We start from the raw sequence: 45,681 nt of genomic DNA, 5'->3' as shown, positions 1-45,681 counted from the left end.
TTTATATGTTAAATATAATAAATGTATTTGTAAATAAATATTAATATTAAAAATAACACTTGATTAAAAATATAAATAGGGATATAAATGCAGCTAGAAATATTTCTTTACCCAATATAGAAGATATAATAAAAGAACAACTAAAAGGTAAATAATTTTACTAAGTACTAAAGGGCAACTTAGTGTCCTAGAATCGAGAAGTACCAGTAATTCTAGCTATGTTAGTATGGCAACTCTCGGTAAGCCTCAACTTAGTTGGGAAGCTCTATGCAGATTCTAGTAATAGTAAGGCGTATAGAAACATATCAAATTTAAGAATTGCTTAAATACTATGGTTAGAAACTAACATGAGTATATTTAAGCAATATTAAGTATAATAATTAATTTTATGACTGGGGTGTTGTCACATGGACATCAAGCTAAGACACGAGAATAATGAATTAAATCAGCTGGTGTAAGAGATTAAGGTAAAACAAATTCATATTATTACAAATATTGGAATAAGTACTATTTTAATACGATTTTTTGCATATCAGAAAGCTCCTGTATTTAATATTTTTTGAAGACACGAACTTTAAATTATAATATAATAAAAGTGTTTTATGCGGCGGTTTCACACCTTCTTTCTTGATGGTTGTAGGAGACTCCAAGAATGTCAAAGAAGGTCTTTTTGTCCTTACGGCGCGATTCCCCCCCCATTTTTACATATACAGTTATATATTCTTGTTAAAACTTTGAAATTACTTGAAGGTGTCATAAAGCTGAAATACAGCTCTTGAACGTAGTCATGTACTATTTGTGCTGTTTTAATTTCACTTGTTTCAAACTTCTTCTTTTGAAAAGTATTTTATTATATGGTTTGATAATTTTTTTTATTCCATTTTATTACATGAAATGTTGTATATTGCTATAAATATACAAGAAGGCATGATTTAGTAAAAACTTTGTATCTATAATATACTTTTTCACTAAGATAAAATAATGTATAACATAGTTTTAATTCAATCATCACCGTTTACAAATATAGAAAATGAAGGTAAGAAAGTGAATTATTTAAAATATCTATACTATATTTGGGGTTAATACCAAATGAATGAAACCCATTAAACTAATACCACCTGGTATGGCTATTGTTGCAGTAGTTATGTGGACTAGCTCGATACGCTCATGGATTATTTTTGCCAAATATTATGATGGAATATCATCTAAGTGTGAATGTATTAGGGATTATAGCAAGTGGTTCTTATATCTCATATATGTTGGCAACTATTACAGTTCCGTTAATCAGCTCAAAGGTAGGTTTTAGGTTTCCTGTGATATTAGGAGGTATGTTTGCCATGATTGGGATGCTTCTTATAGGAGCAGCACAGAATGTTTGGATGCTTACCATAGGAATGGTATAAAGCTTGGATTATTTTTTCTGTTTTCGCATTATTAGCGACCATTTGGAATGCTAAAATTTTACCAGTAAAACGAAATATCCATGAAAATTCACCATTACTTGTTATGCGGTGGGTGTGGATTACTCAATCTGGTGCACGCCTTTTATTATTTTTAGCATTTGATTTAGGATTTGCAACATCTGTCAATGTAAGCCCTTTGTTTAAGAAATATATATCAGAAAGATATGAGGAAGTAAAAATCTTAATGAATGAGCATACTTATGTGCCAAATTTAGATTTAAAGAATGATTAGCTATCCTTTGCATAAAACATTAAAAGAACAGTTCATTCATAATAATAAGGTTGATAAAGCTTTAGTTATTGGATCAGGTAATGGTACAAATGCAATTGGAATTTCAGAATTATTTAAACCATATGATCTATATGTGACAGACTTGATGAAAGATACTTTACCTACAATAAAGCAAAATATTGAAACATTTGTAGCGAAACAAGATATTAAGGTTATTGAAAGTGATTTGTTTAAAAAATTGGAAAAGCAAGAATTTGATTTAATAAAGGAGTATGGCAAAGATTTGTGCGAAAAACAGCAATAAAGCAGTTATTCCCATAATCACCGCAATACCTAAAATAAAGTAACTATTACTTTTATGAGCGTCAATAATAGGTAGGAATTTAATAATTATGGACTAAGAATATGTATTCCTTAGTCTATAATTATTAATTAAAACAAAGCTATAGAATTAATTGTAAAACTGACTTAATTATTTGTTATAGCTTAAAATTATAACAAGTAATAGTTTTTTTGAGTTACAGCATAATTGAAATTTTTTGCTATGATTACTTTAACAAAAATTTTTCATGAAAGGATGTAGCACAATGAGAACTTCAATTATTGGATATCCACGAATAGGAGGACTTCGTGAATTAAAATTTTGGATAGAGGATTATTTTAAAGGAAATTTGCCCTTAGAAGGATTGCAAAAGAATGCTAAGGATCTTAGAGTAAAACAGTGGACACTTTTGGCTAATACTGGGCTTGATTTTATACCATCAAATGACTTTTCCTTTTATGATGGAATGCTTGATACAGCATTTCTTTTAAATGTAATACCAGATAGCTATAAGGCTTTAGGTATTAATAAATTAGGCACTTATTTTGCAATGGCTAGAGGATATCAAGGGGAAAGGGGTGATGTTAAGGCACTTACTATGAAAAAATGGTTTAATACCAATTATCACTATATGGTACCTGCAATTGAGGACAGCTCAGAAATTAAGTTAAATAGTGATATAGTTTTTGAGAATTATACTGAAGCGCTAGCTTCAGGAGTTAAAACTAGACCAGTGATTATTGGTGGATTTACTTTTCTTAAACTAGCAGCCTATAAGGGCGAGAAAAAATTTGAGGATTTTGTTGAAGCTGTGATTAAATCATATAAAGATATTTTTACAAAACTAAATAAGTTAGATGTAGAATGGGTACAAATTGACGAACCTATTTTAGTTACTGATTTGAATCATACTGACATAGAAATCTTTACGAAAATTTATACAGAATTATTAAAAAGTAAAGATAATCTTAAAGTTTTAATCCAAACATATTTTGGAGATATTAGAGATTGTTATAGTGAAGTTACTGCTCTTGACTTTGATGGAATAGGTTTGGATTTTATAGAGGGAAGAAAATCCTTAGAATTAGCTAAAGAAAAGGGATTCCCTAAGGGAACTGCTCTTTTTGCTGGTATAGTTAATGGTAAAAATATTTGGAAAAACAATTATGAGAACTCTCTAAGAATTTTGAAGGGCATTTCAAAATATGTTGAAAAAAATAGTATTGTAATAAATACTTCATGCTCCCTTTTACATGTGCCCTATACTTTAAAGAATGAAGAAAAGCTATCAGAAAATTACAAGGCTCATTTTGCTTTTGCAGAAGAAAAACTGATAGAATTATCTGAATTAAAGAAGCTATTCGTAGATGAAAACTATTTAACGAACAGTAAATATAAGAATAATGTTTCATCGTTTAAAACAAAGTCAAGTAACATTGACCTTGAAGTCAAGAAAAAAGTTGATGGCTTAACAGAAAAGGATTTTACAAGACGGCCAATATTTAATGAGAGATCAGAGATTCAAAAGGGATTTTTTAAGCTTCCAATATTACCAACTACAACAATTGGCTCTTTTCCACAAACAACTGAAGTAAGAGCAGATAGAGCAAAATTTAAGAAAGATGAAATTACGGAGATACAGTATAAAGAAAATATAAAAAAGAAGATTGCAGAATGCGTAGAACTTCAAGAGAAAATTGGCATTGATGTTTTAGTTCATGGTGAATTTGAACGAAATGACATGGTAGAGTATTTTGGAGAAAACTTTAATGGTTTCTTATTTACACAAAAGGCTTGGGTCCAGTCTTATGGTACACGCTGCGTTAAACCACCTATAATATGGGGAGATATTTCTAGAGCAAATCCTATTACTGTTGAATATTCTAAATACGCTCAAAGTCTTACATCAAAGCCTGTAAAGGGAATGCTTACAGGGCCGGTGACTATTCTTAACTGGTCATTCCCTCGTGAGGATATTTCCTTAAGAGAAATGGCTTTCCAAATTGGGTTAGCTATTAGGGAAGAGATTTTAGATCTTGAAGCAAATGGCATTAATATAATTCAAGTAGATGAGGCAGCATTAAAAGAGAAACTTCCAATTAGGAGAATTGACTGGCATAGTGAATATTTAAATTGGGCAATTCCTGCATTTAGACTGGTTCACAGTGCTGTCAAGGCAACTACGCAAATTCATACTCATATGTGCTATAGTGAATTTGAAGAAATAGTGAAATCAATTGATGCTATGGATGCAGATGTAATTTCTTTTGAAGCATCACGTTCAAATTTATCAATTATCGAAGCGTTGAATAAAAATAATTTTACTACTGCAGTGGGACCTGGTGTATATGATATTCACTCTCCTAGGGTACCTAGTGTCGAAGAAATTGTTAATGGTATTAATCTAATGCTTGAGAAAATTAGCGCAGAAAAACTATGGATTAATCCAGACTGTGGCTTAAAAACTCGAGGTCAGGAAGAAACTATTCCAAGCCTTAAAAATCTTGTGAAGGCAGCTAAACAAGTAAGAGATGCATTAGGTGAAACATATGAAAATTAAAGAAAGACCTTTAATTTTTGATGGTGCAATGGGAACATATTATGCAGATATTTGTAAAAGTCCATTATCCAAATGTGAGCTTGCAAATATATATGACAAAAATACCGTATTAAATATACACAAGGAGTATATAAATGCAGGCTGCGAGGCAATTAGAACTAATACCTTTGGAGCAAATAAAATTATCCTTGAAAGTGATTTTGATATAGCAAAAGAGGTTATTATAAAAGGATATGAAATTGCATTGAAGGCCGCAAAGGATACAGGCGTTTTAGTTTTTGCCGATATTGGACCAATACCATTTTTAGAAAAACTAGATTTATGGAAGGCATACAAAGAAATAGTAGATCTATTTATAGAGTTAGGTGCGGCATATTTTATATTTGAGACTTTTAGTAGTGATGAATATTTAGAGGAGATTTCCAAATACATTAAAGAAAAAAATCCAAAGTCTTATATTTTGATAGAATTTGCAGTTTCCCCGGAAGGATATACAAGACTTGGTAAATCAGGTAAGGAACTTATAAAAAAAAGTCTACAAATACCAACTATTGATGCCTGTGGCTTTAACTGCTTTTCTGGACCATATCATTTATTACAATATATTAAAACTTTTAATATAAAAAACAAAACTATCTCTGTTATGCCAAATTCAGGATATCCAACAATAATAAATAATCGTACTTTCTTTGATAATACTAAAAAATATTTTGCTGCACAAATGTTACAAATAGCAAAACAAGGGGTGGCTATTTTAGGTGGCTGTTGTGGTACAACTCCGGAATTTATCAGGGAAACTGTTACAAAACTAAAAGATTTATCTACATGTGAAACTGCTTCTAATAAACATATTGAGAAGGCTCAGATTGAAAAACCGATTGTTAAAAACCTTCTTTTAGAAAAAATTAGCAATAAAAAAAAGATTATTGCGGTAGAATTAGATCCACCAATTGATACAGAAATAGATTTTTTTATGAATAGTGCGAAAGATCTTAAAAAGCAAGGAGTTGATGCAATAACCATTGCAGATTGTCCTATTGCAAGGGCAAGAGTAGATAGTAGTCTACTGGCTTGTAAGTTAAAAAGAGAACTAAACATTACTGTTATTCCACATATGACTTGTAGGGATAGAAATATTAATGCCACGAAAGCATTGCTTTTAGGTTTAAATATTGAGGGAATAAATAACGTTTTAGTGGTGACTGGTGACCCTATACCTTCGGCACAACGTGACGAGGTTAGGGGAATATTTAGTTTTAATTCTACAATACTAGCAAACTATATCACTACTTTAAATAATACAACATTTTCCTTTCCTTTTAATATTTGTGGTGCTTTAAATATAAATGCTGTAAATTTTAATAGTGAACTTGCAAAAGCCAAAAAGAAAATAAAAAATGGTGTAACTATGTTTTTAACACAGCCAGTTTTAACAAAACAAGCTGTAGAGAATATAAAATTGGCACATAAAGAATTAACTGCCAGGATTTTAGGAGGAATTATTCCAATCATAAGCTATAAAAACGCTTGTTTCATGGATAATGAAATTTCTGGAATAAAAGTTTCAGAGGAAATTATCCAACTATACAAGGATATTTCAAAAGAGGAAGCTATTAAGCTTGCAATTAAAATATCTACAGAGATTGCAAAAAAAATCCATCCCTATATAGATGGATATTATCTTATTACACCCTTTAAAAGAATAGATATTGTTTCTGAAGTTATTAACAATATAAAATGTTATGAATAATTATTAAAAATGAAAGGGGCTGTTGCACAACTAACAAATAAAAGTTAGGGTGTAGCAGTCCTAATTTCATGCCACAAATATTAATACTATAATTGTATATTTTGGGTATTTAATAAAAATGTACGTAGTAATGTAATTTATAAGTGTAAAATGTAAAAAAGAACAAATGACTAAATTAATAAACTATCATTTTAAAAAGGGAAACGAAGAATTTCATTTCCCTTTGATAATCTAGTTTATTTAGCAAACACAGTTTTAATATCCGCATCCACATCCACAGCATAATAATAAAAGTATTATTATAATTACTACTTCTTTTCCTCGTCCAAATTCACCACGACCAACATTATCACAATTGGATGTATCAAAAGATACTCTCGTAACTATTTGGCATATTTGAAATATTTGAAATATTATAAAAATTTTATGTGTATGAGGCATGTTTTTAGAAAAACATTAATATACTTTAAGAGAAAGTAGAAACTACTGAATTAGTATATGCTATAGTGGAAATTCACACAAAAATTATAGGGTAAATTTACATAATGTATAGAATAATTAGTTATTTTGAGATATAATTAATAGTAATAAGGCTTATTAAAATATGTATTAGTTTTTCTTAATTATTATTTAGAATAACCTATTAAAGAGGTGTGATGAGTATGAATATTATTTTGTTTATAATAATATTATGTATATTTAATGTTATAGCTCAGACGAGAAATAGGGAAGTAATAAAATTAAACTATGGAAAGATGTATTTTAAGGAACTATTCGTAAATTTAAGATATAATATTTTTAATAGGTATAATAAAACCATATTTGTAAACGTTAACGAATATTTTTTGAGAATTTTTAAATATAAGAGAAGTAGTAAAGATATAGTTTTAAATGACAGTGATAAAGGGTTTCGTATTAGAAAGTGTCAGTGTAGATATTTAATTTCTCATGATCAGTTAACAGGTGTATATAACAGAAAATTTTTTGAAGAACAGTTAAAGAGATTAGATATCCAAAGTGAGGTTCCGCTGGCTGTGGTTATGGGAGACATAAATGGATTAAAATCTATTAATGATTCTTTTGGCTATTTGGAAGGAGACAAACTCCTTAAGAGAGCATCGGAGGTAATAAAAAGAGCCTGCAGCAGAGAAGATATTATTGCTAGATTAGGAGGAGATGAATTCATAATTTTATTGCCTAAAACAAATCAATATGAAGCTGAGCAGACTATTAAACGCATTAAACGTATGGCATTAAAAGAAGAAACAGGTCTTGTTAATATAGATATGACTTTTGGATATGCAGTAAAGAATAATACAAAAGAAAATCTTGAAAAAATCGTAAAAAAAGCTGAAGATAGTATGTATAAAAGAAAACTTATGGAAAATTTAAGTATAAGGTCAAAAACTATAAATATTATTATTAATGCACTGTATGAAAAGAATAAAAGAGAAGAAAATCATTCTCGCAGAGTTTCTGAATTGTGTAAAAGTATGGGGAAAGCCCTTGGGTTATCGGAATGCGAAATTAGGGAACTTAAAATTGTAGGATTATTACATGACATAGGAAAAATAGCTGTAGAAGAATGTATACTTAATAAGAAAGGAAAGCTTACAGATGATGAATGGGAAAGAATAAAAAAACACCCAGAGATAGGGTATAGAATACTTAGTACAGTAAATGATATGTCACAAATAGCTAAATACGTACTGGCACATCATGAAAAATGGAATGGAACAGGATATCCTAAATGTTTGAAGGAGAGAGAAATACCATTTCAGTCAAGAATCATAACTATATTGGATTCTTATGATGCTATGACCAGTGAAAGAAGTTATGGCAGTGCACTATCAGAACAAGCTGCTATAAAAGAATTACAAAAAAATGCATGCATTCAATTTGATCCAGAACTGGTAAGAGTATTTATTGAAAAAGTATTGAATAGACATTTTTTATTAAAATAAGAAGGAAGGATATTTTATGAATAAAAAAATTAGTACAGTATATTTTAGTGCTACAGGTACTACTGAGAAAATAGTAGGTGGAATAGCAGAAGGTATTGTGAAAAATATTGAAAAAAAGGTGGTTATAAATAATATTGATTTTACATTAAAGGAAGTTAGAAATCAGCCGCTGTCTTTTACAGAAGAAGATATTGTTATTGTAGGGGTTCCAGTTTATGCAGGAAGAGTTCCAAATATATTATTGAAATATTTAAATTCCATTAAAGGTAATGGGGCATTAGCTATTTCAGTAGTGGTTTATGGAAACAGAAATTATGATGATGCTTTAATAGAATTAAAGGATATTCTAGAGTTAAATGGTTTTAAAGTTATAGGAGCAGGTGCGTTTATAGGAGAGCATTCATTTTCTAAAATTCTTGCCAAAAATAGACCAGATGAAAAAGATATGTCTGTAGTAAGGAATTTTGCCCATGAAATATATAAAAAGCTAACAAGGGAAGATAAATTTGAAACTATAGTGGTAAAAGGTAATAAACCCTATAGAAAATATTACAAGCCTGAAAATAGAGAAGGCATTCCTGTTGATATTAGAAAAGTCACCCCAAAAACCAATGATAATTGTAATGATTGTAAAATCTGTGTAAATGTCTGTCCTATGGGTTCTATTGATTCTAATGATGTGTCTAAATTAAACGGCATTTGCATTAAATGTGGTGCCTGTATTAAAAAATGTCCTAGTGGTGCAAAATATTATGATGATGAGGATTATTTAAGGCATAAATATGAGCTGGAAATTGATTTTGCCTCCAGAAGAGAACCGGAATTATTTATATAATAGCTAATTTTTATACATAATTATTTAAAATACAGCAGCTTTCATATAGCTGTATTTTTTTTATATGTTTATGTGATAATATTATTAATTTCGGGAAAAAATACATTTGAAGGGAGGAGAAAAAAGAAATGAAAAAAAAGCAGAGAAGCTTTACCTTATTAAGTATGGTATTAATATTATTTTTTATGGTGGGACTTGGAAGTACGGTATTAGTTAAAGCAGAACCTTTAACTGAAAAAGATAAACGGGAAATCAAATCTATTAAAGCAGATTTAAATGTAAACGCAAAATCTGCACTACTTATGGAACCAGTAAGTGGTAAAGTAATATTTGAAAAAAATCCCAATGAAAAATTGGAACCTGCCTCTGTTACTAAAGTAATGACTATGCTTCTAACAATGGAAGCTCTGGATTCTGGGAAAATATCTTTATCAGACAAAGTTACCGTTAGTGAAAATGCAAAAAAAATGGGTGGAAGTTCTATGTTATTGGATACAGGAGAGGTTAGGAGCGTGGAAGAATTAATAAAAGGCATAGGAATAGCTTCAGGAAACGATGCTGCGGTTACTATGGCAGAATATTTAGGGGGTAATGAGGAAGCTTTTGTACAGCTTATGAATAAAAGGGCAAAAGAACTTGGAATGAACAATACCCAATTTAAAAACTGTACAGGACTTAATGCAGAGGGGCATTATACTACCGCCTATGATATAGCATTAATGTCTAGGGAGCTGTTAAAACATCCTAATATACTAAAATATACAGGAACATATATGGAAACTATATCAGAAGGAAGAAAAAGTCCTATAGAACTGGTAAACCATAATAAATTAGTGAGATTTTTCAAAGGATGCGATGGCTTAAAAACTGGATTCACAAATTCAGCCATGTATTGTATATCTGCCACTGCAGTTAGAGATGGTGCCAGAATGTTAGCTGTAGTTATGGGTTCTCCCACTTATAAAGAGAGAAACAAAGAGGCAAGTATGCTTATGAATTATGGATTCTCAAAATATATTTCTCAAAATGTTGTAAAAAATGGAGGCGACATAGAGAAGGTTAATTTAAATAAGCAAGGAGATAGGTTTTTTATTGCAAAATCATCTGCAGATTTAAACGTAGTAGTTGAAAAGGGAAAGCAAAATAAGATTACCTATAAATGTGTTATAAATAAAAATAAAAGACGTTATGAAAAAGGTGAAAAAGTAGGATATTGTGATGTATATGTAGATGGAGAACTTATGGGAAAAGTTGGCTTATGTAGTGATAGAGATGTAAAAAAACCAGGAGTATTGGGGAATTTTAAAGATAGTATTAAAAATATTGTAGGTGCGGAAGTATAATACAATATATCTTTAGTATATAGTATAATAAATACAAGTGGGAAATTCAGGTTTAGTTATATTTAAGGTATTTTTAAATAATGGATATTATTTATCCGATTGCTACCACTGCTAACACCCCCATCGCACTCTGTGAAAGCGATTCACACAAAATTAAAAATTTTGGTTCGCTGCTTTTCTATAAAAGTGGGGGATAAGAGGTGCTACGCACCTGGATAAGTTCTTCCCCTAAAGGATAACGTATTCTAAGTGCTAAAGACACTAAGAATACTGTTAATAAGGTTCAGCTGGAGAAAAGCAGTTCTCATAAGCGAACTCCACCTGAACCTAAGAATCACTTGATGTGGAAATACTTAAAAACTAATTGAATTTCCTTACAAGTATTTGATTGTATCTTTAGAATTGTTATAGTTATAGGAAGGAATAAATATGAATATTTTAAAGTTTTTTACTAAGAATGAAATAGAGGTTGTGAATATAATAAGGGACTTATGCAAGAAAAGAAGCATAAAGGTATATATAGTAGGTGGAGCTGTTAGAGATGCTATACTCGGAAGTAAGATAAAAGATATTGATATATGTATAGATAGTAATCCAAATGTTATTATAAGTGAATTGCAACATTTAAAACATTGTAGGTATTACCAGGAATTTCAGACAGCCTCCTTAACTTTTGAAAGTGGAATTACCATAGATTTGATAAGATGTAGAAAAGAATATTATAAAAAAGATGGAGAACTTCCTATAATTAAACCTTCACACATATATGATGATCTGTATAGAAGGGATTTTACTATAAATTCTCTGGCATATGACATAGTGAAAAACGACATAATAGATATTTATGGAGGAATAGAGGATATAAAGAATAAAATTATTAGAAAAATACATTTAAATAGTTATAGAGAAGATCCCACTAGAATATTTAGAGCTGTAAAATACGGAGTCAGGTATGGATTTAATTTAAAGGACAGAGATGAAATAGAACAGTGTATTAAAGAAAATATATTTAATATAATAAGTAAGGATAGAATAACGAAAGAAATATATAGTTTATGTTGTGAAGTAAATTGGGTAAAAACTATTTGTCTATGCAATGAGCTAAAGATATTTAATATTGATGGACAGGCACTAAAAATTAAATATCCTGCTTATATGGAAAGTTTAATTTACAGCTTTAAAAATATAGATATAAGAATTTTAAGATTATTTTATGCATTGAGAGATGACACATATATTAACATATTAGTTGAGAATTCAATTTTAAATAAAAAGTTAAAAAGCACAATAAAGTATTTTGCAGAAAAACTGCAGAAAATAATTGATTTCACGGCATGTACTTTAGATAATTATGAATTGTATAGTCTACTGAATAATATGAATGACTACCAACTAATATTTTTAAGCTGGAATAACAAATTAAAATATAAAATTTATAATTATATAAGTAATATGAGTAATTATAAATTAAGTTTAAATGGCAATGATGTAAAGGCTCTTGGAATAAAAGAAGGCAAATGTATAAAAAAAATTTTAAATTATATAATGAAAGTTGAATTAAATACAGCTCTAAAGTGGGAAGAAGAATATTTATTGAAAGATATGGGAGAAATTTATAAATGACTTTAAATATAAAAATAGAAAATTTTCAAGGACCCTTTGATTTGTTGCTCCATCTTATAAAAAAGAATAAAATGAATATATATGATATAAAAATTTATGAGATTACAGAACAGTATATTCAATATATAAATGATATGAGGGATATGGATCTGGATATAACTTCTGAGTTTATAGTTACAGCGGCATCACTTATAGAAATAAAGTCAAGGATGTTACTCCCTAAACCTAAATTAGAGGAGGTTGTTGAGGAAGAAGAGGTGGATCCTAGAAAAGAGTTGGTAGACAAGCTGTTACAATATAAAAAATTTAAAGTTGTCTCTGAATTTTTTAGGGAGAGAAGCTTAAATATAGGCAGAATGTATGGAAAAATGCCGGAAATTATTGAGAGAAAAAATAAAAATGAGAATACAGCAGAAATTTTAAAAGGTATAGCTGTAGAGGATTTATATGACATATATAAAAAACTTATTACTGCATATACAAGTAAGTTGAATAAAGAAACTGTAATTAATGAAGATATAACCGTAGATGAGTTTAAACTGGAAGATAAAATGAAATATATAACAAAAATCATGGAAAGTAAAAGAAAAATCAAATTTTCAACTGTTATAGAAAAGTGTTCTTTTAAGATAGAAAGAATTATAGTTTTTATTGCACTTTTAGAACTGGTAAAGCTTAGAACAATATCTATAATGCAATATGAAAATTTTAGCGAAATTTATGTAGAGAGGATAATTGAACATGGAGAACAACCTTGATGAAAATGGTTATGAAATCATTGAAGGCGAATCTTTATCTAAGGATAGCTATTATTCCATAATAGAATCTCTGCTATTTGTATCTGGAGAACCCCTTTCTCTAAAACAAATTGCATCTATAATAAACTGCAGTATAGAATTTACAAGAGATTTAATTAGTGAAATGGGAATTGATTATAAAAAATATTGTAGGGGTATAAAAATTTTAAATAGCAATGATAAATATAGTCTAGTTACTAAATCTGAAAACAGCACTTATGTAGAAAAATTGCTAGGAAATAATTCCAGACAATCTTTATCTCGGGCATCCCTTGAAACTTTAGCTATTATTGCCTATATGCAGCCTGTAACTAGAATAGATATAGATGAAATAAGAGGCGTAAAAAGTGAGAGGGCAATAATGACTTTAATAGAAAGAGAACTTATAAAAGAGAGTGGAAGATTAAGTGTTCCCGGGAGACCAATACTTTATATTACCACAGAAGAATTTTTAAAATATTTTGGCTTGGAAAGTATAAAAGAAATTCCGGGAATACAGGAATTTATTAGTGAATATAAGAATTAAATAAGGTTTTCTTTGATTTATTCAGAGGCTACAATTAGCTGATACCACCAACTTCTTCAAAGTGTGGGATAAGCACTGTTGCCCCTTTTTATAACCTCTTTTAAGATTCCGGTGAAGAAAACTATTTCTTATGAGCAGACTTCAGTTAAATTTCCGAATCTCTTGATGATGAGGAACCTTTTTCTTTTTCTTCCCCTTCCTCTTCTACATTTTCCTTTTCTTTTTCTCCTTTTCTTTCTCTTCCTTGTTTTTTGCATATATTATCAGATTTCTCAGATCTGAAGTTTACCATGCCTTTAACTAAATCCATTACCTGAGGAATAGAATCTACTATTCTATCATAGGTACTATTCTGATTTAAAGATAAAAGTCTTATAGAATCACCTTTGGTAACCAGAAAAGCTACAGGTTTTACTGTAACTCCAGCTCCAGAACCTCCTCCAAAAGGATAGTCTGAATTAGATGCCTCTTCATTTTTGGAATTAAATTCACTTCCTCCAGATACAAAACCTAAAGATACTCGTGAGATAGGTATTATAAAAGAACCATCTTTTGATTCTACTGCATCTCCTACTATAGTGTTTACATCTATCATGTCTTTTAAATTTTCCATTGTACTTTTTAGTAAATTTTCTATAGGATGGCTTTCCATTTAAATTCCTCCTTTAAGATTTTTATTGATTATAGTAACAAAGTGTGGGCAGTTACTTTAAATACATGTTATGTATGAATAAGGTTTAGTTTTTTAAATTTTTGTTTGTATTTTAATAGTAATATACCTGTATATATAATTTTAGCTAAACTTATGTAAATTATACTAGTCATATCTATTTTTAAATAAAAATTGTTAAAGTCAGGTTTTATATGTATTTGATTTTGTTTTACAATAAATATTTTAGATAAAATTTTAAAACCTAAGGCATTTATTAGGGGTATTAATCCGTAAACCAGGGCTGTATGGGCTGCATCTTCAAGTCCATATATAATATTTATATTCAGTTTAATACTAGCTTTGAATTTAATCTCCTTAAGAAGGTTCGAATTAATTTTTATAGCATTTACAAAAAAAGATAATTTATTTTCTATTTTGGGATGATCAAGGGAATAGTTATTTTTAATTGATTTAATTTTATCCGTAATGTTTAAATTATAAATTTTAAAAGTGAATTTTTTATTGGAATATTTTATCTGTATCTTCACAGGAAATGGAATAAACAAAAATATAATAAATACTGTAATGAATAAAAAAAACAATACAACCATAATTTCCTCCATTTAATAATTTTTGCTTTTAATAATTTTTAACTAAATATAAAATTATATACTTATTTAGCAATAATTTTAATAGTAATATATTTATTTAAGGAAAAAATATTTAATATTAATCAAGTTATTAATGATGAAAGGGGTAGATTACAAAAATCATGAGATTGCGGAAAATTTATTTATATATAATGATATTTTTTATTATGATCAATAATATATGCTGTTATAAGGCATTTGCAAATGGGGAGGACAATACTTTTAAGCAGCCTAATGTAGATGCAAGGTGTGCTGTAGCTATAGATAGTAATTCTAAAGTAGTGGTATATGAAAAAAATGCTTATGAATTAGTTCCTATGGCAAGTACTACTAAAATAATGACTACCCTAGTAGCTTTAAGGTATGGTAAACTAGATAAACAAATAGAGATATCACCTAAAGCTGCTTCAGTAAGAGGATCTACTGTAGGTTATAAAAAAGGCGAAAGTATAACATTAAAAGAGCTCTTATTTGGACTTATGCTAAGGTCAGGAAATGATGCTGCCATAGCTATTGCAGAAGGTATAAGTGGAAGTGTAGAAGAGTTTGCAAAACTTATGAATGAATATGCGGGAGAAATAGGAGTAATAAATACTCAATTTGAAACACCTCATGGACTTGATAAAGAAGGACACTATTCTACAGCCTATGACCTTGCATTAGTTACTTCAATAGCAAAAAAAGAGCCTCTATTTAATGAAATTGTAGGTTCTAAGGATGTTGATGGAGAGAAAAATAAATTTACCAGAAACTATCATAATATAAATAAAATATTATGGCAAATTCCAGAAGCAAATGGAGTTAAAACAGGGTACACTGGAAAGGCAGGAAAATGTTTGGTTACTTCTGTAACTGTTCAGGCAAATGATGTTGTAATAGTAGTGTTAAATTCTCCCAAAAGATGGGAGGAAACAAATAAGATATATAAATATGTGAATAAAAATTATAAGTTTGTAAAATTATTTTCAAAAGGAGATACTGCAGGAGAATTAAAAATTAACGGAAAGAATTTAAAATTACAATATGGAAGTGATATTATGTTGCCTACAAAAAATGGATTTAAGTATACAGTAAAAATTATAAAACCACAAAAAATAGCATATACAGTAAACAAAGGTGATAAAATAGGAATGCTTTGTGTATATGAAAATGATAAAAAAATATACAGTACTGCATTAATAGCTTCTGATACTGTAAAGGTTAGAAAGCTTATAGATAGAATTTTTGGCTTCAGGGGAAATTTACATTATCCCCTGAAGCTTTAATTTTATTGTTTGTTTTCAGATGCCTGAATGTTAAAATTAAGATATAATATAAGCTTTAGGTAATTTTTATTAAGTAATAGATTTTAAATTAGCAATAAAATAAATTTTTCTTTTTTGAATCCTCATTTAAATTAAATCTTTTTATTTCAGGTAATTCAATATTTTTTATATCTTCAAGTATACTTTTCAGGAACTCATCATTAAATTTGACAATAGATTTTGGCTGCATTTTATTATTAATTATATAATCTATATGCTCTGGAGTATTGCATACTATATAGGTAGGGAAAAGGTTTTCTATAGATTTATATATAAGTGAATATTGGTATATTGAAGCATCTATAATACCTCCATCATATATATTAAAGCAATGGGCAAAGCTTCTGCTATAATTTTCATTTATGTGCAAACGTACAATACCTTGAACTGCAGGAAGGTCCATATTTACATATTTGCATAATTGCTGTATAAGAGAAGCTATCAAAGGTCCGCTGTTTGAAACAGTATATTTGTTTACACAGTATTTACAGACATTGTTTAAGAAATTTTTTTCAGAATTGTTCACGTCTACTCATCTCCTATTGAAATAATATATTATTGATAATTAAATTTGTTTTATGCTGCAATAATTAATGTCTAGGAAATTATTTATGATTTATTTAAATGTGATTTTCTATTATTCTTTAAATCTTGCTGTATTGGAAGTTGCTAGATTATTTAATTTGTCTGAAATCAATATAACTTCCTGTAAATTTGCATTAGTCTCTTCAATAGCAGATGTTTGCTGTTCTGTAGTTTCTAAAGTAGAAGTTGATGTTTCTACAGTCTTATCTACAGATTCCTCAATTTTTTTAGTAAGGTCAGATATTTTCATAGCTGTGCTTTTGGAATTTTCAGATAATTTTCTTATCTCCTTGGCAACTACTCCAAAACCTCTTCCCATATCACCAGCTCTTGCAGCCTCTATAGCAGCATTTAATCCAAGCATTTTAGTTTCATCAGCTATACTTTTTATAGAATCCAGTATGGAATTGATTTCTATAGACATATTCTTTATATTAATAATTTCTTTATTTAAACAATGCTGGTTATTTGAAACATTAATTGATGATGCTGATAATTCTTCCATGATAGCAGAAATCTGGTTTAAATTATCTGAGAGAATCTGAGAGGTTTTCTTAAGTTGAAGTTCTTCATACCCTATTTTTGAAAGTGCATTTATAATAATGTAAAGTACTTCTGCAGCCGCTGTTATATTTTTCCTGGTGGTAATTTTTACTTTGGCTACAGCTTCTAAATATTTATTTTCATCAATACCTATTTCTTTTGCATTTTTTTTATATATGGATTCTTCCGGAGTAGAAGTTAAAATTTGACCGCCTAAAATTGTTCCGATTTGCTTACCTGCAACTAGTATAGGTGCGGCAAAATCTATTAATCCGGCATGGCAGGTGTAAACATACGGTTTTCCTGTCCTTGTTGCTTCTAGACCTCCCCTTTTGTGGGATTCAGCACAGCGTCTAGTGCCAATATCAGTAGATTGGGTAAGTCTCAAACAAAAATCAGTATAAGAACTTGGCTTAGTTACTGGATTTCCATCCATATCCACAGTTACACTAGCTATATTCATACTTTCAGCAAAATTATCTTGAAACTTTTGAAGTAAATCAATATCAATAATATCTTTTATTTTAATTGAACTTACATCAGATTCAAGTAAATTTTCATTGGATTTAAATGAACTTGCATCAGAGCCTGTTTTATTTTTTGTAATCGTTTTTAACATAATTTTAACCTCCCAACAAATAATAAATTTAAGTTGTAAAAAGCCTGTAAATGCAATATTTTATCGTGTAATATTGCAGTATTTCTTAAAAATATTATTATATACTATTATAATAATATATTAACATTATTTAAGTAAAGACTAATTTAGGCTGTTATTGAAAAATTTTTAGATATTGACAAATCGACTATAATTTTAAATATATATTAAGAAGCAGGGAAGAAAAGTGTTGAAAAATTAAAAGTTTTGAAAGTAAAAATAGAAATTTCTATATGAAAATAAAAAAAATACTGTATAATATATAAAGGAAAAGTTAAGTTTGTTTGAAAATATTAATACTTAAAATTAATTAGTACAGGTATAAAAAAATTGTAATACAGATTGAAATTTTATGGTATAATTATAGGATAAATAATTAATGACAGAATACTTGGAAAACACTAACAAATAAATAAGGGGATGTAAGCAATGAAAAGAGAATCGGAAGGCATTGTAATCGAGACAGGGGGAGATTTTGCTAAAGTTAGGGCAAGTAGACATGGAGATTGTAAGAATTGCGGTGCTTGTCCAGGTGATAATGCCACTATACTAGAGGCTAAAAACCCAATTAGAGCAGAAGCTGGCCAACATGTTATTCTTGAAATGAAAGAACAAAATATGGTAGGTGCAGCGTTCATTGTATATATAATGCCCATTATTGCAGTTTTTTTAGGAGTATTAGTTGGAACGTGGATATCTAATATTTCAGGATATTATATGAGGCCACTTCAGGTAATAGGTGGAATAGTGTTTTTTGCTATATCACTTATATATATAAAAGTATTTGATAAGGCTACAGCTAAAAATGATTCTACAAAACCTGTAATTAAGAGGATAATATGATTTGAATTTATTTTACAGCTTCTTTTTCTTTTAAAATTAATTATAGATTTTTAGTGGAATTAGATATATTTTTATTCTAATTCGACTTATGGTGTTGTATTTTATTTTTAAATGTGTTTATCATAGTGTGTAATTTTATAACAGAGTGTGGATACTAATGTGCTATCTATGCTCTGTTATAAAAATTATTTTATATTTTAGTTTGTAAAAAAACTAATATTTGCATAATTGAATTTAAAAATTATTGAAAGAGGTGTTAATTGTGTTAAAAAGTTTTCGAGGCGGAGTACACCCTAATGATAACAAAAAGCACACTGCCAATAAGCCTATAGAAATAGCACCTATACCGGACAAGGTATTTATTCCTGTTAGGCAGCATATAGGTGCTCCTACATCTCCTATAGTAAAAAAAGGTGATGAGGTTAAAAAGGGACAACTTATTGCTAAAAGTGATGCTTTTGTATCAGCTAATGTACATTCCTCTATTTCTGGAAAAGTTCTAGATGTGGCTGAATATCCCCATCCGGGTTTTGGCAAGTGTTTATCCATAGTCATTGAAAATGATGGAAAAGATGAATGGATAGAAGGAATACCAACTTCCCGTAACTGGAAAGAACTAACTGACAAAGAAATAATGGATATAATAAGAGATGCTGGCATTGTAGGAATGGGGGGAGCTACTTTTCCATCACACGTTAAGCTTTCACCACCGCCAGATAAAGAAGTAGAATTTTTTATTTTAAATGCAGCTGAATGTGAACCTTACTTAACATCTGATTACAGGTCTATGTTGGAATATACAGATAGGATAGTATCAGGTGTTAAAATTATTATGAAGATTTTAAATGCAAGACAAGGATTTATAGGTATCGAAGACAATAAAAAAGATGCCGTTGAAGTTATGGAGAAAGCTTTTCAGGGAACTGGTGTACAAGTTGTTGCCCTTCCAACTAAATATCCTCAAGGGGCTGAAAAAATGCTTATAAACGTTTTAACAGGAAGGGAAGTTCCGTCGGGAAGACTTCCTATGGATGTAGGGGCAGTTGTTCAAAATGTAGGTACATGTATTGCTGTTAGTGATGCTGTAGAAAGGGGTATTCCTCTTATACAAAGAGTTACAACTTTAAGTGGAGGGGCTTTAAAGGAACCTAAAAATTTATTGCTTAGAATAGGTACTACTTTCAAGTATGCTATTGATCTTTGCGGTGGATTTAAAGAAACTCCAGTTAAAGTTGTTATGGGCGGGCCTATGATGGGATTTGCGCAGTCCAGTTTAGAAGTGCCTATATTGAAGGGAGTATCAGGAATACTTTCATTAGCAGAAAGTGATGTAAATACAGGAACAGAAACTGGATGTATTAGATGTGGCAGATGTTTAAAAGCCTGTCCTATGAGTTTAAATCCAAGTATGCTGAGTATTCTTGGACAAAATAATTTATATAAAGAAGCTAAAGAAGATTATAATCTTTTAGATTGTGTAGAATGTGGCAGTTGTGTATATGTGTGTCCTGCCAAACGAAATATAGTACAATATGTCAAATATTTAAAGTCTGAAAATGCAGCTCAAGCAGCTAGAGATAAAGCTGAAGCAGAAAAGAAGAAAGAAAAAGCTGTAAAATAATTAAGGGGTGATTGTAAAAATGGCAGAAGCACAAGTAAAAAAAGATGTTTTCACGGTTTCCTCATCACCACATATTCGTTGTGATGAATCTATATCTAAAATAATGTGGAATGTTAATTTAGCATTAGCTCCAGCAGCAATTTTTGCTATATATAATTTTGGAATTCCTGCTCTAAGAACTATGATAGTTGGCATCTTAGCTGCTGTGATTACAGAATATGTAGTTGAAAAAATAAGGAAAAAACCTGTAACTATTGCAGATGGAAGTGCGTTTTTAACTGGACTTTTACTTGCTATGTGTGTACCACCAGGAATTCCAGCTTATATGATTGCCATAGGAGCTTTTATAGCAATAGCTATAGCTAAACATTCTATGGGAGGGCTTGGATATAACATATTTAATCCAGCTCATATAGGAAGGGCAGCTTTAATGGTTTCATGGCCTGTGGCTATGACTACATGGACAAAGTTAACTACAAGTGTAGATACTGTAACCACTGCAACTCCACTTGGAATTTTAAAGCTTGATGGTTATTCAAAATTAGTTGATACTTTTGGAGGGACTGGTGCACTTTATAAGGCATTACTTATAGGTACCCGTAACGGTAGTATAGGAGAGACTTCTACAATATTACTTGTCCTAGGAGGACTTTACCTTATATATAAGCGTTATATTAACTGGAAGATTCCTGTGCTGATGATTGGAACTGTAGGAATACTTACCTGGGCTTTTGGAGGAACTTCAGGGCTTTTTACAGGAGATCCTATTTTCCACATGATGGCAGGAGGCTTAGTTTTTGGAGCTTTCTTTATGGCTACAGATATGGTCACTATTCCTATGACGGCTAAGGGACAGATTATTTTTGCCATAGGTGCAGGGGCTCTTACTTCACTTATCAGATTAAAGGGTGGATATCCAGAAGGTGTCTGTTATTCAATATTATTAATGAATGCAGTTACTCCTTTGATAGACCGCTTTACGCAGCCAGTTAAATTTGGGACAAGGAGGTAGGCCTAATGAGTAAGGATCAAAATAGCATTTTTGAAATTACTAAAAATTTAACAATTACATGCTTTATAGCTGGAATTATAATTGCCGTAGTTTATTATATAACAGCACCAGTAGCGGCACAAAAACAAGTTGAAATCAAGAATCAAACCATGAAAGCCTTAGTTAGTAATGCAAATAATTTTAAAACTGTAAATGGCAAAAAAGATTGGTACGCTGCCCAACAGGGGAGTAAGACAATTGCCTATGTAGTACCTGCAGAAAGTAAAGGTTATGGCGGAGCTATAACTATGTTAGTAGCTGTTACTCCAGATGGAAAAGTAATAGGGTTTAGTATAGTATCCCATAATGAGACTCCAGGACTTGGAGCTAATGCTTCAAAACCTTCTTTTAGTTCACAGTTTAAAGGAAAAGTAGCTGATGATTTAACAGTTGTAAAAGATAAGTCCAATAAGAAAAATATTCAAGCCATGACAGGAGCTACAATTACTTCAAGAGCTGTAACTAAAGGAGTCAAAGAGGCGGTTCAAGAGGTTACTACATTTACGGGAGGTAAATAATTATGAAAGGGTTATGGAATATATTTAAAAAAGGATTAGTTTCGGAAAATCCTATATTTGTTCTTGCACTTAGTTTGTGTCCAGCACTGGCAACAACTAGTTCTGCTGTAAATGGTTTAACTATGGGATTGTGTGTATTATTTGTTATAACTTCCAATAATACTGTAGTATCTATAATTAAAAAGTTTGTAAACCCTAAGGTTCGTGTACCGGTATATATAACCTGTATAGCAACTATAGTTACAGTGGTGGAACTTGTACTACAGGCTTATGCACCTTTATTATATAATCAATTAGGCATATATCTGGCATTGGTAGTTGTATTTGCTATAATACTTGCCCGTGCGGAAACTTTTGCTTCTAAAAATCCTGTAATACCATCTTTTTTCGATGGATTAGGTATGGGGTGTGGTTTTACTCTGGCTTTAGTTTTAATAAGTATTATACGTGAATTATTTGGAGCAGGAACTATATTTGGTATACATGTAATGTGGGCTTCTTATAATCCGGCTTTGATTATGATACTTCCACCAGGAGCTTTTATGTTAATTGGATATTTAGTTGCACTGGTAAAAATTTTCAATCAACATAGAGAAAAAGTAAAAATGGAAAAATTACAACAAGTAAGTGGAGGTGAAGCATAATGTCTGCCTATTTAACTTTGTTTATAAGTGCAGTAATTGTAAATAACTTTGTTTTAACAAGATTTTTGGGACTTTGTATATTCTTTGGGGTTTCTAAAAACTTAGATGCTTCTTTAGGCATGGGTATGGCTGTTACATCAGTTATTACCTTAAGCTCAATGCTTGCCTGGGTAGTTTATCATTTTGTATTAATTCCTTTTAATCTAGTTTTTTTAAAAACTGTGGTTTTTGTACTTTTAATTGCAAGTTTCGTACAACTTTTAGAAATTATTATAAAAAAGCAAGCGCCTGCATTATATAATATGTGGGGAATATACCTTCTTTTAATAGCTACAAACTGTGTTGTACTTGGTGTACCACTTATAAATGCAGAATCCAATTATAATTTTTTACAGAGTGTAGTTAACAGTATAGGCTCAGGATTAGGATTTGCTGTTGCTATAGTTCTAATGGCAAGTCTTAGAGAAAAGTTAAGATTAGCAGATGTGCCTAAGGCCTTAGAAGGTCTTGGAATAGCTTTTATTCTGGCAGGAATGTTAGCTTTATCCTTCTTAGGTTTTTCAGGTATGATTTCGCTATAGAAAGGGGCTGATGAAAAGTGATGAATACAGCAATTATGGTTTTAGTAGTAATGACCATTATAGGATTTATATTTGGACTTATTTTGTCCTATGTAAATAAAAAGTTTGCAGTGGAGGTAAATCCACTTATAGAACTAGTAGAAGATGTGCTTCCTAAAGGACAGTGTGGAGGATGTGGATATGCAGGATGTAAGGCATATGCAGAGGCAGTTGTTTTAGATGAAAGCGTTGCTCCTAATCTCTGTCTACCGGGAAAAGAAGAAGTTGCAAAAGCTGTGGCAGAATTGACAGGTAAGTCTGCTGGAAATGTTGAACCAAAGGTTGCCCACGTAAGGTGTGCAGGAGATTTGTCCCAAACAGTAAAAAAATATAACTATAAAGGAATAGAGGATTGCACTGCAGCAAATTTACTTCAAGGTGGACCTAAAGCTTGTCTGTATGGATGCTTAGGTTTTGGAACTTGTGTGAAAAATTGTCCTTTTGATGCTTTAACTATGGGTTCTAAAGGGCTACCGATAGTTGATATTGATAAGTGTACAGGCTGCGGATCTTGTACCAATGCTTGTCCAAAGAGTGTGATTGAATTGCGTCCTTTAGGTTCTAAAGTTGGAGTTAACTGTAATTCCAAAGATAGAGGTGCAGAGGTACGTAAATCCTGCAAGGTAGGATGTCTGGGATGTGGATTATGTGTAAAAAATTGTTCTTATAGTGCTATTGAACTTAAAAATAATTTAGCAGTGGTAGATCATCATATTTGTATTGAAAAATGTAGTGAAGCTACCTGTCTGGGTAAGTGTCCTACAGGAGCCATTAAAGATATTGTAAGTGGTGTAGATTTGCAAGAACAAAGTAAAAATGAAGCTGCTGCCAATTAATAATTATCAAGTGATTCTTAGGTTCAGATGGAGTTTACTTATGAGAAATGCTTTCTCCACCTGAACCTTATTAACAGTATTCTTAGTGTCTTTAGCACTTAGAATACGTTATCCTTTAGGAGAAGAACTTATCCAGGTGCGTAGCACCTCTTATCTCCCACTTTGATAGAAAAGCAGAGAACCAAAATTTTTAATTTTGTGTGAATCGCTTTCACAGAGTGCGATGGGAGTGTTAGCAATGGTAGCGTTCGGATAAAATATGCTGCAAGTAAAACTTGCAGCATATTTTTCTGTTTAAGAGTTAAGAAAATTTTTAAACATAGGAATTTTACCTAAGTTATCAGTCAAAAATTTAGTGCACCAACCTATGAAATATCCTGTAATTATGGCGGATATCAAAAGCACCGGTAGGTATATATATATTCTAAAATCTTGAATTACCACGGAAGCTATTAGTAGTTGGCCTATGTTATGAAATATTGCTCCACAAATACTTATAGTCCATAGGCTGAGGGAATTTTTTAAATATTTATATAAAATAATCATAACCACGTTGCTTAGAATTCCCCCTGCTATACTAAACATAAATGCAGTCATTGTACCGTTGAACATTGAACCTAAAAGGGTTCTTAAAAACATTATTATTAAAGCTTCTTTCCAGCCTAAAAGTATTAATGCGGCTAGTGAAACTGTATTGGAAAGTCCAAGCTTCATTCCAGGGAATAAAACGGGAATTTGTGCCTCTATTACGTATATAACTAAAGCTATACTTACCAGAAAACTCAGGAAAACCAATTTTTTTGTTTTACTCATTTTTGCACCTTATCATCTTTAGATTTAATTGTCAAGTAATTGTATTTATTATTTTACTATAATAGAAATTTATTTACAATGTTTCAGAAAATTAAAATTGAATATAGCTATTGCCGTCAAGAGGAATTAGTACTTGAAGTTTAGGAGGCTTAGAAACATTTCCTACGGCATATATGGTGTAAAATTTATCAGGACGTAATCTTATATTAGGTACGTATAGAATCCTCTCACCAGAATCAGAAGTCCTAGCTTCTATGGTATAGGTTCCGGGGTCTACAGGTAAATATCTAGTTACTTGTTTGTAAGATATATTTGAAAAAAGCGTATTACCGTCAGGCAGAACTATATTTAGTGTAGGTGCTTCAGGAGAAAGATGAGCGAATCTTATGAATGCCTTGTCTGGAATTCTAGGACGACGTACATCTTCTATGGATAATAAATTTATATTTGGGTAATCATCTATAGCAGCTAAGGTAAATATCCTTTCTGGAGGTATAAATAAACTTTTATCTATAAGTGGGTTCGTAGTGCTTCCAGAAGGAAATACTTTTATATGGTATGTTCCAGAAGGTATACTTACATAATCAGAAAAGTATTTATATAGTAAATTTCTAAATATAAGTCTATCATTTAGATATACATCTATTGCAGGAGAATTTGGGCTGGCATTTAAAAATCTTATATGGGATATAGAACTAACATCCGGCATTCTATGAAAATTTCTATAGGCATAATAAGGACAAATGAACATTAATAATTCACCTTTCATAAATTTATACAATAATAATATATGTATATAATTATATCTGTGATACAATTATATAAGATTTCTAAACTAAAATCCCATTAATACTGTTTAAAAATGTATTTACCTAAATAATATAGATTTAAAGATGCTGGAATGTTACTTGTGTCTAAGTAATCCATGGGATAATCTCCATCCCAGGGATAAATAGACAGGTATTTTTCGTTATATACATCTATTAATAATTTTTCTTTGTTAAAAGTGAAGCTGATTCTATAGGCAGATTTTTTTGGCAAGTTTTTTGGTTTGGCAATGAAGTTCTTTTTATTAAGGGTAGATAACATATTTTTTATATCTTTAATGTTATCTTTATTTAAATTCATCTCATCGTGGAAGTTGTTTTCTTCAATAGTACATTTTACTGGAGAAGATAAAGTTAAATTTTTAGCAAGTAAGTTTGTATAATAAAAATTATTTGGCTTTTTCTGGGTGAATATTGTATTATCTAACTTATAATTAAACCCTAAAAGCAAAGCAACTGCCATTAAAAATAGTAAAAATTTTTTCATTATATATCACCTAACATAAAGTATTATAAATAAATTTATGTTTTTATTTTTAATGTTATACCTGGACTAAATAAAATTAAATAATATTTTAACTATGAAAGTAGGAGAGGTACATATGAGTTCACAATTCCCAGTTCACAATGTAAAGTTTTGTTCACCATCACAGATAGCTAGGAGTTATAAAATTATTGCGGTAGATATGGATGGAACTCTTTTAAATGATAAAAGGCTAGTACCAGAATATAATAAAGATATGATTTATAAAGCCATAGAATTAGGCGTAAAATTTGTCATCTGCTCGGGAAGGCCCCCTATGGCATTAAAGTTTTATTCTGAAGAATTATTTCCCAAGGAACCTATGATATGCTGTAATGGAGCTGTAATAATAGGTGAGAATAAAAGCATTATTAAATCAAATCCATTAAATAGGTATAGTTTATTAAGGGTTATAGATTTACTAAGAGAAGAAAAAGATACCTATTATCATTTTTATGATGACTTTGGACTTTATAGTGAGCAATTTAGATATACTACTAAAAAATTTTATGACAATAATAACGATTCCAATAGTAAATTTAAAATGAAAATTACAATCGTAAAAAATTCAAAGACATTTATAAAACATAGTAAATGTAGTATAAGTAAAATAGTAGTTATAGATGAAGACGTAGAGTATTTAAATAGGCTTAGGGGTAAAATAGATAAGGTTCCTGGCATAACAACTACAAAATCAGACTTATATAATATTGAAATAGTTAGCAGGGGTGTATCAAAGGGAAAGGCACTAGAATTTTTAGCAGGTTATTATAAAGTACCTATGGGTGAGTGCATAGCCATAGGAAATGATGAAAATGATAAAAGTATGATTAGTGCTGCAGGTTTGGGGGTAGCTGTACGTAATTCCAGAGAAATTTTAAAAAAATCTGCAGACTATATTACAGATATAGATAATAATAGTGGTGCCGTAGGGGAAGTTATAAAAAAATTTATACTATAAAAATTATTGACAATTATAAAATTTAGTTTTATAATTTTAAATAATAATTTTAGAAATTAAATCCTATGATCAGAAGTAGTATATATTATAATTTAGGCTAAGAGAGTCTGAGGTGGTGAGATTCAGATGCTAATGTTAATATTGAATGGATCTGTAAGGTGTGATGTGAATTAATAGTAGCAATATCCGGTAAGTCTACCGTTAAAAAGGCAAGGTATCGAGAGTTATTCTCTGTACCTGAGAGAGAATTTTATTTGGGTGGCTAAGGAAATATAGCATTTCTTCCTAAAAGGGAGAAATGCTTTTTGTTTTAGGAATTTTTACCATCTAATATAAGATTAATATGGGTGGTACCGCGGAAAATACACTTCGTCCCTTTTGTGGATAGAAGTGTATTTTTTTATTAATTTTGGAGGTGAAATGATATGTTAAATGTAACTGAAAGTGAATTCAATTTATTAAAAGATAAAGGGAATGTATTTCCTGTAACTTGTAAATTAAATGGGGATGAAATAACACCTATAAATATATTTTATAATTTGGAAGGTGAAAATAAAATTATAATGGAGAGCGTGGAATTTAATGAACAAAGAGGAAGATATTCCTTTATAGCGTGCAATCCATACATGGAAATAAAAAGCTCCAAAAATAATATATTTGTAAAAAACAAAAATTTCCAGGGTGAATTCAAAGGGAAAGTTATTGATTTTGTGAAAAAATATATGGATATAAATTACAATTCCAATTTACTTGATATACCATTTACAGGGGGTGCTATTGGGTATGCCGGATATGATGTAATAAAGCAATATGAAAATATAAGGGATGAAAATGAAGATGACTTAAAAATTCCTGAAGCTTATTTTATGTTTTATAAAAGTTTCGTATGCTACGATCATTTAAAGCACATGGTGATTTTGGTATATAATGTATTTCCTGAAGATGATATGAATTACTTTGAAATTAATAATTATTTCAAAAAGCTATATGAGCAAATTACCAGTAAAATAATTGTTCATACTATTCCTGACAGCACTGAGATAGCAGAGTTTACATCTAATTATACCAAGGATGAATTTCATGAAAATGTAAATAAGGCCAAAGAATATATAAAAAGAGGAGATATATTTCAAGTAGTTATTTCTCAAAGATTAAAATGCAAAACTGAACTAGGAGCTTTTGATATTTATAGAAAGCTTAGATATGAAAATCCATCACCATATCTTTTTTATATGGATTTTAAAGATTTTCAAATTGTAGGTTCATCACCAGAGAGACTTGTAAGCGTACATGGAGATATAGTCAGCACCAATCCAATTGCAGGTACACGAAAAAGAGGTACTAGTGAAGAGGAAGATGAGAAACTAAAAAATGAGCTTATAAATGATGAAAAGGAAAGAGCAGAACATGTGATGCTGGTGGACCTCGGAAGAAACGATATAGGAAAAGTAAGTGAATTTGGAACTGTTGAAGTCACAAAGTTTATGGAAGTACAGAAGTATTCTCATATTATGCATTTAGTATCGGAGGTTTCAGGAAAATTGAAAAAGGGAATTTCAAGTTTTGATGCTTTTATTTCTTGTCTTCCTGCAGGTACGGTATCTGGTGCACCTAAAATAAGGGCTATGGAAATAATAGATGAAATTGAAGATAGAAAAAGACTTGTATATGCAGGTGCAGTGGGGTATTTTTCTTATAACAAAAATATGGATACATGCATTGCAATCAGGACATTAGTTCTTAAAGACAAATATGCTTATATACAAGCCGGGGGAGGCATAGTATATGATTCTGACCCTGAATCAGAATATCAGGAATCCTTAAATAAGGCAAAAGCATTAATGGAGGTGGTATAGTTGATATTAATGATAGATAATTATGATTCATTTACCTATAATCTTTATCAATATATAGGAGAACTTTATGAAGATATAAAAGTAGTTAGAAATGATGAGATTTCAGTAGAGGACATAGAAAAATTCCATAACTTGCAGGGCATAGTTATATCACCTGGTCCCGGAGTGCCTGAAGATTCAGGTATATGTATTGAAGTGATAAAAAGATATGGATGTGATATACCTATTTTAGGAATATGCCTTGGGCATCAGGCTATAGCTAAGGCTTATGGGGGAAATGTAGTTAGGGCGAAGGAAATAAAACATGGTAAGACATCTATGGTAGATCATGTAGAAAATGAATTATTTAAGGGAATTAAAAATCCTATTAGGGCCATGAGATATCATTCTTTAATAGTAGATAAAGAATCGATAATTCCTACTCATATTATTAAAATTGCAGAAAGTGATGACGGGATTTTAATGGGTATAAAACACAAATCTTTCCCGGTATATGGACTTCAGTTTCATCCTGAATCCATATTGACAGAGTGCGGTCACAGTATAATAAAGAATTTTTTACAGGAGGTATGTCATGTTAAATGAAGTCATGAGAGAAGTTTTGTCAGGTAAGGATTTATCTGAAAGCCAATCTGAACAAGCTATGCAAAATATAATGAAGGGACAGGAGTCTTCTGCGTTAATAGCTGGTTTTTTAATAGCACTGAAAATGAAGGGAGAATCTATTTCGGAGATAACAGGCTGTGCAAAGGCCATGAGAAACATGGCAGTGCCTGTAAAATTAAAATCAGAATATGCTATTGATACCTGCGGTACTGGCGGTGATGGAGGAAAGACCTTTAATATATCTACTGCAGCAGCTATTATAGCAGCCTCCGCAGGAGTAAAAGTAGCTAAGCATGGAAATAAAGCTGTATCCAGTAAAAGCGGCAGTGCAGATGTGCTGAAAGAAATGGGAATTAATATAAATTTGGAGAAATCCAAAGTTGAACATTGCATTGATAATGTGGGCATGGGATTTTTATTTGCTCCGGTGTACCATAGTGCTATGAAAAATGTGGCAAGCATTAGAAAGGAGCTGGGGGTTAGAACTATATTTAATATATTAGGGCCACTTACCAATCCGGCATTTGTAAAAGGACAGGTTATGGGAGTTTATGATAAAGAACTTTTAGAACCGGCGGCTAAAACTCTTTTAAATTTAGGCTGTGAAAGGGCTATGGTAGTTCACGGAGGAGATGGATTAGATGAAATTACAACTACTACAGTAACTTATGTATGTGAAGTTAAGGATGGGGAAATAAAAAATTATACATTATCTCCTGGAGATTTTGGTATAAGAACAGCTTTTTACAAAGACATTGCAGGAGGAACAGCAGCAGAAAATGCAGCTATAATACTTGATATATTAAAGGGGAAAAATGGTCCTGAAAGAGATATAGTGCTTCTTAACAGTGCAGCTGCCCTTTATATAGGTAAAAAAGCTGAAGACTTAAGAGATGGAGTTTATAGGTCAATGGAGCTTATTGATTCAGGTAAGGCTTATGCTAAATACGAAGAAATTTTAAATTGTAATAACTAAATTGATAAATTTTGATGGAGGGCTGCTAATATGATATTAGATGAAATAGTTGCTGTGAAAGAAGAACAGTTAAAAGCCAAAAAGGAAAAATATCCTCTTAAGCATATTATAGGTGAACTGGGTAGATTAGATGAAACTAAAATAAGAAATTTTAAAAATGCACTTATAAAAGACAATATATCCATTATAGGAGAAATAAAAAGGGCATCACCCTCTAGGGGAATTATAGTGAAGCACTTTCAGCCTGAAGATATAGCGAATATGTATGAAATAGTAGATATAGATGCGGTATCTGTGCTTACTGAGGAGCATTATTTTAGGGGGAAGGATCAATATTTGAAAGAAGTTAAAAATTTGATTTCAAAACCTGTGCTCAGAAAAGATTTTATTGTAGATGAGTATCAAATTTATGAATCAAAGCTTTTAGGAGCAGATGCCATACTTTTAATAGTAAGAATTTTGAAACAAAATTTAGGTAAGTTCTATAAGATAGCTTCTTCTTTGGGACTTCAGTGTATTGTAGAAGTTCATAACAAAAGAGAACTGGACATTGCCTTGGAAATAGCCCCAGATATAATTGGAATAAATAATAGAAATCTTGAAAATTTTACTGTAGATTTAAAGAATACGGAAAATTTAGTTAAATATATACCTGGTGGTATTGCCATAGTTTCAGAAAGCGGAATAAAAACTATGGATGATTTTAAATATATAAGAAGTCTCCCTTTAAATGCGGTTTTAATTGGGGAAGGATTTATGAAAAGAATTGATGATGTAAGTAATATGGAAGAGTTTATAAATAATATAAAGAATGCCTAACTTTCAATATATAGTTGGAGGTGAAAATCACACATTGGTTAAAGTTAAAATATGTGGTCTCAGGAGAGAAGAGGATATTGAATATGTAAATAAATATAAGCCGGATTATATAGGGTTTGTATTTTCAAAAAGCAAAAGGCGGATAAATTTAGAACAGGCCAGGACTCTTATAGCTCATTTAGATAACAGCATTAAAACTGTAGGAGTTTTTGTAGATGAGACTTTAGAGTATGTATATAATATATCGAAGTCTCTAAGGCTGGATGTAATCCAATTTCATGGTCTGGAAAATGAAGAGTATATGAAACATTTTAATGAATTTATTCTTTGGAAGGCTTTAAAGATAAATAGTAAAGAAGATATTTTGAATTTAAATTATAAATATGCAGATGGAATAGTTTTAGATAACAAAATAGCGGGAAGTGGAGAAAGTTTTAACTGGAATATTGCAACAAATATTGAGTTAAAAAAACATTTAATACTGGCAGGTGGTATTAATGAAAAAAATGTTGAAACTGCAGTTAGTATAGTTCATCCTGATATAGTGGATGTTTCCAGTGGTGTTGAGAGCTGTGGATATAAGGATTTAAATAAAATAAAAGTATTTATTGAGAAAGTGAGGAAGATTAAATGAATAGATTAGATAAAAATTTAGGCAGGTTTGGAAAATTTGGAGGACAATATGTACCAGAGACAGTTATGACAGCACTTATGGAACTTGAAGAAAGCTTTAATGAAGCAAAACAGGATAGTGAGTTTATGAAACAGTATATATACTATTTAAAAGAGTATTCAGGAAGACCAACTCCCCTCTATTATGCTGAAAATTTGAGCAAAAATTTAGGAGGGGCCAAGATATATTTAAAAAGAGAGGATTTAAACCACACAGGTGCCCATAAGATAAACAACGTATTAGGACAGATTCTTCTAGCAAAAAGAATGGGAAAGAAAAAGGTAATAGCAGAAACTGGCGCAGGGCAGCATGGAGTGGCAGTTGCTACAGGAGCTGCAATGTTTGGAATGGAATGTATTATTTATATGGGAGAAGAGGACTGCAAGAGACAATCTTTAAATGTTCTTAGGATGGAAATATTAGGGGCAAAAGTAGTTCCGGTAAAATCAGGTACTAAAACTTTAAAAGATGCAGTAAATGAAGCACTGAGGAAATGGGTAGAAAATATTGAGGATACCTTTTATATAATGGGTTCTGTAGTAGGACCTCATCCTTACCCCACTATAGTGAGAGATTTTCAAAGGGTAATAGGGGATGAAACTAAGGAGCAAATATTGAAAAAAGAAGGAAGACTTCCTGATTATGTAATAGCTTGTGTTGGTGGCGGCAGTAATTCTATGGGCATTTTTTATCCATTTGTAGAAGATGAAGCTGTAAAACTTATAGGAGTTGAAGCAGCCGGATTAGGTATAGATACGGACAAACATGCTGCTTCTATGGCTAAGGGGTCCGTGGGAGTTCTTCACGGCATGATGACTTACTTGATTCAAGATGATGAGGGTCAGATACTTCCGGTGTACTCCATATCCGCAGGATTGGATTATCCTGGGGTAGGGCCTGAACATGCTTATCTAAAAGAAACGGGAAGGGCAACTTATACTTATGTCACTGATAAGGAAGCCTTGGAGGCTTTTGGATATTTAAGTAGGCATGAAGGAATAATACCGGCGCTTGAAAGCTCTCATGCACTAGCTTATACTATGAAACTGGCACCTAAACTTAATAATGAAGACATAATTGTAGTAAATGTTTCTGGAAGAGGAGATAAGGATGTAGATACCATTGCAGGACTTGGACATTTTTAAATAAGCAGTATAAAATTTTATAAAATGTGGAGGATAAAAATGAATAGAATTGATTTAAAATTTAAAGAATTAAAAATGCAAGGTGAAAAAGCTCTTATACCTTTTGTAACAGCGGGAGACCCTAGTTTAGAAGCTACAGTTGATATTGTACTTGAAATGGATAGAAGAGGGGCAGATGTAGTAGAAATTGGAATACCTTATTCTGATCCTCTGGCGGATGGCCCTATTATACAGGGGTCTTCCCAAAGGGCAATAGAAAAGGGAGCTAAAATTAAAAATATTATGGAAGTTGTAAAAAAAATAAGGGATAAAAGTAATGTTCCACTTGTATATTTAGTGTACTATAGTTCTATATTTAAATATGGACTGGAAAAATTTATATCTGAGGCTTCCACTTCAGGGATAGATGGAATTATAATACCAGATCTTCCTATAGAAGAAAGGGGAGACATAATAGATATAGCAGGAAAATATGGAGTATATTTAATACCTCTTGTGGCTCCTACCTCACAAAAAAGAATTAAAGAAATAGCAGGTGGAGGATCTGGCTTTGTGTACTGTGTGTCTAAAAATGGAGTAACTGGAGTAGGAGAACAAATTAAAACAAATATTGAAGAGTATATGGAACTTGTAGGTAACTATACGGAGCTTCCAAAAGCTATTGGGTTTGGAATTACAGGACCTGATATGGCAAGGGAGTTTAAGCCTTATTGTGATGGAATAATAATAGGTAGTGCTATAATTGACATTATATATAAATGTAAGGATGAAAAGGAGGCTGTAAATAAGGTAGGGGTATTTATTTCAGCTGTAAAAAAGAGCCTGGATGAATAATAGTTATTAGTCTCCAAATATCTAAAAGATATCAATTTATAGGGCTTATAGGTTATAATATATATTAACCTTAAAGTTTTTAGATTGTGTATTACGTTTGGGAGTGATATTTTTGGAAGAAAAAAGATTATCAGAAAAAAAACAGATTCAAACTAGATTGAGGAGAATAGAAGGACAAATAAAGGGTATTGAAAAAATGATTGAAAGTGATATATGCTGTCAGGATATTTTAATACAGATTGCAGCAGTAAGAGCAGCGGTAAATAAAGTAGGCGGTCTGGTATTAAAAAATTATGCCAAGACCTGCCTCATGGAAGATGAAAATAATAAAGGGAAAAATCAGAGTATAGAAAATTTTGTATCTACTGTTACTATGTTCTTAAAGTAAGGCATATTCTATGATTTTTAAATAACAAAATCAGTTTATAACTGCCTACTTTTTAAAAAGTTTCCTCTTAAAAAGTACACATACTTTGGATATAGAAGATACTAAAAATATACCTACAGCTATGGTTCCGGCAATTTCAAGAGTGTTAAGCCCCATGGATAGTGATTCATTTATGTGTCCCTGTATAGATTGCAGCATAGTATTATACATTCCTCCTCCGGGAACTAAAGGAATGACTGCACATATAACAAAAGTTGTTGCAGGAGTTTTTAATACTCTGGCCATTACTTCAGAATATATAGATGCAACTACTGATGCTATGAAAAAACACAGTATGCTGGAGGAACTTAAATGATGTGAAGAAAGCAAATAAAAAAACCAAGTTAATCCGCCGCCTAAAGATGAAAATATGAGATTTTTTCCCCGTACATTGCCCAGTATACTGAAAGATAAAGTTGTAATTAATATATATATGGAATTTATTATCATATTTTAATTCCTCCAAGAATAAACCACAGCTTTAACACTACTCCTGTACCTATGGCAATTGCTACAGCTGCTAGAAATGCTTCCATTCCCCTTGAAATACCAGAGATTAAATCTCCTGCAATGGTGTCTCTTATGGCATTGGTTATGGCAAGGCCAGGTACTAGAAGCATAATGGAGCTGATTATTATGGTATCTGTATGTGAACCAATATTGTATTTAGTGCTTATAAGTGCAATTAAAGCGGCAATGGAACCACAGAGTATATTTATAAAAAATTCATTTGTCCTAAGAAAGTTAAAAGCATAGGAGGTTAGTCTTATTAGGATTCCTATGAAAAATGATACTATGAAGTCTTTTGCATTGCCTCCAAATGCAAGAGAAAAAAAAGCCGTGGTTGTTCCAGAAAATAATAAGGTTACTTTAAAACTGTAGGGTCTAGATGATTCTATTTCAGATAATTTAATTTCTGCTTTATATAAAGAGTAATCTTTATCATTTATGTGTCTTGAAAGATTATTTACCTTAGATATTTTTTCTAAATTCAAGGTTCTATGGCGTACTCTTTTTATTACGGATATAGTTTGACCATGTTCATCTGAGGCAGAGACTATAATTACATTTAAAGTTACAAAAGCATCTATGTTGTATATATTATAACTGCCTCCTATTCTAGTTATGGTTTCCTCTACTCTATATATTTCAGCGCCGCTTTCCAGCATTATTTTTCCGGCATGAGCTGCTAAATTTACTATTTTGTTAATATTCATAGTTGTTTCTCCCGTACAAAGATAAATAATGAAATCATTATACCATAAAATTATTTTCATTTGAGTCATATTGTTAAAACAATTATCCATATTATCTAAAAGCATACTTGTGTAATTTGAAGTTATAAAGTAATATATTAATGAAGTTAAATCCAACATGACATATTTATACATAGTGAGATATCTTTAAATCAAGTGATTCTTAGGTTCAGGTGGAGTTTGCTTATAAGGAATTTTCTCCATCTGAACCTTAGAAGAACTTATCCAGGGGCGTAGCAGTGCTTATCCCCCACTTTGATAGAAAAGCAGAGAACCAAAATTTTTAATTTTGTGTGAATTGCTTTCACAGAGTGCGATGGGGTATTAGCAATGGTAGCCTTCGGATAAATCACTAGATAGCATGACGGGATATTTGATTTTTTATTTGTTTTCAGATACCTAAAATACTGAATAATTTTAAAACTTATATTTTCAAAGGAGTGAATATTATATGGATTTTAACCAATTGAAAAATACTGATAAAGCTGTCTATGGAATAATTGAAGAAGAATGGGAAAGGCAGAAAAATGGTATAGAACTCATTGCTTCAGAAAATTTTACTAGCAAGAGTGTAATGGAAGCAATGGGTTCATTTTTAACTAATAAATATGCTGAAGGATATCCTGGAAAAAGGTATTATGGAGGATGCTACGTAGTAGATAAAGCAGAAGATTTAGCTAGAGATAGAATGAAAAAACTTTTTAATGCAGAACATGTAAATGTACAGCCGCACTCTGGTTCACAGGCTAATATGGCAGTTTATATGTCGGTACTAAAGCCTGGAGATACAGTTCTTGGCATGAGCTTAAATCATGGAGGACATTTAACCCATGGAAGCAAAGTTAGTTTTTCAGGAAAATTATATAATTTTGTTTCCTATGGATTAAATAGCGATACTGAGAGAATTGATTATGATGAAATGAGAGAACTAGCACTTAAACATAAACCTAAAATGATAGTTTCTGGTGCTAGTGCCTATCCTAGAACAATAGAATTTAAAAAGATAAAGGATATATGTGATGAAGTAGGGGCTTATATGATGGTAGATATAGCCCACATTGCAGGATTAGTTGCCGCAGGTAAGCATGAATCTCCTGTACCATATGCAGATTTTGTCACAACTACTACCCATAAAACTCTCAGAGGACCTAGAGGAGGAGCAATAATATGTAAAGAAAAATATGCTGCTGCCCTTGATAAGACCATATTTCCAGGTATACAAGGGGGACCTTTGATGCATATTATAGCAGCTAAAGCGGTTTGTTTTGGAGAGGCATTAACAGATGAATATAAACAATACATAGATCAGGTAGTGAAAAATGCTAAAGTTTTAGGGGAAGAACTAGTAAAATATGGATTTAGACTTGTAAGCGGAGGTACTGACAATCATCTTTTGCTAGTAGATCTTACTAATAAAAAAATTACCGGAAAAGATACAGAGGAGCTTTTAGATACAGTTAACATAACTGTAAATAAAAATGCCATTCCTTTTGATAAATTAGGACCTAGTATTACAAGTGGAATTAGAGTAGGTACTCCAGCTGTAACAACCAGAGGGTTCAAAGAAGAAGAAATGAAAAAAGTAGCTTATTTTATTAATAAAGCAGTAGAAAACAAAGGTTCTGACTTATCGGAACTTAAAAAAGAAGTAATTCAATTATGTGGTGATTTTCCTTTATATGTATAAGTCCTTGACAAAAAAATTATCAAGTTAATATGGATATCAATCTGATATTGTAATGTAAATTATAACTGTCTGCTGTATTTGCAGGCAGTACTTTTTTAGTTTAAATAAAGTATTTCTATTGGGTATTTTTAGACACCTATTAATATTTTGCAATACTTATGAATACAATTTATTAAATAAATATGAAGAGGTTGATTTGTATGATAAAAAAGGGAACTTTTATTGAGGTAAAGGTAGTAGACTGTTATGACAACAAAAAAATAGTCAATGTTTTTTTAAGGGGTAGTTGTTTAAATAGCTGTGAAATGGGCGAGCAGGCAGAAGTACGTACTACTACTGGACACATAGTTAGAGGCATAGTTTCTAAAAATAATTTTTTTTATAATTCTTTGGATACAAATGCTAAAAATGCACAAGAAATACTTTTTATTAAAGAAAAAAAATAAGACACTAGTACACATTATTCACAAAGGTATATATATATGATATAATGTATGCGAATAATTTTGGTGAAAATATAATAAACGTTCGAAAAATAACAAAATAAGGAGAGAGTACAATGAGTGTTAAAAGACTGTTTGTGGAGAAAAAGAAGGGATTTGACATAGAAGCTCAAGGACTTCTCAAAGATATTAGAGAAAGTCTTAGTATTCACCATTTGGAAGATGTAAGAGTAATAAATCGTTATGATATAGAAAATATCAATGATAAGGAGTATCAAGAATCAAAGCATATAATATTTTCAGAGAAAACTGTAGATGAGATATATGAAGAAAAAATATATGTGGAAGAGAATGCTAAAGTTTTTGCTGTAGAATACCTTCCAGGGCAATATGATCAAAGAGCCGATTCCGCATCTCAATGCATTCAGATATTAACTCAAAGTGAAAAAACTCAAGTTGTATCTTCAAAAGTATACATACTTTATGGTAGTATATCCAATGATGAATTTTTAAAAATAAAAAATTATTGTATAAATCCCGTAGATTCAAGAGAAGCTTCTTTAGAAAATATAGATAATTTAAACAGTAAACTGACTATACCTGAGTCTGTGGAAATATTAGAGGGATTTATAGAAAAAGGTAAAGAGGAGCTAGAAGAATTTCTAAAGACAAGGGGACTTGCCATGAGTCTTGAAGATCTGCTTTTCTGCCAGAAATATTTTAAAGAGGGAGAAAAGAGAAATCCTACTATAACTGAAATAAAGGTAATAGATACTTATTGGTCTGATCACTGCAGGCACACTACCTTTATGACTGAGCTAACTGATGTATCTATTGAAGAGGGAAAATTTTCAATACCTATAAAAAAAGCCTATGAAGATTATTTGAAATTAAGAGATAAAATATATAGTAACAATAGAAAGCCTCAGTGCCTTATGGATATAGCTACCATTGCAATAAAAAAACTGAGGAAAGATGGAAAGTTAAAAGATTTAGATGAATCTGAGGAAATAAATGCATGTAGTATAGTTGTAAATGCAGATGTAGATGGGAAAACTGAAAAATGGCTTGTAATGTTTAAAAATGAAACTCACAATCATCCAACTGAAATTGAACCTTTTGGAGGGGCGGCAACTTGTCTTGGTGGGGCAATACGTGATCCGCTGTCTGGCAGATCTTATGTGTATCAGGCTATGAGGGTTACAGGAAGTGGAGATCCTAGAACCAGGATAGAGAATACTTTAAAAGGAAAGCTTCCACAGAAAAAAATAACCATAGGTGCGGCAGAAGGATACAGTTCCTATGGAAATCAAATAGGTCTTGCAACTGGAATGGTTTCTGAAATATATGATGAAGGCTATGTGGCAAAGAGGATGGAAATAGGTGCTGTTATAGCTGCAGCTCCTTTTGAAAATGTAAAAAGAGAGAGACCGGATACTTCTGATGTAATAATACTCTTAGGAGGAAGAACCGGAAGAGATGGATGTGGAGGAGCTACAGGTTCTTCTAAAAAACATACTGAATCTTCCATACTCACATCAGGTGCAGAAGTACAAAAAGGTAATCCTGTTACGGAAAGAAAAATTCAAAGGTTATTCAGGAAACCGCAGGTAAGTAGAATGATTAAAAGATGTAATGATTTTGGAGCAGGAGGAGTTTCTGTAGCTATAGGAGAGCTTACTGAGGGACTTGAAATAAATTTAGATTTAGTGCCTAAAAAATATGAAGGCTTAGATGGAACAGAACTTGCTATCTCAGAATCTCAAGAGCGAATGGCAGTAGTTGTATCAAGAGAACATGAAAAAAACTTCATAGAATGTGCAAGGGAAGAAAATTTAGAGGCTACTAAAGTAGCTGATGTTACAGGGGATAGAAGATTAAAAATGTTCTGGCGAGGAAATTCTATTGTAGATTTAAGCAGGGACTTTTTAGACACCAATGGAGTAAGGGCGCATGTGGAAGTTAAGGTGAAGTGCCCTGATGATAATAGTTATTTTGAAAGAACTAATTTATATGAAAATATGGATAATGAACATATATTAAACTTATGGATTAAAACATTGAAGGATTTAAATGTATGCAGCCAGAAAGGTTTAGTTGAGAGGTTTGACAGTACTATAGGTGCTTCCACGGTACTTATGCCTTTTGGCGGAAAATACCAGGATACTCCTGCAGAAGCCATGGCAGCAAAGTTACCTGTATTAAATGGAAATACCAATACCGCTACTATAATGAGTTTTGGATATAACCCGGATATAGCCAAATGGAGTCCATTTCATGGTGCAGCCTATGCAGTAGTGGAATCTGTAGCTAAAATTGCGGCTTCGGGAGGGGATATAAACAATATAAAATTGACATTTCAAGAATATTTTGAGAAGCTTGGTAAAGATCCTGAGAAATGGGGTAAGCCTTTTTCTGCTTTACTTGGAGCACTTTATGCTCAAAGTGAATTTGGCATAGCGGCCATAGGAGGAAAGGACAGCATGTCTGGAAGCTTTGGAGATATGGATGTTCCCCCTACTTTAGTTTCTTTCTCAGTTGGCACAGGGGAAGCAGATAAGATTATATCATCCGAATTTAAAAATTATGGAGACTATGTACTTCTTATACCTGCTCCAAAAGACGATTTTTATCTTCCAGATATTAAGAAACTTAAAGAAAATTATAGTATTATAAACAGCATGATAAAAAGGGACGAAATACTATCTGCTCATACTGTTAAAAGAGGCGGTATATGTGAAGCTGTAAGTAAAATGAGTTTCGGAAATAGGATTGGCATGAAATTTACAGATAACATAAGCAGTATGGAGTTATTTTCACCGGATTATGGTTCTATAATAGTGGAAGTAGATTCAAAAGTAAATATTGAAGAAAAATTTAAAGATACAGGATTTAAACTTATTGGTGTTACTCAAGAGGATCAGGTTATAGATGTAAATGGAATAAAAATATCTATTTCAGATATGGTAAATTCATGGAAGGAAAGCCTTGAAAATATTTTTCCTACTTATGTTGAAACAGAAAATGAAAAAATAGAGATGGATTATTTTCATACAAAAAATAAAATTTCTCCAGCTGTAAAAATTGTTTCTCCAAAAGTAGTTATACCTGTGTTTCCGGGAACCAATTGTGAATATGATACAGAAAAAGCTTTTAGAAAAGCGGGAGCTTCTGTAGAAACTGTTATAATCAAAAATTTAACTGGAGCGCAAATAGAAGAATCTGTAGATAGAGTTGTAAAGGAAATAAACTCATCTCAGATTATTATGCTGCCAGGAGGATTTAGTGCAGGAGATGAACCAGATGGATCTGGTAAATTCATTGCTGCCTTTTTTAGAAATCCTAGAATAAAAGAGGCTGTAATGGAGTTTTTAAATAAGAGAGATGGTCTTATGCTTGGAATATGCAATGGATTTCAGGCCCTTATAAAGTTAGGTCTTGTACCTTTTGGAGAGATAAGAGATATAGATGAGTCTTGTCCTACGCTTACTTATAATAAGATAGGAAGACACGTTTCAACTATAGTAAATACAAAAATAGTTTCCAATTTGTCCCCATGGTTTAATAATGCAGCAGTAGGTGACATTTATTCTACAGCAGTTTCTCATGGGGAAGGAAGATTTGTAGCAAGCAAGTCTATGATTGATAAACTGAAAGATGCAGGGCAAATAGCAACACAGTATGTAGATTTTCAGGGAAATTCCAGCTATGACGTGAAATTTAATCCAAATGGATCTTATTATGCAGTAGAAGGTATAACCAGTCCTGATGGAAGAATACTTGGAAAGATGGGTCATTCAGAAAGAATAGGAAAAAATGTTATAAAAAACATTCCTGGAGAAAAAGATCAAAAATTATTTGAAGCAGGAGTCAACTATTTTAAAATTTAAATCCATTATTAAGGGAGATGTGTAAATGACAAAACCTATAATTATGACAGATGCAAGTTGTGATTTACCCGGCAGCTTTATTTTGGAAAGGAAAATCCCTTTTTTAGGTTTGATATGTCATTTTAGGGGTAAAGATTATGAAGATAGTTTTGGAAAATGTTTAAGTTATGAAGAATTTTACAAAGGCTTAAGGGAGGGTGAACTACCTTATACATGCCAGATAAATGAATATAGATTTACTGAAAAATTTAGGGAGCTAATAAAAGAGGAAAGGCCTATAATATACATAGGAATGTCCTCGGGAATAAGTGGTACTTTTAATAGTGCCAAACTGGCAAAGGAAGCAATTGTAAGTGAATCTAAGGATGCAGATATAATTCTAATAGATAGTAAAGGATCTTCTCTAGGTATGGGAATTTTAGTGTATAAGGCTTATCATATGGCAGAAGATGGCTTTACTAAAGATGAAATTGTGAATTGGGTAGAAAGCAATAAGCTTAAAATGAATTACTGGTTTATGGTAGAGGATTTGAGGCATCTAAAAAGGGGAGGGCGAATATCACCTTCTAAAGCAAATATAGGCACTCTTTTAGATGTAAAACCTATTATGTGTATATCACCAGATGGAACTTTAAAAAATGTAGTGAATCTTAGGGGCAGGAAGAAGGCAATTAAATATTTAGCGGAAAAGTTCAGGGAAAGGGCCGTAGACACAGAAAATCAGATTGTAGGTATTTCACATGGAGATTGTTTAGAAGATGCAAAGCTGCTTGAAAGAATTATAAAAGAAAACTTTCCTAATAATAAATTCATTATAAATATACTGGGACTTGGCATGGCTGCCCACTGTGGGTGTGGTACTCTTTCACTCTGTTTTTTAGCAACTGAAAGATAGTCCGTTTTTTAATTAAGGAGAACTGTATTGTATAGAAACAGTTCTCCTTAATTATTGATGAAACTAAATTTATTTAGGAGTTTTTTGTATATTATATTGCTATTTTAAAGATTAACTGATAAAATAGCATTAATAATTCGATTTACCACTACATTGAATTAAAGCGATAAAACAAGGAAGTGATTTCTATGGCTAATTGGAGAAAATATATACCGGAAGGAACAAAGGATATTTTATTTGAAGAATGTAAAAAGAAAGTAGAGATAGAAAATGTACTGAGAAAAATTTATATAAATAGTGGATTTGTGGAGCTAAAGTCCCCAACTTTAGAATTTTATGATGTATTTAACATAGAAAATTCAACTTTACCTCAGGAAAAAATATATAAATTAATTGACAATCAAGGGAGGATTTTAGCTTTAAGGGCAGATATGACTACACCTATTGCAAGAATTGTGGGAACCAAGCTAAAAGATGTAATTTACCCGCTGAGACTTTGCTATACTTCAAATGTATACAGAGTTAATGAAAGTTTAAATGGCAAGAATAGTGAGATAACTCAATCTGGAGTTGAAGTAATAGGAATAAAAGATATTAATGCGGATGCGGAAGTAATTATAATGGGAATAATGGCTCTTTTAAACTGCGGACTTGAAAATTTTAAAATAGAGATTGGACATGCGGAAATGTTTAAGGCATTGGTGGAAACTGCAGATCTTAACTATGAAGAAAAGGAGAAACTAAGGGAAAGTATAGATAGTAAAAATTTTACTGCTCTAAATGAAATACTTTATGAAAACAAAGACAAATTTGAAGAAAGTTCTTTAAATATTTTAAAAGAACTCCCTAAGTTATTTGGCGGTATAGAAGTAATTGAAAAAGCTTCTAAGCTTACAGACAACAAAAGAGCTTTAAAAGCATTGGAGGATGTTAAAAAGGTATACCAGGTTGTAAAAAGCATAGGACTTCAGGATTATCTGGCAGTGGATTTAGGCATGGTATATCATATAGACTATTATACTGGAATAATATTTAGAGGTTATACTCAGGGTTTTGGAGGAAATATATTAAGTGGAGGAAGATATGATAACTTAATAAGCCAATTTGGAGATAATAGACCAGCCACAGGATTTGCCATAAATGTGGATGGAATAATTAAATCGCTCCAGGCAAATGGAAAGCTCTGTGATGTAAGTGACGAGAGAGCACTTATATATTATTATGATGAAAAAGATTTTAAAAAAGCGTATGAAAAGGCACAGCTGCTAAGACAAAAAGGAATAGTGGCCGAGATGAGTCCTTTTAATGAAGAAAAAGAAGCAAGGGAGTATGCGGATAAAAAAAATATGAAGTTTATAAAAATATAAGGTATGAATGGAGAATTTGATATGGCTAGTGAAAAAAAAGTGAAGATAGCTTTAACTAAAGGGAGAATAGAAAAAGAAGCGGTAAATATATTTGAAAAATGTGATATAGACTGCAGTGAAATTGTAAATAAAGGCAGAAAGCTTATTTTTCATAATCACGAAAACAATATAGATTTTGTACTGGTTAAAGCTCCTGATGTTCTTACCTATGTAGAACATGGAGTTGTGGATATAGGTATAGTAGGAAAGGATACACTTCTTGAACAAGATAAAAATTTTTATGAAGTTTTGGATTTAGGCTTTGGAAGATGTAAGTTTTCACTGGCGGGTCCCAAGGGCTCTGATTTTTATTCGGGTTATGATAGAAAGAAAATTGCTACTAAATATCCAAATGTAGCTAGAAATTATTTTAGAAAGCTAGGACAGGATGTTGAGATTATAAAAATAGAAGGTTCTGTGGAATTGGCACCTATACTAGGCCTTGCAGATGCCATAGTGGACATAGTAGAGACGGGAAGCACCCTAAAGGAAAATGGACTTATTATTTATGAGGACATATGCAGTATAAGTGCTAGAATGGTGGTTAATATGGCCAGTATGAAAATGAAAAAAGCAGAAATAGAAACAATAATAGATAAAGTACAGATACAAATCAGTGAAAAGGAGAAAGTTAGAAGCTAGGAGGAAGAGTATGAAAGAACAAATTATAAGTACTGTAGAGGCTAATACAGAAGAAGGAAGAAAGTATTTAAACAATTTTAGAAATAAAGAAGAAGAAGTTCAGCAAAATGTAGTTTTAAAAGTAAATGAAATATTAAAGCATATTAAGGAAAATGGAGATAATGCACTTATAAAATATACTAATGAATTTGATAGTTCTAAGGTAAGTAAAGAAAATATGCTGGTAACCAGTGAAGAAATAAAAAAGGCTTATAAGTTAGTAGAGTGTGAATTTATAGAAGCCTTAAAGGCAGCAGCAGAAAATATAAAATTCTTTCATGAAAAGCAAAAAAGGACTTCATGGGTAATTACAAAAGAAGATGGAATAATACTTGGACAACAAATCAGACCGCTGGAAACAGTGGGTATATATGTACCAGGAGGTACAGCAGCTTACCCCTCTTCAGTACTTATGAATGCCCTTCCTGCCAAAGTGGCTGGAGTGAAAGAAATAATTATGGTCACTCCTCCTTTGCAGAATGGAACCATAAATCCAAATATTTTAGTAGCTGCAGATATAGCCGGAGTAGATAAAATTTACAAAGTGGGAGGAGCTCAGGCTATAGGTGCACTGGCTTTTGGTACTGAGTCTATTGATAAAGTGGACAAAATAGTAGGACCTGGTAATATATTTGTAGCTATGGCTAAAAAAAGTGTATATGGTTTTGTGGATATAGACATGATAGCAGGACCTAGTGAAATATTGATAATTGCAGATGAAAGATCAAAAGCATCATACTTGGCGGCAGATTTAATGTCTCAGGCAGAACATGATTTAATGGCATCCTCAGTACTTATTACTACTTCTAAAAAGTTAGCAGAGGAAGTAAAAGAGGAACTTGAAAAACAAATTAAAACTCTAAAAAGAAAGGATATAATAGAAAAGTCTTTAAGAAATTATGGGGCTATAATATTAGTTGAAAATATGAAAGAAGCTATAGATATAGCAAATAAAATAGCTCCAGAGCACCTGGAAATCTGTGTAGAAGATCCTTTTTTAGTATTAGGTGATATAAAAAATGC

At 31.3% G+C, this 45,681-nt stretch carries 42 protein-coding genes, 2 pseudogenes and 1 other annotated feature (1 of these 45 running past the window's edge); of the genes and pseudogenes, 35 read left to right on the top strand and 9 right to left on the bottom strand.

From position 1 onward, the window contains the following. Positions 1-1,160: 1,160 nt before the first annotated feature. The 11 genes and pseudogenes from ACJDU8_RS13335 to scpB all read left to right on the top strand — a co-directional run. A pseudogene (locus ACJDU8_RS13335) lies at positions 1,161-1,403 on the top strand (hypothetical protein); the annotation flags it as partial. A gap of 112 nt (positions 1,404-1,515) precedes the next feature. Then, positions 1,516-1,695 (top strand): hypothetical protein, encoded by a 180-nt coding sequence (locus tag ACJDU8_RS13330; protein WP_406792640.1) that lies wholly within the window; start codon positions 1,516-1,518, stop codon positions 1,693-1,695. A gap of 7 nt (positions 1,696-1,702) precedes the next feature. Continuing rightward, entirely contained in the window at positions 1,703-1,999 is a 297-nt protein-coding gene (locus ACJDU8_RS13325; RefSeq protein ID WP_406792639.1) for a hypothetical protein, read from the top strand. Between the two features lie 283 nt (positions 2,000-2,282). Then, positions 2,283-4,577: a 5-methyltetrahydropteroyltriglutamate--homocysteine S-methyltransferase gene (gene metE / locus ACJDU8_RS13320; RefSeq protein WP_406792638.1), complete on the top strand. Its 2,295-nt coding sequence runs from the start codon at positions 2,283-2,285 to the stop codon at positions 4,575-4,577. Next, positions 4,567-6,327, top strand: coding sequence for a bifunctional homocysteine S-methyltransferase/methylenetetrahydrofolate reductase (locus ACJDU8_RS13315; RefSeq protein WP_406792637.1), 1,761 nt, complete (start codon positions 4,567-4,569; stop codon positions 6,325-6,327). The genes metE and ACJDU8_RS13315 overlap by 11 nt, the downstream gene beginning before the upstream one ends. A gap of 935 nt (positions 6,328-7,262) precedes the next feature. Further along, a pseudogene (locus ACJDU8_RS13310) lies at positions 7,263-8,291 on the top strand (HD-GYP domain-containing protein); the annotation flags it as partial. A 16-nt stretch (positions 8,292-8,307) separates the two neighbouring features. Next, positions 8,308-9,126 carry an EFR1 family ferrodoxin gene (locus ACJDU8_RS13305; protein WP_406792636.1) on the top strand — a complete coding sequence of 273 codons (819 nt, stop codon included), beginning with the start codon at positions 8,308-8,310 and terminating at the stop codon, positions 9,124-9,126. A gap of 128 nt (positions 9,127-9,254) precedes the next feature. Further along, positions 9,255-10,469, top strand: coding sequence for a D-alanyl-D-alanine carboxypeptidase family protein (locus ACJDU8_RS13300; protein WP_406792635.1), 1,215 nt, complete (start codon positions 9,255-9,257; stop codon positions 10,467-10,469). Between the two features lie 429 nt (positions 10,470-10,898). Continuing rightward, positions 10,899-12,092: a tRNA nucleotidyltransferase/poly(A) polymerase family protein gene (locus ACJDU8_RS13295; RefSeq protein WP_406792634.1), complete on the top strand. Its 1,194-nt coding sequence runs from the start codon at positions 10,899-10,901 to the stop codon at positions 12,090-12,092. Further along, positions 12,089-12,850 carry a segregation/condensation protein A gene (locus ACJDU8_RS13290; protein WP_406792633.1) on the top strand — a complete coding sequence of 254 codons (762 nt, stop codon included), beginning with the start codon at positions 12,089-12,091 and terminating at the stop codon, positions 12,848-12,850. The genes ACJDU8_RS13295 and ACJDU8_RS13290 overlap by 4 nt, the downstream gene beginning before the upstream one ends. Next, on the top strand, positions 12,834-13,415 hold the full coding sequence (gene scpB / locus ACJDU8_RS13285) for an SMC-Scp complex subunit ScpB (protein ID WP_406792632.1): 582 nt from the start codon (positions 12,834-12,836) through the stop codon (positions 13,413-13,415). Before ACJDU8_RS13290 ends, scpB begins: the two co-directional genes overlap by 17 nt. A gap of 145 nt (positions 13,416-13,560) precedes the next feature. Here the strand turns inward: scpB and ytfJ are convergent, their stop codons facing one another. Together ytfJ and ACJDU8_RS13275 are read right to left on the bottom strand one after the other, a co-directional pair. Then, the gene (gene ytfJ / locus ACJDU8_RS13280) at positions 13,561-14,067 is read right to left on the bottom strand and encodes a GerW family sporulation protein (protein ID WP_406792631.1); all 507 of its coding nucleotides are present in this window, start codon (positions 14,065-14,067) and stop codon (positions 13,561-13,563) included. Positions 14,068-14,135: 68 nt separating this feature from the next. Then, positions 14,136-14,678, bottom strand: coding sequence for a DUF2953 domain-containing protein (locus ACJDU8_RS13275; protein ID WP_406792630.1), 543 nt, complete (start codon positions 14,676-14,678; stop codon positions 14,136-14,138). Positions 14,679-14,884: 206 nt separating this feature from the next. On the opposite strand from ACJDU8_RS13275, the gene ACJDU8_RS13270 reads away from it, so the two are divergent. Further along, positions 14,885-15,982, top strand: coding sequence for a D-alanyl-D-alanine carboxypeptidase family protein (locus ACJDU8_RS13270; protein WP_406792629.1), 1,098 nt, complete (start codon positions 14,885-14,887; stop codon positions 15,980-15,982). Between the two features lie 88 nt (positions 15,983-16,070). Here the strand turns inward: ACJDU8_RS13270 and ACJDU8_RS13265 are convergent, their stop codons facing one another. Both ACJDU8_RS13265 and ACJDU8_RS13260 read right to left on the bottom strand, forming a co-directional pair. After that, complete coding sequence (locus ACJDU8_RS13265; RefSeq protein ID WP_406792628.1) at positions 16,071-16,547, bottom strand: hypothetical protein; 477 nt, start codon at positions 16,545-16,547, stop codon at positions 16,071-16,073. 111 nt (positions 16,548-16,658) lie between these two features. Then, positions 16,659-17,768, bottom strand: coding sequence for a PocR ligand-binding domain-containing protein (locus ACJDU8_RS13260; protein ID WP_406792627.1), 1,110 nt, complete (start codon positions 17,766-17,768; stop codon positions 16,659-16,661). 468 nt (positions 17,769-18,236) lie between these two features. On the opposite strand from ACJDU8_RS13260, the gene ACJDU8_RS13255 reads away from it, so the two are divergent. The 7 genes from ACJDU8_RS13255 (at position 18,237) to rnfB (ending at position 23,940) form a co-directional block, all read left to right on the top strand. Continuing rightward, positions 18,237-18,650 (top strand): SoxR reducing system RseC family protein, encoded by a 414-nt coding sequence (locus tag ACJDU8_RS13255; RefSeq protein ID WP_406792626.1) that lies wholly within the window; start codon positions 18,237-18,239, stop codon positions 18,648-18,650. Positions 18,651-18,912: 262 nt separating this feature from the next. Beyond that, complete coding sequence (rsxC, locus tag ACJDU8_RS13250; protein ID WP_406792625.1) at positions 18,913-20,271, top strand: electron transport complex subunit RsxC; 1,359 nt, start codon at positions 18,913-18,915, stop codon at positions 20,269-20,271. A 19-nt stretch (positions 20,272-20,290) separates the two neighbouring features. Next, complete coding sequence (locus tag ACJDU8_RS13245) at positions 20,291-21,283, top strand: RnfABCDGE type electron transport complex subunit D (protein WP_406792624.1); 993 nt, start codon at positions 20,291-20,293, stop codon at positions 21,281-21,283. Positions 21,284-21,288: 5 nt separating this feature from the next. Further along, positions 21,289-21,840, top strand: coding sequence for an RnfABCDGE type electron transport complex subunit G (locus ACJDU8_RS13240; protein ID WP_406792623.1), 552 nt, complete (start codon positions 21,289-21,291; stop codon positions 21,838-21,840). A gap of 2 nt (positions 21,841-21,842) precedes the next feature. Next, complete coding sequence (gene rsxE / locus ACJDU8_RS13235; RefSeq protein WP_406792622.1) at positions 21,843-22,484, top strand: electron transport complex subunit RsxE; 642 nt, start codon at positions 21,843-21,845, stop codon at positions 22,482-22,484. Continuing rightward, complete coding sequence (locus ACJDU8_RS13230) at positions 22,484-23,065, top strand: electron transport complex protein RnfA (RefSeq protein WP_406792621.1); 582 nt, start codon at positions 22,484-22,486, stop codon at positions 23,063-23,065. Before rsxE ends, ACJDU8_RS13230 begins: the two co-directional genes overlap by 1 nt. A gap of 20 nt (positions 23,066-23,085) precedes the next feature. Continuing rightward, positions 23,086-23,940 carry an RnfABCDGE type electron transport complex subunit B gene (rnfB, locus tag ACJDU8_RS13225; RefSeq protein WP_406792643.1) on the top strand — a complete coding sequence of 285 codons (855 nt, stop codon included), beginning with the start codon at positions 23,086-23,088 and terminating at the stop codon, positions 23,938-23,940. Between the two features lie 294 nt (positions 23,941-24,234). Here rnfB and ACJDU8_RS13220 read toward each other — a convergent pair whose 3' ends face one another. From ACJDU8_RS13220 to ACJDU8_RS13210, 3 genes are all read right to left on the bottom strand, one after another. Beyond that, complete coding sequence (locus ACJDU8_RS13220) at positions 24,235-24,753, bottom strand: Gx transporter family protein (RefSeq protein WP_406792620.1); 519 nt, start codon at positions 24,751-24,753, stop codon at positions 24,235-24,237. A 91-nt stretch (positions 24,754-24,844) separates the two neighbouring features. Then, positions 24,845-25,504 carry a DUF4397 domain-containing protein gene (locus ACJDU8_RS13215; RefSeq protein WP_406792619.1) on the bottom strand — a complete coding sequence of 220 codons (660 nt, stop codon included), beginning with the start codon at positions 25,502-25,504 and terminating at the stop codon, positions 24,845-24,847. A 95-nt stretch (positions 25,505-25,599) separates the two neighbouring features. Then, positions 25,600-26,067, bottom strand: coding sequence for a DUF4883 family protein (locus tag ACJDU8_RS13210; RefSeq protein ID WP_406792618.1), 468 nt, complete (start codon positions 26,065-26,067; stop codon positions 25,600-25,602). Positions 26,068-26,182: 115 nt separating this feature from the next. On the opposite strand from ACJDU8_RS13210, the gene ACJDU8_RS13205 reads away from it, so the two are divergent. From ACJDU8_RS13205 to ACJDU8_RS13165, 9 genes are all read left to right on the top strand, one after another. Further along, a complete protein-coding gene (locus tag ACJDU8_RS13205) occupies positions 26,183-27,064 on the top strand; it encodes a Cof-type HAD-IIB family hydrolase (RefSeq protein WP_406792617.1) in 882 nt (293 codons plus the stop codon). Positions 27,065-27,120: 56 nt separating this feature from the next. Continuing rightward, positions 27,121-27,444 (top strand) — a binding site (T-box leader). 45 nt (positions 27,445-27,489) lie between these two features. Beyond that, a complete protein-coding gene (gene trpE, locus ACJDU8_RS13200; RefSeq protein WP_406792616.1) occupies positions 27,490-28,920 on the top strand; it encodes an anthranilate synthase component I in 1,431 nt (476 codons plus the stop codon). Further along, positions 28,921-29,505 (top strand): anthranilate synthase component II, encoded by a 585-nt coding sequence (locus ACJDU8_RS13195; protein WP_406792615.1) that lies wholly within the window; start codon positions 28,921-28,923, stop codon positions 29,503-29,505. Next, on the top strand, positions 29,495-30,502 hold the full coding sequence (gene trpD / locus ACJDU8_RS13190; RefSeq protein WP_406792614.1) for an anthranilate phosphoribosyltransferase: 1,008 nt from the start codon (positions 29,495-29,497) through the stop codon (positions 30,500-30,502). The genes ACJDU8_RS13195 and trpD overlap by 11 nt, the downstream gene beginning before the upstream one ends. A 30-nt stretch (positions 30,503-30,532) precedes the next feature. Then, a complete protein-coding gene (gene trpC, locus ACJDU8_RS13185; protein ID WP_406792613.1) occupies positions 30,533-31,321 on the top strand; it encodes an indole-3-glycerol phosphate synthase TrpC in 789 nt (262 codons plus the stop codon). 34 nt (positions 31,322-31,355) lie between these two features. After that, positions 31,356-31,955, top strand: a complete 600-nt coding sequence (locus ACJDU8_RS13180) for a phosphoribosylanthranilate isomerase (RefSeq protein ID WP_406792612.1) — start codon at positions 31,356-31,358, stop codon at positions 31,953-31,955. After that, a complete protein-coding gene (trpB, locus tag ACJDU8_RS13175) occupies positions 31,952-33,139 on the top strand; it encodes a tryptophan synthase subunit beta (protein ID WP_406792611.1) in 1,188 nt (395 codons plus the stop codon). The genes ACJDU8_RS13180 and trpB overlap by 4 nt, the downstream gene beginning before the upstream one ends. Before the next feature lie 39 nt (positions 33,140-33,178). After that, positions 33,179-33,973, top strand: a complete 795-nt coding sequence (gene trpA, locus ACJDU8_RS13170; RefSeq protein WP_406792610.1) for a tryptophan synthase subunit alpha — start codon at positions 33,179-33,181, stop codon at positions 33,971-33,973. Positions 33,974-34,085: 112 nt separating this feature from the next. Beyond that, positions 34,086-34,361, top strand: coding sequence for a metal-sensitive transcriptional regulator (locus tag ACJDU8_RS13165; protein ID WP_406792609.1), 276 nt, complete (start codon positions 34,086-34,088; stop codon positions 34,359-34,361). Positions 34,362-34,406: 45 nt separating this feature from the next. Here ACJDU8_RS13165 and ACJDU8_RS13160 read toward each other — a convergent pair whose 3' ends face one another. Both ACJDU8_RS13160 and ACJDU8_RS13155 read right to left on the bottom strand, forming a co-directional pair. Next, complete coding sequence (locus ACJDU8_RS13160) at positions 34,407-34,850, bottom strand: threonine/serine exporter family protein (protein ID WP_406792608.1); 444 nt, start codon at positions 34,848-34,850, stop codon at positions 34,407-34,409. Next, positions 34,847-35,617, bottom strand: a complete 771-nt coding sequence (locus ACJDU8_RS13155; protein WP_406792607.1) for a threonine/serine exporter family protein — start codon at positions 35,615-35,617, stop codon at positions 34,847-34,849. Before ACJDU8_RS13155 ends, ACJDU8_RS13160 begins: the two co-directional genes overlap by 4 nt. Positions 35,618-36,107: 490 nt before the next feature. Here ACJDU8_RS13155 and glyA point away from each other — a divergent pair, with 490 nt between their 5' ends. From glyA to hisD, 7 genes are all read left to right on the top strand, one after another. Further along, positions 36,108-37,343: a serine hydroxymethyltransferase gene (gene glyA, locus ACJDU8_RS13150; RefSeq protein ID WP_406792606.1), complete on the top strand. Its 1,236-nt coding sequence runs from the start codon at positions 36,108-36,110 to the stop codon at positions 37,341-37,343. Between the two features lie 200 nt (positions 37,344-37,543). After that, positions 37,544-37,789: a hypothetical protein gene (locus ACJDU8_RS13145; RefSeq protein ID WP_406792605.1), complete on the top strand. Its 246-nt coding sequence runs from the start codon at positions 37,544-37,546 to the stop codon at positions 37,787-37,789. A gap of 113 nt (positions 37,790-37,902) precedes the next feature. Then, positions 37,903-41,676: a phosphoribosylformylglycinamidine synthase gene (locus tag ACJDU8_RS13140; RefSeq protein WP_406792604.1), complete on the top strand. Its 3,774-nt coding sequence runs from the start codon at positions 37,903-37,905 to the stop codon at positions 41,674-41,676. 25 nt (positions 41,677-41,701) lie between these two features. Continuing rightward, positions 41,702-42,571: a DegV family protein gene (locus ACJDU8_RS13135; protein ID WP_406792603.1), complete on the top strand. Its 870-nt coding sequence runs from the start codon at positions 41,702-41,704 to the stop codon at positions 42,569-42,571. Positions 42,572-42,759: 188 nt separating this feature from the next. After that, positions 42,760-43,938: an ATP phosphoribosyltransferase regulatory subunit gene (locus ACJDU8_RS13130; RefSeq protein ID WP_406792602.1), complete on the top strand. Its 1,179-nt coding sequence runs from the start codon at positions 42,760-42,762 to the stop codon at positions 43,936-43,938. A 21-nt stretch (positions 43,939-43,959) separates the two neighbouring features. After that, the gene (gene hisG / locus ACJDU8_RS13125; RefSeq protein ID WP_406792601.1) at positions 43,960-44,619 is read left to right on the top strand and encodes an ATP phosphoribosyltransferase; all 660 of its coding nucleotides are present in this window, start codon (positions 43,960-43,962) and stop codon (positions 44,617-44,619) included. Positions 44,620-44,629: 10 nt separating this feature from the next. Next, on the top strand, positions 44,630-45,681 hold the 5' portion of the coding sequence (hisD, locus tag ACJDU8_RS13120; RefSeq protein WP_406792600.1) for a histidinol dehydrogenase. 256 nt of this gene lie beyond the right edge of the window; the window shows 1,052 of its 1,308 coding nt (coding positions 1-1,052); it begins with the start codon at positions 44,630-44,632; its stop codon lies off the right edge, out of view.

The sequence above is a fragment of the Candidatus Clostridium eludens genome, assembly GCF_045310515.1.
Taxonomy (GTDB): domain Bacteria; phylum Bacillota; class Clostridia; order Clostridiales; family Clostridiaceae; genus Clostridium_B; species Clostridium_B eludens.
Note: the sequence above shows the minus strand (reverse complement) of the source record. Positions and strands in the feature narration are given on the sequence as shown.

Coding starts and splice junctions, on each gene's coding strand:
- metE (WP_406792638.1), top strand. CDS start 2,283: ATGAGAACTTCAATTATTGGATATCCACGAATAGGAGGACTTCGTGAA.
- ACJDU8_RS13315 (WP_406792637.1), top strand. CDS start 4,567: ATGAAAATTAAAGAAAGACCTTTAATTTTTGATGGTGCAATGGGAACA.
- ACJDU8_RS13305 (WP_406792636.1), top strand. CDS start 8,308: ATGAATAAAAAAATTAGTACAGTATATTTTAGTGCTACAGGTACTACT.
- ACJDU8_RS13300 (WP_406792635.1), top strand. CDS start 9,255: ATGAAAAAAAAGCAGAGAAGCTTTACCTTATTAAGTATGGTATTAATA.
- ACJDU8_RS13295 (WP_406792634.1), top strand. CDS start 10,899: ATGAATATTTTAAAGTTTTTTACTAAGAATGAAATAGAGGTTGTGAAT.
- ACJDU8_RS13290 (WP_406792633.1), top strand. CDS start 12,089: ATGACTTTAAATATAAAAATAGAAAATTTTCAAGGACCCTTTGATTTG.
- scpB (WP_406792632.1), top strand. CDS start 12,834: ATGGAGAACAACCTTGATGAAAATGGTTATGAAATCATTGAAGGCGAA.
- ytfJ (WP_406792631.1), bottom strand. CDS start 14,067: ATGGAAAGCCATCCTATAGAAAATTTACTAAAAAGTACAATGGAAAAT.
- ACJDU8_RS13275 (WP_406792630.1), bottom strand. CDS start 14,678: ATGGTTGTATTGTTTTTTTTATTCATTACAGTATTTATTATATTTTTG.
- ACJDU8_RS13270 (WP_406792629.1), top strand. CDS start 14,885: ATGATCAATAATATATGCTGTTATAAGGCATTTGCAAATGGGGAGGAC.
- ACJDU8_RS13260 (WP_406792627.1), bottom strand. CDS start 17,768: ATGTTAAAAACGATTACAAAAAATAAAACAGGCTCTGATGCAAGTTCA.
- ACJDU8_RS13255 (WP_406792626.1), top strand. CDS start 18,237: ATGAAAAGAGAATCGGAAGGCATTGTAATCGAGACAGGGGGAGATTTT.
- ACJDU8_RS13245 (WP_406792624.1), top strand. CDS start 20,291: ATGGCAGAAGCACAAGTAAAAAAAGATGTTTTCACGGTTTCCTCATCA.
- ACJDU8_RS13240 (WP_406792623.1), top strand. CDS start 21,289: ATGAGTAAGGATCAAAATAGCATTTTTGAAATTACTAAAAATTTAACA.
- rsxE (WP_406792622.1), top strand. CDS start 21,843: ATGAAAGGGTTATGGAATATATTTAAAAAAGGATTAGTTTCGGAAAAT.
- ACJDU8_RS13230 (WP_406792621.1), top strand. CDS start 22,484: ATGTCTGCCTATTTAACTTTGTTTATAAGTGCAGTAATTGTAAATAAC.
- rnfB (WP_406792643.1), top strand. CDS start 23,086: ATGAATACAGCAATTATGGTTTTAGTAGTAATGACCATTATAGGATTT.
- ACJDU8_RS13220 (WP_406792620.1), bottom strand. CDS start 24,753: ATGAGTAAAACAAAAAAATTGGTTTTCCTGAGTTTTCTGGTAAGTATA.
- ACJDU8_RS13215 (WP_406792619.1), bottom strand. CDS start 25,504: ATGTTCATTTGTCCTTATTATGCCTATAGAAATTTTCATAGAATGCCG.
- ACJDU8_RS13210 (WP_406792618.1), bottom strand. CDS start 26,067: ATGAAAAAATTTTTACTATTTTTAATGGCAGTTGCTTTGCTTTTAGGG.
- ACJDU8_RS13205 (WP_406792617.1), top strand. CDS start 26,183: ATGAGTTCACAATTCCCAGTTCACAATGTAAAGTTTTGTTCACCATCA.
- trpE (WP_406792616.1), top strand. CDS start 27,490: ATGTTAAATGTAACTGAAAGTGAATTCAATTTATTAAAAGATAAAGGG.
- trpD (WP_406792614.1), top strand. CDS start 29,495: ATGTTAAATGAAGTCATGAGAGAAGTTTTGTCAGGTAAGGATTTATCT.
- trpC (WP_406792613.1), top strand. CDS start 30,533: ATGATATTAGATGAAATAGTTGCTGTGAAAGAAGAACAGTTAAAAGCC.
- trpB (WP_406792611.1), top strand. CDS start 31,952: ATGAATAGATTAGATAAAAATTTAGGCAGGTTTGGAAAATTTGGAGGA.
- trpA (WP_406792610.1), top strand. CDS start 33,179: ATGAATAGAATTGATTTAAAATTTAAAGAATTAAAAATGCAAGGTGAA.
- ACJDU8_RS13160 (WP_406792608.1), bottom strand. CDS start 34,850: ATGATAATAAATTCCATATATATATTAATTACAACTTTATCTTTCAGT.
- ACJDU8_RS13155 (WP_406792607.1), bottom strand. CDS start 35,617: ATGAATATTAACAAAATAGTAAATTTAGCAGCTCATGCCGGAAAAATA.
- glyA (WP_406792606.1), top strand. CDS start 36,108: ATGGATTTTAACCAATTGAAAAATACTGATAAAGCTGTCTATGGAATA.
- ACJDU8_RS13145 (WP_406792605.1), top strand. CDS start 37,544: ATGATAAAAAAGGGAACTTTTATTGAGGTAAAGGTAGTAGACTGTTAT.
- ACJDU8_RS13140 (WP_406792604.1), top strand. CDS start 37,903: ATGAGTGTTAAAAGACTGTTTGTGGAGAAAAAGAAGGGATTTGACATA.
- ACJDU8_RS13135 (WP_406792603.1), top strand. CDS start 41,702: ATGACAAAACCTATAATTATGACAGATGCAAGTTGTGATTTACCCGGC.
- ACJDU8_RS13130 (WP_406792602.1), top strand. CDS start 42,760: ATGGCTAATTGGAGAAAATATATACCGGAAGGAACAAAGGATATTTTA.
- hisG (WP_406792601.1), top strand. CDS start 43,960: ATGGCTAGTGAAAAAAAAGTGAAGATAGCTTTAACTAAAGGGAGAATA.